The organism is Terrabacter sp. P2_E3 (assembly GCF_056403915.1).
On sequence record NZ_JBFUEN010000020.1, the window covers coordinates 1 to 56,602 of the forward strand.

The window sequence follows — 56,602 nt, forward strand, 5'->3', positions numbered from 1 at the left end:
CTGCTCAAGCGCTGGCTGATCGGCACCCTGCACTTCCGCGTCGAGGAGGCACACCTGCCCTACTACCTCGACGAGTACACCTTCCGGTTCAACCGCCGCAACGCGAAGTCACGAGGACTGCTCTTCTATCGGCTGCTCGAGCAAGCCGTCGACACCGACCCGCACCCGCTCAAGGGCCTGCTCAAGCCAGAAACCGGCATACCGGACTTCACCYAAGCAGATATGCAGAACACCAGTACGATCAAGGGTATGGAGCAGAGCCGGAGCACGCAGCAGATCGAGCAGGACTGGGACCACGTCGCGTCCCTGGCCGCCGACCTGCACGAYGCGCACGCCCGGCTCGTCGACTTCGTCGTCGCGGTCCTGGCCGACGGGTCCTGGCAGGCCGCGGGGCTGCGGTCGCCGGAGCACTGGCTGATGCTCCGCGCGGGACTCTCGCGGGGCCAGGCGGGTGCGATGGTGCTGCTCGCCCGACGGGCGCAGGAGCTGCCCGCCACCGTCGCCGCGTTGCGGGAGGGGCGGATCAGCCTGGACCAGGCGGCGGTCGTGGCCCGGCACACCCCGGCCGCGTTCGACACCACGGTCGCGGAGTTCGCCCAGCACGCGACGGTGACCCAGCTGCAGCGCACCGTCACCCGCTACGACTTCACCCTCCAACCCGACAGCGTCGACGACCGCGGCCGAGGCCTCCCCGGAGAGATGCTGCCCGGTGAGATGCCGGCCGGTGACGAGAGCGGTGACGAGAGCGGCGGGGAGGGCGGCGACCGGGGGTACCGGAAGCGGATGCCGGTCGAGCCGGCACACCTGAGCATGGGCCTCGACGCCGACGGGCGGTTCCGGCTGCGCTACGACGCCCCGGCCGAGGTCGGCGCCCTCGTCGAAGCCGCACTCGCCGAGGCCAAGGACCACCTCTTCCACACCGTCACCCCCGAGAGCGCCCGCGACGCTGACGGCGGTGTGAGCGACGAGCAGAAGCAGGCCTTCAACGGGGACGTGCTGCATCCCGACCAGTACTGCACCGACGGCGGCCGGCCCCGCGTCACGTGGGCCGACGCCCTGCTCGTGCTCGCCACCCGCTCCCTCGACGCCGCCACCACGGCACGCTCGGACGGACCTGGCGACTCCGGTGGTTCGCGCGGGGCGGCCCGGCGGGCTCGCTACCGGGTGCAGGTCCACCTCGACACCGACGGTGGCTGGCTCACCGGCCGCCCCCGCCTGCCCCAGACGATCGTCGACGGCCTGACCTGTGACGGACAGCTCACCCCGGTCTGGGAGACCGACGGGCACCCCGTCAACGTCGGCCGCGCCCACCGCGTCGTCCCCCACCGCACCCGCGTCCTGGTCCTCGACCGCGACCGCGGCTGCCGCTTCCCCGGCTGCGCCTCCACCCACCACCTCGAGATCCACCACCTCCGACACTGGCGCGACGGCGGCCCCACCGACACCAGCAACCTCCTGGCCCTGTGCACCTTCCACCACGACGGACACCACCGCGGCGAGTTCACCCTCACCGGCGACCCCACCCACCCCGACGGCCTCACCTTCCACACCGACACCGGCCTGCTCATCGGCCCACCCCAGAAACCACCCCGACAACCTCCCATCCTCGCCCTGGCGCCCGATGTGGCGCCCGACCCGGACGCTGAAACCACGCCGACCACAGCGCTGCCCCGGGCGCACCACATCGACGCAGACCCCCAGCCCGACTCGGCCGGCGCTACCCGGCCCCGACTGGCGGCCACCTGCACCTGCACCTCGTCGACTTCACCCCGACCTGAGGCCCTCCAGCGCGTGCCGCTCGACTACTCCGCCTCCGGTCGGAGCCGGGCCGCGTCGAGACGATGGCTCCCACCCGCGAGCAGGTGCGCCGTCTCGGCTCGGGACACCGCACCGAGCGTGTGCATGAGCACCGAGACGTCGGCGGCGACGGTCCGCAGCGACACAGCGAGATCGCGGGCGATGGCCGAGTCCTTGGCCCCGAGGACGAGCCTCCGGGCGACCTCGCACTGGCGGGCGGTGAAGGGCGGCTTCTGGCCCGCGGGCACACCGGGGTGCGACAGCTGCCAGGTCAGGTCCCAGATGCCTCGGACGAGCGTCAGCACATCGGCGCGGGTCGTGAGCCACGCCGTCGGATAGCCCTCTTCGCTGTGCGGCCCACCGACGACGGCGACCGCCTCGTCGACGAGGATGAACTGTGAGCGGGCCGGGCCGAAGCGGACGTGCGGGATCTCCGAGGTGAGCAGGGGGTAGAGGTTCAGGCTGCGTTCGGTCGTGATGCACCGCATGTCGACGCCTCGGCGTCGGGTGTGGTCGTCGAGCAGCGTCATCTCGTTCGCGGGGTCGTAGCTGAGGATCGGGTGCATCGTCCAGACGCTGCGCTGAGCGGTGGGCTCGAGGGCCGTGAGCCCCTTGTCGATCTGGTCGATGCCCACGCCGAGCCGGCGGAAACCAGGCGTCGGTCGACCGGCGAGCAGCCCGACGACGTGGTCGCTCACGAGCCGGGTGAGATCGGCAGCCGCCGCGTAGAGGTCGAGCCCGGCGCCTGCGGTCAGGTGCCGCTCCCTGTCGCCGCGCACCGGCACCTCCTGGTCTCTCTTGGTCTTCTCCGGGCCTCTCCCGGCTTCTCCGGTCCCGGCGAGGTGTCACGCCCGCCCACGGACCCGTCGGTCGGACGGGCCCTCCAACCGTAAGGGAGCCGAGCCGGGGCCCGTCCGTGGGCACCGCTTCTATTCACTGGTGCACCCGCCCCTTCCGGACGAGCATGGGCCGCGTGGCCGGCGCATCGAGACCTCCCCTGCAGGGCGGCCTGCCGCCCGCACGCGATCTCGCCGGCGCCGTCGTCGAGATCGCCTGCGACGAGTCGGGCTTCTCGGGCAGCAACCTGCTCGACCCCGCGACGCCGGTGTTCACGCACGCCAGCACCGACCTCAGCCGCACCGAGGCGACCGAGCTCGTCGAGGCGCTCAGGAGCGACTCACGCTGGTCCCTCGACGAGCTCAAGTCCGGACAGCTGCTCCGGGGCCGCCACGCGGACGAGGGCCTGGTGTGGCTGCTGTCGCGCCTCGAGGGCCGTGCCCACGTCGAGGTCGTCGACAAGGAGTACTTCCTCGCGACCCGCGTCGTCGACCTCTTCCTCTCGGAGCCGTCGTGGGCGGCCGGCACCCGCCTGACGGCGCACCAGCGACCCGCCGCCATCGCGCTCCACCGGTGCGGCCGGTCTCGCGCACCGGAGTGGCTGGCCTTCCTCGCGGCCTTCGTCGACCTCGTCCGCACCAAGCGCCGACACCACGTCGACCGCAGGGTGCTCGAGACCTTCTTCCAGGCCAGGGACGCGCTCGCGCCCGGGGTGGACCCCGAGGCCCGGGCCGTTCTCGCGGCGTTGACCCGGACCAGGGTGCGTGGCGTCGTGACGCGGCTCGTCCACGACGACCGCACGATCCCGCCGCCGCTCGAGCCCCTGCTGACAGCCCTCGCCGACACCGTCCTCACGTGGAGCGACGGTCGACGGCAGGTGCTCGTGGTCCACGACGAGCAGAGCGCCCTGACCGCCGACCGGCTCCGGCGCCTCCAGCAGGCCCTGTCGGACGGCACCGACGACGGCACCGACGACGGCGGCCACGGCGGCGGCCACGGCGGCGTGTCACCGCTCGCCGGGCTCGTCACGGTCGACTCCCGCGACGACGCGCGGGTCCAGGTGGCCGACCTGCTGGCCGGCGTCGCCCGGCGGTGGCCCGACCTGGGCGTCGACAGCCCCCTTCGCCCGTTCCTCTCCCCGACCTCGCTCCGGGTGCCCTAGCCGGCGAGGACGTGGGCCTCGCCATGGGTCTGGCGACGCAGCGCGGCCGCGCACTCGGCGACGACCGCGAGCGCCAGGGAGGCGGCCGTGTCGTCGGCAGGCTCGGGCACGATGCTGCTGACGATCCCCCGCGCGGCGAGATCGAGGACGCCCACCTGCTGGAGCTCGGCCATCTCGGCGGCGTGCGACACGTCGCCGTGGACGATGGCGCTCGCGCCCTCGGGCGGGAGTGGCGAGAGCCAGGCGTGCTCGGCGGCGATGACCTCGCGGGCCGGCAGCAGCGCGAGTGCCCCTCCCCCGCACCCCTGCCCGAGGACGACCGACACCGTCGGCACGGTCATCGTCGTCAGGGTCGCGATGCACCGGGCGATCTCGCCCGCGATCGCGCCCTCCTCGGCGTGCGCCGACAGCTCGGCGCCAGGGGTGTCGATGACGGTGACGAGCGGCATACCCAGCTCTTCGGCGAGGCGCATGGCGCGCCGGGCCTCACGCAGCGCGCCCGGCCCCATCGGCGACGTCGGCGACTGCCGCGCCCGGTCCTGTCCGACGAGGACGCAGGGCTGTCCGTCGAGGCGCGTCAGCGCGACGAGCATCGTGGAGTCCCGCTCGCCCTCGTCGGTGCCCCGCAGCCGCAGGGTGCCGGTCGCGCCGTAGCGCAGCAGCTCACGAACACCGGCGCGGTCCGGACGGCGAGTGACCTCGATGGACTCCCAGGCGGACAGGTGCCGGCTCGGCTCGCCGGCACGGTGGTCGAGACGCGGCAGGGTCGGGCCGTCGACGAGGACGCCCAGGGCCCGGTCGACGAGCATCGGCAGGTCCTCGGCGGCCACGACCGCGTCGAGCACCCCCTTGGCGGCGAGGTTCTCGGCGGTCTGCACGCCGGCCGGGAAAGGCACACCGTTGAGCGCCTCGTAGACCTTCGGCCCGAGGAAGCCGACGAGCGCTCCGGGCTCGGCGACGGTCACGTGCCCGAGGGACCCCCACGACGCGTACACCCCTCCGGTCGTCGGGTGCCGCAGGTGTACGAGGTAGGGCAGCCGGGCGGCGCAGTGCGCCATGAGCGCCCGCGAGATCTCGACCATCTCGATGAACGCCGGGGTCCCCTCCTGCATGCGGGTGCCACCGGAGGCCGTCGAGGCGAGCACGGGCAGACCCTCGGCGGTCGCGCGCCGCACGGCGGCGGTGATCCGCTGGGCCGCGGCCCGACCGATCGAGCCGGCGAGGAAGCGGAACTCGTTGACGACGACGGCCACGGGCCGGCCGCGGACGAGGCCGCGCCCGGTGAGCACGGACTCGTCGGTCCCGGCCCTGGCCGCCGCCGCCTCGAGCTGGCGGCGGTAGTCCTCGGGCTGGCCGCTGATGTCGATCGGCTCGTCCCACGACTCGAAGGAGCCGGAGTCGAGCACGAGGTCGAGCAGCTCGTGCGCGGTCCACGGTCGGCGCGCCATCACTCCTCCTTGAGCCAGGCGCGGATGGCCGCACCGTCCTCGTCGAGAGTCGGTGGTGCGTCATGGTCGCGGCGCGTCACCTCGGTGCCGTCACCGTCGAAGAACCGCAGTGGCGGACCCGGCAGGGTCAGCGGCCCGAGGGTCGGGTGCTCGACCTCGACGAGCAGGCCCTGGCTCGCGGTCTGGTCCCACGCATACACCTCGTCGAGGCTGCGCACCTTGCCGGCGGGCACGCCGACCTCGGCGAGCCGGGCGAGCAGGGGCTCGGCGTCCCAGTCGGCGAAGGCCGCCTCGACGACCTCGATGACCCGCTCGCGCTCGGCGACGCGCTCGGCGTTCGTCGCGAGTCCCTCGGCGGCCGGGTCGAGGCCGAACGCCGCGCAGAGCCGCTGCCAGAGGCCCTCGCTGCCGACGGCGATCTGGACGAAGCCGTCGCGGCAGTGGAAGAGGCCGTACGGGCTGATCGACGGGTGGTGGTTCCCGGCCGATCGGCCGACCTCTCCGGCCACGGTCCAGCGCGTGCCCTGGAACGCGTGCACGCCGACGACCGCTGCGAGCAGGGAGGTGCGCACGACGGAGCCCGTGCCGGTGCGGTGCCGCTCGTTGAGGGCCGCGACGACGCCGTAGGCCCCGTACATCCCGGAGAGCAGGTCGGCGATCGGCACGCCGACGCGCTGCGGGTCGTCGGGCCCGGAGCCGGTCAGCGACATGACGCCGGCCTCGCCCTGGGCGATCTGGTCGTAGCCGGCGCGGCCGCCCTCGGGCCCGTCGTGGCCGAAACCGGTGATCGACAGCACGACGAGCCGCGGGTTGCGCTCCATGAGCGAGTCGATGCCGAGGCCGAGCCGCTCGAGCACACCGGTGCGGAAGTTCTCGACGAGCACGTCGGCCCGGTCGACGAGCGCGAGCAGCACGTCGCGGTCCGCCTCGTCCTTGAGGTCGAGGGTGATCGACTCCTTGTTGCGGTTGGCCGACAGGAAGTACGTCGACTCGCGCGCGCCCTCCTCGCCGACGAAGGGCGGGCCCCAGCCGCGGGTGTCGTCCCCGCGGCCGGGGGCCTCGACCTTGATGACGCGCGCGCCCTGGTCGGCCAGCATCATCGTCGCGTGCGGTCCGGCGAGGGCACGCGAGAGGTCGACGACGACGATGTCGGAGAGGGGTCCATGAGCGGTCATTCGGTCACCATCCGGGGAGGATCAGGGCGGCCCACACGAGCAACGGGCCGGCGACGACCACGATGACGCTGTAGGTGAGGATCTGCTTGTAGTACACCGGTTCGCTGATGCTGTCGGGCCGGTTGGCCAGCATCAGGGCGCCGTTCGTCGAGAACGGGCTCACGTCGACGATCGTCGAGCTGATCGCGAGCGCGGCGACGAACGCCGCAGCGCCGATGCCGCCGTTGGCGATGAGCGGCACGGCGATCGGGATGATGACGGGCAGCAGGGCCGTCGACGACGCGAACGCCGAGACGACGCCACCGACGTAGCAGAGCACGAGCGCCCCGATGACGGCGGCGCCGAGGCCTGCAGCCCAGTTGCCGACGAACTCGGGCGCCTTCGCCTCGGTCAGCACGGCGGCATACGTGCTCACGCCCGCGACGAGGAGGACGGTCGGCCACGCGACCTGCTTGATGGCGTCCTTGTGCTGCGTCGGCGCGAACATCGCGAGGATGACGGCGGCCGTGATCGAGACGAAGCCGATGTTCTTGTCGAAGGCCAGCGCGATGAGGGCCACGAGCGTGAAGGCGACGAGCGTCAGCACCTGGTCGCGCTTGACGCCGAGCGCCTGGGTGCGGGTCGCGGTCATCGTGCCGGTACCGCGCGTGGCGACGCCGACGCCGCCGCGGTGGAGGTCCTCGGAGATCGAGTCGCCGCCCATCGGGCCGTCGACGTCGTCGAGGTCGTCGGCGCGCTGGTTCATGAGGCGCCGGCCACCGAGGACGAGGAAGAGGATGACGGCCATGAGGACGTTGACCGCCAGGCTCGCGAGGAAGACGGTCATCTCGCTCGACGGGAGGCCGTTGTCCTTCATGACGGAGTTCGTGATCGTGCCGTAGATGCTGATCGGCGAGAAGCCGCCGCCCTGGGCGCCGTGCACGACGAACATGCCCATGAGGAGCGGGTTGATCTTGTAGCGCCCGGCGAAGCCGAGGGCGATCGGGCCGATGATGGCGCAGGCCGCAGGGCTCGCAGCGCCGATGGCGGTGAGCAGCGCCGTCACGAAGAACATCACCCACGGGATGAGCGCCACGCGCCCGCCGACCGCCTTGACCGCGGATCTGACGATGAGGTCGACGGTGCCGTTGTTCTTGGCGATGGCGAAGAGGTACGTGACCCCGATCAGGGTGAGGATGAGGTCACCGCTGACGCCGCCGAGGATCTCCTTCTCGCTGAGGCCGAGCGAGTAGACCCCGACGAGCCAGGCCGCCACGTAGGCGAGGGCTCCCATGTTGATCGGCAGCAGCGTGCCGATCACGAAGAGTGCGACGAGCGCGATGATCGAGACCCATTCCGGTCCCATGCGTGTCCTCCGTCGGTCGCGGCCAGCGCGCCTGGTTCCACGCCCTTGTGACGAGGCTCATGGCTGGCTCAGTGGCCTAGCCAATAGGTCAATGGGCCGACTGTCAATAGAGTGACCCCATGTCGACATCGGGCATGTCCCGCCTCACGCGCACCCGGCTCTACGAGCAGGTGGCCGAGCAGATCACCGCGTGGATCGACTCGAACGGTCTCACGACGGGCGACCGGCTGCCTCCCGAGCGCGAGCTCGCCCAGCGCCTCGGCGTCAGCCGCGCCACACTCAGCCAGGCCCTTGTCGCGCTCGAGGTCATCGGTGTCGTCACGGTCCGGCACGGCGACGGCACGGTCCTGTCGGACGCCTCCGGACCGCGGCGGATCGTCGAGGCCATCCGCGCGCACGCCCACCGGCTGCCCGAGATCATCGACACGCGTGACGCCCTCGAGACGAAGATCGCCGCCCTCGCCGCAGCCAGACGCACCGCCGACGACCTCGCCCGCATCGACGAGGCCATCGAGGAGATGGCCCGCGACGTCGAGGCCGGCGGGCGCGGGGTCGAGGGCGACGAGCGCTTCCACGGCGCCGTCACCGCGGCCGCCCACTCGCTGCTGCTCGCCCGGCTCATGGACGAGATCCGCGACCTCGTGCGCGAGACCCGCGTCGAGTCGCTGAGCCAGCCCGGCCGCCCTGCCGACTCGCTCGTCGGGCACCGCGCCATCGCCGACGCCATCCGCTCCGGCGACCCGGAGGCGGCCGCCGCGGCGATGCACGCCCACGTCGTCATGGTCAGTGACGTGGCGGTGCTGCGAGACGGGTCGTGACGCCCCTCGAGATGCTCGCCGTCCTCGGCGCAGGTCTCGGCGCCGGCATCCTCACCACGACCGTCGGGGTGGCCTCGCTGCTCAGCTTCCCCGTCCTGCTCGCCGTCGGGCTGCCACCCGTCGTGGCCAACGCGTCCAACACCGTCGGCCTCGTGCCCGCGGGCGTCAGCGGGTCGTTCGGCTACCGGGCCGAGCTGCGCGAGCACCCGCGCATCACGTGGACCGTCGTCGTCACGTGCGCGCTGGGTGCCGTCGGCGGCGCGGTGCTGCTGCTGGCCCTGCCGTCCAGCGTCTTCGAGGCCGTCGCGCCGTGGCTCATCCTCTTCACCTGCCTGCTCGTCGGCGTGCAGCCGTGGGTCGCCCGCTGGCTCCGGTCGCGCGGCGGCAAGGACGTCGGGCCACGCACCCGGATGGGGCCGGTGACGACCTTCTTCGCCCTGCTGACCGGCGTCTACGGCGGCTACTTCGGGGCGGGCTCCGGCGTCATGATGGTCGCCGTCCTCGGGCTCGGGCTCGACATCGACCTGCGGGTCGTCAACGCCCTCAAGACCCTCGCGATCTTCGCCGGCAACGTCGTCGCCGGGCTCATCTTCATCGCCGTCGCCGACCTCGACTGGCAGGCCATCGGGCTGCTCGCGGCCGGCTCGGTCGTCGGCGGCTACGTCGGCGCCCGCGTCGGACGCCGCCTGCCGCCGACCCTCTTCCGGGTGCTCGTCGTCGTCGCAGGCGTCGTCGCCGCGGTCCTGCTCCTCCGCTGAACCGCCGTTCGAGGTGATGCCGGCACCGACATCGCTCGCGACATCACCTCCGTCCAGCGGAGGGTATGCCGGGTGGCCCGCCGCCGCGCGTGCGCGCGCTCAGGCGCTGGTGGCGTCGCGGTGGCGGCGGGCGAGCTCGACGTAGACCTCGGCGTTGGCGCGGATGCGCGCGAGCCCCGGCTCGTCGATCTCGCGGCGGATCTTCCCCGGCACGCCGGCGACGAGCGACCGGGGCGGGATGACGGCACCCTCGGGCACGACGGCGCCCGCGGCGATGAGGCTGCCCGCGCCGATGCGTGCTCCGTTGAGCACGATGGCACCCATCCCGACGAGGCAGTCGTCCTCGACGGTGCAGCCGTGGAGGATGGCACGGTGGCCGACCGACACGCCGGCGCCGATGCTCGTCGGGTGTCCGGCATCGGTGTGCACGACGACACCGTCCTGCAGGTTGCTGCCCTCGCCGAGCACGATCGGGTCGAAGTCCGCACGGAGCACGGCGGTGTACCAGACGCTCGAGCCCGCGCGGAGGTCGACGGCCCCGACGAGGTCGGCGCTCGGCGCCACCCAGGCGGTCTCGTGGACCACCGGGGTGACGCCGGCGAGGCTGACGATCACGTCAGTGCACCGAGACGCTGTCGGCGCGGTCGCTGCTGGCGACGCGGTCGGTGGCGTGCAGCTCGGCCGTCGACATCTTGCGACGGATCCACGGCACGAGCGCCAGGAGCACGCCGGCGACGACGAGGGTGATGACGCCGTTGACGAGGTAGTACACCGCGTCGCTGAGGCCGCCCATCGCCTGGATGAGCTGCGCGGCGATGGCCTGGCCCGCAGCGCTGCCGAGGAACCACAGCGCCATGGCCTGGCTCGCGAAGGCGCGCGGCGCGAGACGGGTCGTGGCCGAGAGTCCCACCGGCGAGAGGCACAGCTCGGCGACGGTCTGCATGACGAAGACGCCGCCGAGGATGTAGACGGGCGCCGTGTTGTCCTGGAACGTCGCGAAGGCCCACGACATGGCGAGGGCCGAGAGGCCGATGATCGTGACACCGAGGACGAACTTCATCGGCGTCGAGGGCGAGCGTCCGGCGCGCTTGGTCCAGATCCAGCCGAAGACCGGCGCGAGCAGGACGATGGCGAGTGGGTTGATCGACTGGAACCACTCGGGGTTGATGGTGATGCCCGCCGTCTCCTTGACGGTGTTCTCGGCGGCGAAGATCGCCATCTTGCCGGCGGCCTGCTCGAAGATCATCCAGAAGAGCATCGCGCCGATCCACAGCGGGAGGTAGGCGGCGAGGTGCGACTTCTCCTCGCGCTCGACCTTGGGGCTGCGGAACATCATCGTGAAGTACGCGATGGGCGTCAGCACGGCGACGATCGAGATCGCGTCGATGACCTGGTCGAGGACGGTGTCGCGCCACAGGCCGGCGAGCACGACGATGACCGCGAAGGCGACGACGGCGCCGACGGCGAGGGCCGACACGCGGCCGCGCTCCTCGGGCGAGAGCGGGTTGGGCACGTCGTCGACAGCGGGGCCGAGGGCCTTGCGACCGAGGACGAACCACACGATGGCGATGGCCATGCCGACGGCCGCGGCCGAGAAGCCGGCGTGGTAGCCGTAGTGCTCACGCAGCCACCCGACGACGAGCGGCGAGAAGAACGAGCCGATGTTGATCGACATGTAGAAGATCGAGAAGCCGCCGTCGCGACGTGCGTCCTCGGGCTTGTAGAGCGTGCCCACCATGGCGGAGACGTTGGGCTTGAGCAGACCGGTGCCGAGGGCCACGAGCGCGATGCCGAGCCAGGCGGTCGCCGCGGCCGGGACGGCGAGGCAGACGTGGCCGGCCATGATGACGACCGCGCCGTAGAGCGTCGAGCGGCGGGCGCCGAAGAGCCGGTCGGCGGTGAAGCCGCCGATGATCGACAGGAGGTAGACGGACGCGCCGTAGATCGCGACGACGGCGGTGCCGGTGGTCTCGTCGATGCCGAGGCCGCCGTTGGCCACGGTGTCGATGAGGAAGTAGAGCAGGATGGCGCGCATCCCGTAGTAGGAGAAGCGCTCCCACAGCTCGACGAAGAAGAGGGTCGACAGTCCCTTGGGGTGCCCGAGGAAGGCCCGGTCGTCGGCGCTGGCGCCCGAGTCGGGAGTCGGTGGTCGGTCCTGGGTCTGTGTGGTCATGCGAGTCTCCCAGCCCCTCGTGGGGGCAGTTCGATGGTTGGACAACCACACAAAACTAGAGGGGTCCCGCCGTCGGACTCAAACCGTGGAGGTGCGCGCGACGCCCGTCCGCAGCGCCAGCGCGTCCTTGACGAGGCCGGTCGCGAGGGCCGCACCGACGCCCTCGCCCGCACGGATCCGCAGGTCGAGGAGGGGCTCGAGACCCAGCTCGCGGAGCACGAGGGCGTGGGCCTTCTCACGTGACCGCTGGCCGGCGACGAGGTGCGCCGCGACCGCCGGCTCGAGGCGCACGGCGGCGAGCGCACACACCGACGTGGCGAGGCCGTCGAGCACCACGACCCCTCCGGACTCGGCCACCCCGAGCACGATCCCGGTGAGGACGGCGAGCTCTCCCCCGCCGAGGCGACGGACGGCCTCGTCGGGGCCGACGCGCCCGACCCGGGCGAGCGCCTGCGTCACGACGTCGCGCTTGCGGTCGAGCATCGCGGCGTCGGCGGACGACCCGCGGCCGACGACGTCGTCGGCCGGCACGTCGAGCAGGGCTGCGGCGAGGGCGGCCGCCACGGTCGTGTTGCCGACACCGACCTCGCCGAGCGCCACGGGTCCGGCGCCCGCCAGCGCGCGACCGCGGTCGCGACCGAGGGCGAGCAGGGCGGCATACGCCACCTCATCGAGTGCGTCGGAGGTGACGAGATCGCCTCTGCTGCAACCGATCCCGGCGTCGATGAACTCGACGTCGAGGCCCGCAGCGCGAGCCGCGACAGCCCCCATCGACGTGCCCTCACGGGTCGCGCGAGCGACGTCGGCAGTGACCGTCGGGTCGAAGGCGGAGATGCCGTATGCCGTCACGGCATGGTCGGCGGCCGCGACGACGAGGGTGCCCCGACCGTCCACGGCCGCGAGCGCGGTGACGCGGTCGAGGACGGTGTCGAGGACCCCGAGCGAGCCCGGCACCGTGAGGAGGTCGTCGGAGCGGTCGCGGGCGGCGACGACGTCGGCCGGCTCCGGCGCACGCAGGTGGGAGGGCGGGGCGTCGCGCTCGGTCCAGCGCTCGCGCATGACGACCTGCTCGAGCGGGAGGCGCCTGCTCCAGCCGGCCCGCTCGAGGCCGGGCTCGGGCGGCCGCTCGTCGGGCCAGCCGAGGCAGAGCCAACCGAGGGTCTCGACGCCGTCGGGCAGGCCGAGCAGGTCGGCGAGCTCGGCCGGCTCGAAGAGGGTGACCCAGCCGAGACCGAGGCCGTGGGCCCGGGCCGTCAGCCAGATGTTCTCGATGGCCGCCGCGCACGACCAGAGGTCGGCGTCCGGGAAGGTGGCCCGACCGAGCACCCCGGCGGCCGGGGTGCGGCGGTCGCACGCGACGACGACGCCGACGGGCGCCTCCCGGATGCCCTCGAGGCGCAGGTCGAGCAGGCCGCGCGCCGACTCCTCCGTCATCCCGGCGGCCTGGCGCAGGCGGCTCCGGTCGGCCATGAGGGCGGCGGTGTCACGGATCGCGGCCTCGGTGACGACGACGAAGCGCCACGGCTGGCTGTGCCCGACCGACGGACCGCGGTGACCGGCCGTGAGCACCGCGGTGAGCACGTCGTCGGGCACGGGGTCGGGTCGGAAGCGGCGGATGTCGCGGCGAGCGCCGACGACCCGCTCGAGCGAGGCGAGGTCGTCGCGCAGCGCCCACGCGTCGGGCGCCTGGGCCCGCTCGGCGGCCGACGACGGGTCACCGATCGTCGGGACGGGCCTGCGGTAGCTCACGGGGCCGACTCTAACGAGGAGCTCACTCGATCCAGGACCGGGTCACGCCGAGCACGCGGCTGCCGTCCGTGTCGGCGAGCGACATGCCGACGAAGGCGGTCGCGCCCTCCGAGGTCTGCCAGCGGAAGCGGTGCTCGGCCGACGTCGCGGCGTCGGCGATGGCGACCGCGGCGTCCCGGGAGGACTGCGCGTTGGCGAAGGCGCCCGCGGACCGCGCGAGGTACGCGTCGAGCTGGGCGGCATACGGGTCGGCTGGATCGCCCCCGGGACGGGCCACGTTGCCGACGAAGTCGCTCGCGACGGCCGCGGGCTCGATGACCGAGACGTGCACGCCGTGGGCGAGCATGACGACGGCGAGCGACTGCATGAAGCCCTCGACGGCGAACTTGGCGCCGCAGTAGGCGTCGGCGAACGGCTGCCCGACGGCGCCGCCGACGCTCGTCACGGTGAGCACGGTGCCGGACCCGGCCGAGCGCATGTGGGGCAGGACGAGCTTGGTCAGGGCGACGGGCCCGAGGTAGTTGACCTCGAGCTGGTCGCGGATCTCGTCGAGGCTCAGCTGCTCGGCGGTGGCGACGGCGCCCCGGCCGGCGTTGTTGACGAGGACGTCGAGGCGGCCGTGGTCGGCGAGCACCCCGTCGACGCAGTGCCGAGCGGCCTCGTGGTCGGTGACGTCGAGGGCTCGCACGTCGAGCTCGACGCCGGCCTCGGTCGCGGCATCGGTCAGCGCCGCGGACCGGCTCGTGTCGCGCATCGTCGCGACGACGGTGAGGCCGCGGCGGGCCAGCTCGACGGCGGTGTGCAGGCCCATGCCCGAGGAGGTTCCGGTGACGAGGGCGACCGGCTGCCCGTTGGCGTTCATGCGGGCGACGCTACGCCCGCGACGCCGGCCCGGGCTACGCGTCGATGTCGTCGAGCCCCGCGATGACGATCTCGAGGAGCCGGGCCAGCTCGTGCCGCTCCGAGTCGGACAGCCCGCGCAGGGTGTCGCTCTCGACGACGTTGGACTCGCGGACCGCGGCGCTGAACAGGGCCCACCCGTCCTTCGTCAGGGAGACGAGGGTGCGGGTGCGGTTGGACTCGTCGGGGCGGCGCTGGAGCAGGCCGCGGCCGGCCATCTTGTCGAGGCGGTGCGTCATCGACGAGGGGGCGACGTTGGAGAGGTCGGCGAGCTGGCTCGGGGTGAGGCACGTGTCGCCCGCGCGGGCCAGGGAGGCGAGCACCGACCACTCGCCCTGGGTCAGGTCGAGGTCGGCGAACTGCCGGACGTACCACTGGTCGAGCTTCTTCGTCACGGAGAACACCGCGGTGATGACCCGCTGCACGGACTCCTCACCGCCGGCGGCCACGTAGGTCGCGACGTCCGCGGCGTGCTCCTGCTGGGCGGTCTGTCGTCGCTTCGCTGCCATGGAAAGGCATTGTCGCACCCGGGTGGGCTGGTGCTACTCTTTCGACGTCGAACTTCGATGACGAAATATTCGATACCGAAGCTGCGTTGACTCCCGAAGTCCGCCTCCCCGTCCCCGAAAGGGTGTGAAACCCATGCGCACCAAGCTGCTCATCCTCGCGTCGTCCATCGGCATGCTCGGATGGGGCACCGTGCTGCCCTACCAGTACGCGTATGCGGCCAACACCCGCGGCTGGGGCGCCCTCGCCGCCGCCCTGGCCAGCACGCTCTTCTCGGTCGGCGCGCTCGTCGCCGCACCCTTCGCCGGGCGCCTCAGCGACCGCTACAACCCGGTCACCGTCGCCGTCGTGGCCAAGCTGCTCGCCGCCGTCGGCGTCGGCAGCCTCGTCTGGGCCGGGTCGGCGCCGGCCTTCCTCGTCGGCATGTTCGTCTTCGGCTTCGGCCTGACCGCAGCCGGCCCCGCCGCGTCGGTGCTCGTGCTGCGCTGGGCCGGGAGCGACGACCGTCGCAAGGTCTTCGCCTACAAGTTCACGGCCGAGGCCATCGGCATGGCCCTCGGCGCCTTCGTCGCCGGCCAGTTCGTCGACCTCTCGCGCGCCGACGGCATGACGTTCGCGTTCATCGCGGCGGGTGCGGGCTTCGCGATCTCGGCCGTCCTCATCCACGTCGCCGGCATCGGCGCCCCCAGCGACGTGGCCCCCGACCTCGCCGCCGGCGAGGCGGAGACGCAGCTCGGCACGATGGAGGCCCTGCGCCGCATCTTCGCCGTGCCGGCCCTGCGCTGGACCGCGGTCGTCGCGGTGGCCCTGGCCCTCGGCTTCTACGCGCAGTTCGAGTCCGGCCTGCCGGCATACGCCCTCACCGTCCTCGACGTCGACGAGTCCGCCATCGGTCTCGCGGCCGCCGTCAACTGCGTCGTCATCGTGGCCCTGCAGGTCGTCGTCGTGCGGGTCACCGCGCGCCGCAACGCGGCCAGCCTGCTCATGGTCGTCGGCGCCATCTGGACCCTGTCGTGGGTCGTCCTCTCGGTCGCACAGCTCACGCCGGAGGTGGCCTCGGCCCTCTTCGTCACGACGTTCGGCATCTTCGCCGTCGGCGAGACGATGTACGCACCCGTGCTCAACCCGCTCACCGCGAGCCTCGCTCCCCGCGGGCTCGTCGGCACGACGCTGGGCACGTTCACGGCGATCCAGACGACCTTCTCGGCCGTCGGGCCGCTCGTCGCCGGCGCCCTGCTCGGGATGGGGCTCGCCAACGGCTTCCTCGGTCTGCACCTCGTCATCAGCCTCGTCGCCGTCTACGGCGCGTGGCGCCTGCGCGCCGCGCTCCGGGACCGCCGCGTCGAGGAGCGTCGGGTGGCCGCCCACCGAGCAGTCGCCGAGCCGTCGCTCGAACCGGCCGCAGCGCCCGTCGCCGCCTGACCTCTCCGGCCTCGCTCCCTCAGGGGGCGAGGTCGGAGACCGGCGTCAGCAGGTAGCGCCCCGCCATACCCACGGTGCGCGACAGGGTGGCGAGGAAGTCGGTGCGCAACGGCTCGACGCCCTCGAGCGACCACAGCACGCGGGCGTTCGTCCACGCGGCGTCGCGGGCGCGCGCGATGCTCCAGCCGCTGACGAGGTTGGCGACCGGGCCGGCGTACTGCTCGTCGACGGTGAGCGCGATGCCGTCGAGGAACGATCGGCGCACGTCCTCCTGGACGGCGGCGAGCAGGTCGTTGACCCGGTGGTAGTCGTCCTCGACCCCGGGGCTGTCCGGCGACAGGCCCAGCTGGCGGCACGTCGTGACGACGGCCAGCGGCAGGTCGTGGTTGATGTGGGCGTTCATCCCGGCGAGCGCGAACTGGATCGGGACCCGGCCGGGCTCGAGCCGAGCGCTGAAGAGCGGCGCCCACGAGTGGTCGGGAGTGCCCGCGCCGACCGCCTCGAGGTAGAGCCCGGCGAAGACGAGGTCGAGCCGCGTCACGAAGGCCGGGTTGCCGAACCACCCCTCGACGAGCCGGTCACGGACGAGCTCGGTGACGCGGAGGTACATCCGGTTGAAGGCCGCGACACCGTTGCTCCCGGGCAGCGCGCGGTCGATCTCGTGCATCCGCTCGACGAGCGCGTCGACCGTCGCCGGCTGGCCGGGCGCCGGCGGCTCGGGCCGCGGCTGGCCCCCGATCCGCGAGCGGACCCACGCCACCGCGCCGGAGAACCACCCCATGGGCCGACGCTAGCGGCTCAGCGCGTCCCGGGTGGGCAAGACGCGGGACCAAGGCCTCTGACGCCCGCGCTCCGGGTGAGCCACGCTGGAAGGAGACGAGGAAAGGAGGTGAGGACGATGTCACAGCTCCTTGAGAAGGAACGTGTGGGGACCGAACGTCTCCCGAGGTTGTTCCGCAACCGCACGTTGGACTACACGCTCTTGACCCTGGGTCTTCTGGTTGCAGCCTTCGGCGCGTATGCATACTTCGTGCCGGCCGGCTGGATCCTGGCGGGCCTGAGCGAGGCCTGGTACCTCGGCAGCTGGATCGCCGGCGGCGTGCTGCTCACGGCAGGCTTCGGCCTGTTGGGTGCGAGTGTCCGCGACCGGTCCGGCTACTGGACCGCAGGCGCCGTGATGAGCTTCGTGCTCGGCACGCTGAGCCTGGCCGGAGCGATCATCGCTGCGGTAGTGCTCATCCTCTGACCACCCGGAAGGGGTGAGGCCAGATCGAAGCCCCCAAGAGGTTGGGGGCTTCGACGCGACCGGCGACGCATTCGGGTCAGCGGGCGTTGAACGCCTCGATCCGCTCGATCGCCTCGCTGACCGCGGTCGCTCCGGCGGCGAAGCTGAGGCGCACCGAGTGGCCGCCCGCCCGGTCGTCGAAGTCGCCGCCCGGCGTGATCGCGACGCCGACCTCCTCGAGCAGGGCGCTGGCGTATGCCGCCGAGCCGCCCCACCGGCCCCGTTGCGGCCCGAGGTCGGCCCAGTAGTAGAACGCGCCGTCCGGCGGCGCTGACTCACCCCAGCCGAGGCGGGACGCGTTGTCCAGCAAGAGCTTTCGCGTCCGCGCGAACTCGGCGACCGCGTCGTCGCACTCGCGGTAGGACTCCTCCGCGAAGGCCGAGACGGCGGCATACTGCGCCGGTGCGGGTGGGCACAGCGCGACGTTGCCGGCCAGCGCGTCGACGGGGCGCACGAGGTCGGCGGGGAGCAGCATCCAGCCCAGACGCCAGCCCGTCATCCCCCAGTACTTGCTGAAGGAGGAGATGACGAGGGACGTGTCGTCGGTCTCCCAGGCGCAGACACCGCGGGGGTCGGCGGCGCCGGGGTCCGGATAGGTGACGCCGTGGTAGATCTCGTCGCTGACGAGGCGCACGCCGTGGGCCGCGCACCAGTGGGTGATCGCCGCGAGCTCGGCGCGGTCGACCATCGTGCCGGTCGGGTTGGCGGGCGAAGCGACGATGAGCCCCGCGAGCTCCCCGTCGGCCTGCGCGGCGTCGAGCAGCTCGGGCGTCGGCTGGTAGCGGGTCTCGGGGCCGCAGTCGATCAGGGCGACCTCGCACCCGAGCGAGGTGAGGATGTTGCGGTAGGCAGGGTAGCCGGGCCGCGCGAGCGCGACACGGTCCCCCGCCTCGAAGGCTGCGAGGAAGGCGAGCACGAAGCCGCCCGACGAGCCCGTCGTGATCGCGACGCGGGCGGGGTCGACGTCGAGGCCGTACCACCGGCCGTAGTGCGCGGCGATCTCGGAGCGCAGCTCTCGGATGCCGAGCGCCGAGGTGTAGGTCAGGGCGCGGCCCGAGCCGTGGATGCGCGCGGCGGCCTCCGAGACGAGGCTCGGCGCACCTCCCGACGGCTCACCGGCGCAGAGGGACACGACGTCGCGCCCCTCGGCCCGGAGCACGGCCACCCGGTCGAGCACGTCCATGACCTCGAACGGGGGCACCTGCGAGCGCCGGGAGGGCCGGAGCGGTCGGGTCGGGCGGCTGGCGCGGCTCGGGTCGAGGGTCACCCGGCCAGTCTGCCCGAAGCCTCGACACCCGAAACACGCCGTTCACGTGACGTGACCAGCCTTCCTCGCATGACGATCGCCTACCACGCAGACGCCTCCACGCTCGTCGACAAGGAGGTGCTGACGTGGGAGCAGTTCGGCGTCGCGTTCCGCGAGCTCGCGACCCTCGTCGCCGACTCGAGCTTCCGCCCGGAGGTGCTCGTCGCCGTGGCGCGTGGCGGGCTCATCCCCGGCGGCGGGCTCTCGTACGCGCTCGGAGTCAAGCTCACCGATGCTCGACCTGCTCCAGGAGCACGGTGCCGAGGCACGCAGCGCGGTGCTCTACGGCACGCCCGGATCGGTCGTGACGCCCGACTTCGTCTGGCGCCAGACCGACCAGTGGATCGTCTTCCCGTCGTCGGCCGAGCCGCCGGTCTCCCGCTCCCAGGTCACTGCGACTCCAGGATCCGCCTGATCCTCGCGAGGTCCTTCGTCATGGCCCCACGCATCGCAGCGGCCATGGCCTTGGCGCCGAGCGCCGCGAAGCCGGTGGGCTGCCCCGTGTTGCGCAGCACCATCCGGGTGCGTCCGTCGCCGGCGTCCTCCCACTCGTAGGTCGTGCGCATGGGGAACGGCTTGCCGTCGGTCTGCATGACGAGCCGCTCGCCCGGAACGAGCTCGACGACCTCGTAGACGTACTCGATGCGTCGCCCGAGGAAACGGGCCACGAAAGCCAGCCTGCTGCCCACACCCGTCGGCGGCGACGTCTGCCAGTCGACCGAGTCGATGTTGGCGTACCACTCGGGAGCGTGGGACGGGTCCCCGGCGTACGCCGCGACCTCGGCCACCGGTCGGGCTATCACCGTCTCGACCCGCACGTCGACCGCCATCGTCCGCCTCCTCGTTCTCGCCCGCCGGACCCGACCATCTTCCCGCACGAGATCGAGGCGCTGCTCCCACGCCGATCCCAGCGAGCGGACGTAGTGTCGGAGGATGCATCTCGGACTGCACCTCGCCAACTTCACGTGGAGCGGCGGCTCCTCCACCTTCGTCGACGACCTCGTCCGCACGGCGCGGACCGCCGAGGACGTCGGCTTCACCAAGCTCTCGGTCATGGACCACGTCTGGCAGATCGGCATGGTCGGGCCCAAGGAGCACGAGATGCTCGAGGCCTACACGGCCCTCGGCTTCCTCGCGGCCGTCACCGAGAAGGTGCAGCTGCTCGCCTGGGTCACGGCCGCCGTCTACCGCGAGCCCGGGCTGCTCGCCAAGGAGGTCACGACCCTCGACGTGCTGTCGAAGGGCCGCGCCATGCTCGGCATCGGCGCGGCGTGGAACGAGGAGGAGTGCGTCGGTCTCGGCCTGCCCTTCCCCGCCACCGCCGAGCGCTTCGAGCGCCTCGAGGAGACGCTGCAGATCTGCCTCCAGATGTGGGGCGACAGCGTCGAGCCGTATGCCGGCAAGCACTACCGGCTCGGCAGCACCCTCAACTCCCCGCAGTCGGTGCAGCGCCCGCACCCGCCCATCCTCATCGGTGGCGGCGGCGAGAAGAAGACGCTGCGGATGGTCGCGCAGTACGCCCAGGCCTGCAACCTCTTCGACAGCCCCGACCTCGCCCACAAGCTGGAGGTCCTCCGCGGCCACTGCGAGGCTCTCGGTCGCGACTACGACGAGATCGAGAAGACCGTCATGGGACCGGTCGACCCCGGCCCCGACGGCGAGAACGTCGACGCCACGCTCGAGCACCTGCGTGACCTCGCCGGACTGGGTGTGACGCACGTGCAGCTGGGCATCGGTGACGGGTCGAAGACCGACGTGCTCGAGCTCATCGGCGAGCGCATCATCCCCGAGGCAGCGAAGCTCTGAGCCTCGTCGGGCTCCGACGCAGCAGTCCCGCCGTGGCTGGATGGTTGCGGCGAGGTCGGGTGATTGGCCGCATCCATCCACCCACGGCGGGTATGCCGCAGAGCTCGCTCAGTCGGACGCGACCGCGGGCGTACGCGTCGGGCTAGCTGAGGATGTCGCTGCGCCGGAAGCGGCGGTAGGCGAGCATCGTGAAGGCGACGGCCCACACGAGCGCCCACAGGGCGCCGTGCACCATGTCGGTGTAGTCCGGTGACACGGCGAGGGCGTCCTGCCAGGCCCGCGAGTAGTGGCCCGGGAAGGCGTTGCGGTAGGGGTCGAGCGCGTCGAGCTGGTCGAGGATGTTGAGCAGGATGCTGACGAGCACGGCGCCGCCGACCGCGGCGAGCGGCGCGTCGGAGCGGGTCCCGATCCAGAAGGCGATGGCTGCGATCGGCAGCAGTGTCACGAAGATGTAGGCCATCGCGAGCGCCAGGCGCGGCAGGAACTGGCCCCACGAGAGGTTCTCGCCGAGCGGGTTGGTCAGCGGGTCCCATCCGTAGGCGACGCCGCCGACGAGCAGGCCCCACGCCGGCAGCAGGACCGTCGCGACGAGGGTCGAGGCGATCCCGATCGCGAGCTTGCTCGTGAGCAGGCGGGCCCGCTGCACCGGCGCGATGAGCAGGTAGCGCAGCGACGACCACGACGCCTCGGACGGCACGGCGTCGCCGCAGAAGAGGGCGGCGAGCAGCACGAGGAGCAGCTCCGAGGCGAGGAAGACGAGCACGAGGCTGAAGTTCGCGGCCCCGCTCTGGGCGAGGTCGAAGATCCGGGTCGAGGCACCGCCACGGCTGTTGCTCGACCGCTGGCCGAAGGCGAACGACCCGACGAGGACGAGCGGCAGCGCGAGGAGCAGTCCGAAGGCCCAGATCGTGCGTCGCCGGCCCCACTGCCGGCGCAGCTCGGACCGCCACGACAGCGGGTCGCGCACCTGGTGGATCTGGCCGCTCCCTGCTGCCGGAGCCGGCTCGATGACGTCGAGCAGCGCGTCCCCGGGGCTCACGTCCGGGCCCTCTGCGTGGGTCTCGCTCATCGCGCCCTCACCTGCCTCAGTCGCTCGACGAGGGACGCGCCCTCGTCTCCGGGCTCGCCGGCCGCACCCGGTGCGGACGCCGACGAGATGACGCCGAGGAAGACCTCCTCGAGGTGGCGGCGGCTGCTGACGCCGACGACGGGCAGCCCCGCCGACACGGCAGCCGCGACGACCTCGGCCCGGCCGCGGTCGGCGACGACGACGATCCGGGTCGGGGTGTCGACGCGCACCTCGGTGACGCCACCTGCGGCCTCGAGTGCGTGCACGCCGGCGCTGACGACGTCGTGGGCGACGTGCTCGGGCAGGTCGAGGATCGTCGTGTCGTCGCTGTCGACGAGCTCGGCGACGGGGCCCTGCGTGATGACCCGGCCGGCGTGCATGACGACGACGTGGGTGCACGTCATCTCGACCTCGGCGAGCAGGTGGCTCGACACGACGACGGTGCGCCCGGTCTCGGCGTAGCGGCGCAGGATCGGGCGCATCGCCGCGATCTGGGGCGGGTCGAGGCCGTTGGTCGGCTCGTCGAGGATGAGCAGCTCGGGCAGCCCGAGCATGGCCTGGGCGATGCCCAGTCGCTGCTTCATGCCGTGGCTGTAGGACTTGACCGGCCGGTCGACGGCGCCGCCGAGGGCCGCGACGTCGAGCGCCTCGGCGATGTGGGCGTCCTCGGGGTCCCGGCCCGTGGCGGACCAGTAGGCCTCGAGGTTCTGGCGCCCGGTGAGGTGCGGCAGGAAGCCGGGTCCCTCGATGAGCGCGCCGACCCGGCCGAGCACCCGCGAGCCGGCGGAGACGGGCTCGCCGAGCACGTGGACGCTGCCGGCGTCGGAGGAGATGAGTCCCATGACCATCCGCATGGTCGTCGTCTTGCCGGCGCCGTTGGGGCCGAGCAGCCCGACGACCTGACCCTTCTCGGCCCGCCACGACACGTCGTCCACGGCGCGGTGGCCGTCGGCGTACGTCTTGACGAGTCCCTCGATGACGAGCGGGACGTCGGCGAGGTCAGGCCGCGCGGGCAGGTGCATCCGGCGGCGCCGGCGCACGAGCCAACCGGCGAGCGCCGCGAGGAGCAGCACCGCGAGGGCGCCGGAGGCGAGGAGGGTCTCGGTGTCGACGCCGCCGGCCACGGCCCCGTCGACCGCAGCACCGGTCGCGACCGGGAGGGTGAGCGCCGAGGCCCCCGAGATGCGGATGCCGCTCGGGGTGCGCGAGTTGGAGTACGTCGACTCGGTGCTCGTCAGCAGGACGCGCCACCGGGTGCCGGCCGGCAGGTCATAGGTCGCTGCCGGGAGCGAGATCGTCACGGGGGTGGGCCGGCCCGGCGTCACGGTGAGGCGCACCGGCGCGACGAGCGGGTTGGTCAGCGTCACCGAGCCACCGGTGACGCGCCACACCGACGCGAAGAGCGTGACGTCCGGCGCGTCGGACGTGACGGTGAGTCGCATCGTCGGCGACCCGACCACCGTCTCGGCCTCGGCGACGGGCTGGGTGTCGAGGGCCGTCGACTGACCGGGCAGCGCCGCGATCTGGTACGTCGAGAGGCTGACGCCCAAAGCGGCGAGGCCGGGCACGGCGATGAGCGAGGCCGGCTGTCCGCCGGGCGGGTGCAGCAGCGCCCCGGAGGTCGTCGTCAGGGGCAGCTCGCGCGTCCGGAGTGCCGCGCCGGACAGCCCCGGGTATGCCGTGAGGGTGTGGAGCGTCGTCGGCTGACCCGCCCGACCGGCGGGGGTGCCGTAGGTGAAGGCCGCTGTGGGCAGGGCCGATCCGCGCGCGCCCTTGTCGCGCACGTAGTGGTCGAGCCACGTGTAGGAGGCCTCGACCTCCTCCGCCTCGTGGGTGCTCGGGGCGTCGTGGCCGCCGTCGCTCCACCGGACGGCATACGGCGTGCCGGAGGCGGCGAGCGCCGACGCGTTGGCGTCGGCCTGGTCGAGCCCGAAGAGCGAGTCGCCGACCCCCTGGACGAGGAAGGTCGGCGCGGTGACGGCGTTCATCGTCGGCTTCGGGCTGTGCGCGCGCAGCAGCGTCGTCAGCTGTGGTGAGGCGGTGCCGGTCTCGGAGGCCTGGACGAAGAGGCGGCAGATCGTCGGGTCGAAGCGGCCGCAGTCGGCGGCTCCGGTGCCCGCCCCCTGGCCGCCACGGAGCGCCGAGAGGAAGAAGTTCGTCGCCCAGACCTGCTTGAAGGGTCCGACGACGTCGATCGGCGAGCGCCCGGCAGCGGTGGTCGCCGGCTTCGTCACGGCGGCCTGCGGGAAGAAGGCGTCGGCGAGGTCGTTCCACGTGATGGCCGAGACGACGCCGTCGACCCGCCGGTCGGAGCCGGCCAGCATGAGGGCGAGGGCGCCGCCGTAGGAGGCACCCATGACCCCGGCGCGCGGGTCTCCCGGACCGTCGAGCTCGACGTCGGAGCGCTTGGCCGCGAGGTCGAGCAGCGTTCTCGCGTCAGCGATCTCGTAGGCCGGGTCGTTGAGGTGGATGCGACCGCCGGACGCGCCCTGCCCACGGGCGCTCCACGCGATGACGACGTAGCCGCGGTCGTGCAGGTCGTTCGCCTGGCTCGTCACCGAGTCCTTGGTGCCGCCGAAGCCGTGGGCGAGCAGGACGACCGGGTGCTTGCCGCTCGACTGCGGCCACACGGAGACGTCGAGGCGCACGGCCGTGCCGTCGGGCTCGGCACCGACGGGCACCGTCGTGACCTCGGGCGAGACCGGGTCGGCGGCGAGAGCGGCCGGGGCGGGCGCCATCGCCAGGCTCGACCCGAGGACGAGCGCGGCGAGGAGGGAGGCCCGGACCGACATGCCCACATCACATCACGGGCTCGTCGTTGAACGGTCACCGACCGTCGAGGGTTGGACCCGGGTCAGTCGCGGGAGAGCCGCTGCTCGAGGACGTAGGCCACGACGATGCACGCGACGAGGACCATCCCGGGCGGGAGGAACCGCGCGGCCCCCTCGAGCTGGAGCCACGCGTACGGCGCGACGGTGAACTCGAAGAGCGACAGGTCGAGCAGGTAGCGCACGATCGGGAGCACCCCGAAGACGATGCCGATGACGCCGACGAGGTTGATGACGAAGCGCGAGCGTGCTCCGGTGTCCTGCGGGTCGGTCACCCTCGGTCCTCTCCGTCGATGAGGTGCTGCTGCCCGAACAGCTGGGCCGTGGCGCGCGCGGTCGGCGACCCGGCGTCGAGGTCGGCGCCCGCGGCGACGAGGACTCGGACGACCTCGTCCTCGCCCTTGAACATCGCCCCGGCCAGCGGGGACTGGTCGCGGTCGTTGCGGCGGTCGACGTCGGCGCCGCGGTCCACGAGGCTCATGACCGTGTCGAGGTGACCGTGGTAGGCCGCGAGCATGACGAGCGTGTTGCCGGCGGGGTCCTGCTGGTCGAGCGGAAAGCCGTGGTCGAGGAACTCGACGAGGTCGGCCGTGCGCCCGTCGCGCGCCATGTCCATCGCGACCGCCACGATCTGCTCCTGCTGCTCCGGCGTGAGCGGCGACTCCGTCATGCCACCAACCTACGGGTCGCCCAGTGGCGGGCGAGGCACCACCCGGCGACGGCGCCGAGGACGTGCCAGGCCGCATGCCCCTGCAGCGGGCTCGTCGGGTCGCAGAGGACGCCCCACTGGTCGAGCAGCCAGAGGGCGTAGGCGGTCACGAGCAGTCCCAACCCGACGTGCAGCCAGCGCGCGCCACCGGCACGGCCCCGGGCGGCCACCAGCTCGAGGACGATGCCGGGCAGCAGGACGGCGGCGAAGAGCACCCGCCGGGACTCGGGCCAGACCCGGAGCAGGACGCCGAGGGCCACGAGGAGGGAGACCCCGCCGAGGACGGCCACGCGCGGCGTGACCCGGCGCAGGCGCACGAGGGCACCGGCGAGCAGGACGCAGCCGACGGCATACATCGGGAGGACGTCGACGAACTGGCCCCACAGCGTCAGGGTCGCGTGGAAGGCGAGGCTGCCGATCCCGACGGCGACGAGCGAGACCGCGAGGAGCGGGACGAGGACGCGCTCGGGACGCGCGGCAGGACCCAGGAGCACGGCTGCGGCGACCCCGGCCACGACGAAGGCCAGGGACGACCACGCGTCAGCCGGCTGGGCGATCCCGTCGGGGCGGGCGAGCTCGCAGAAGCAGCGGGTCGCGAGGCACGTCGCGCCGTCAGCGGGCATGCCGCGACGGTAGCCCCAGGCGACCCGTGTTAGATACGTCCATGGCCACCACCTCCCTCGGAGACACCACCGTCCACACCGTCGGCGACCTGCCGGCCGTGGGCACCCCCGCTCCCGCGTACACGCTGACCGGCACCAACCTGCGCGACGACGTGACGCTGCCCGACGGCAGCCGCGTGGTCCTCAACATCTTCCCGAGCGTCGACACCGGCGTCTGCGCGGCGAGCGTGCGCCGCTTCAACGAGATCGCCGCCGGGCTCGACAACGCGGCGGTCGTCTGCGTGTCGGCCGACCTACCGTTCGCGCTGAACCGCTTCTGCGGCGCCGAGGGCATCGAGAACGTCGTCGTGGCGTCGTCGTTCCGCTCCGGCTTCGGCTACGACTACGGCGTACGGATGGAGAACGGCGGCTTCGCCGGCCTCCTCGCCCGTGCGGTCGTCGTCATCGACGCGGACGGCACCGTCGCGCACACGGAGCTCGTCCCCGCCATCGGCCAGGAGCCCGACTACGACGCCGCCATCGCCGCCCTGGGCTGACGCGCGGGTGAAGCCGCGGACGCTGCGCACCAGCAGCGGCCAGCAGCCGGCGACGAACATCCAGACGGCGATGCCGACCATGAGGTCGGGCGTCTCGACGGAGGCGCTGAGCGGGCCGGCGATGACGTTGCCGAGTGGCAGCGCGACGAACGAGATGAGCACGTCCCACGAGACGACGCGGGCCAGCCGGTCGTGGGGCACGCCCTGCTGGACGGCGGTCTGCCACCCGACGTCGAAGTAGAGCAGTCCGGCCTGGCCGACGAGGGCGAGCGCCATGATCGCGACAAGCCCGCCGGGCCAGGCGAACGCGAGCGGGAAGAGCGGGAAGAGGCCGAGGGCGGCGAAGGCCCAGAGGAGCATCCGGCGCGGCTGGAGCCGCATGGCGACGAGCCCTCCGACGAGCCCGCCCACGCCGAGCGCTGCCGTGACGAGGCCGAGGGCGTGGGCGCCGCCGAGGTCGCGCACGGCCGTCACCTCGACGAGGACGATGAAGACCCCACTGGCGACGTGGAACATCGCCGCCGCGAGGAGGCTCGACCACAGCCAGTCCCGACTCCGGATCTCCGCGAGGCCCTCGCGGATCTCGGTCAGCATGCCGGTGCGCTCCGCGACGTGGTCGGCGCGAGCCCGGAGCCGCGCGACGCAGACCGCCGACCAGGCGAAGGTCAGCGCGTTGACCGTGAAGCCGGCGACCGGGCCGAACCGGGCGACGACGAGGCCGGCGAGGACCGGGCCGCCCACCTGGGCGCTCGACTGGAGGAAGCTGATCGCGCCGTTGGCGGTCTGCAGAGCCGCAGCCGGGACGATGAGGGGCCTCAGCGAGACGAAGGCCGGGTGGAAGAACGCGCCCGCACCCGCTGTGACCGCGGCCAGACCGGCGAGCACGGCCACCGGCGGGTCGCCGAGCGCGAAGGCGACGGCCATGGCGGCGACGGAGCCAGCTCGGGTGAGGTCGGCGCCGACCATGATCCGGTGCGGCGTGACGCGGTCGGCCCAGACGCCGCCGACGAGGGTGCACAGGAGGCGGGCCACCACGGCGCTCGCGAGGACGACACCGAGCTCGCCTGCACCCCCGCCACCCAGGACGACGGCCACGGACAGGGCGATGGGGTTGAAGGCGTCGCCGACCCACGAGAGTCCCTGACCGGCCAGCAGGAGTCGGACGTCGCGGAGGTGGAGCAGGTCGCTCATGGTCATGACCTGACATTAGTTAGACGTCTGACTATCTGTCAATGAATAGTCAGGGATCTGCGCTCCCCGTGCTGCACCTCTGCGAGACTGACGCCATGGCGAGAGCACGGCAGGACTCGGTCGACCGGCACGTCGCACGCTGGAGCGGACTCCTCGAGGACATGGACCCCGAGGTCGAGGGTGCCGTCACGCGCATGCAGGCGATCACCAAGCGGCTCAAGGCCGCCGACCACGCGAGCTACGCCGGCACGGAAGACACGATCGAGGACTACCACACGCTCCACGCGCTGATGATCCAGCCGTTCCCCGAGGAGGCGACACCCGCACAGCTCGCCGACGCGTGCGGCGTGACCCGGGCCGCGATGACGTCACGCGTCGACCGGCTCGTCCAGCGGGGCCACGCGACCCGCGAGGTCGACCCCATCGACCGGCGCCGCATCCTCATCCGTCCGACGCCATCGGGACGGGCCATGTGGGAGAAGGGGATCGAGGCCGGCATGGCTCGTGAGCAGGAGGCCTTCTCGGGCCTGACCGCCAAGGAGCTCGTCGCCCTCAACGGCCTGCTGCGCAAGGTCGTCCTGCACCTCGAGGGCGAGGCCTGAGCCGTCAGGGAGTGTCGTCGTCGACCCAGTCGAGGGTGCGCTCGACGGCCTTCTTCCACGTGCGGAAGAGGCGCTCCCTCTCGGACTCGTCCATCGCAGGGGTCCACCGGCGGTCCTCGCCCCAGTTCTCACGGATCTCGTCGGTGCTCTGCCAGTAGCCGACAGCCAGCCCGGCGGCATACGCGGCGCCGAGAGCGGTGGTCTCGGCCACGACGGGTCGCACGACGTCGACCCCGAGCAGGTCGGCCTGGAACTGCATCAGCGTCTCGTTGACGACCATGCCGCCGTCGACCCGCAGCTCGGTGAGCGGCACTCCCGAGTCGGCGTTCATCGCCTCGAGCACCTCGCGCGTCTGAAAGGCCGTGGCCTCCAACGCGGCTCGGGCGATGTGGGCCTTGTTGACGAAGCGGGTCAGACCGACGAGCGCACCGCGGGCGTCGGGACGCCAGTGCGGCGCGAAGAGGCCCGAGAACGCGGGGACGAAGTAGGCGCCGCCGTTGTCGTCGACGCTCGCCGCGAGCGTCTCGACCTCCTTGGCGTCCTTGATGAGGCCGAGGTTGTCGCGCAGCCACTGCACGAGCGACCCGGTGACGGCGATGGAGCCCTCGAGGGCATAGACGGGCCTGCCGTCACCGAGCTGGTAGCAGACCGTCGTCAGCAGCCCGTTCTTCGACGCGACGATCTCCTCACCCGTGTTGAGGAGCATGAAGTTGCCCGTGCCGTAGGTGTTCTTGGCCGTGCCGACGTCGAGGCAGGCCTGGCCGAACGTCGCCGCCTGCTGGTCGCCGAGGATGCCGGCGACCGGCACGTCGATGAGGATGCCTGGCTTGCACGAGCCGTAGACCTCGGACGACGAGCGGATCTCGGGGAGCATCGCGAGCGGGACACCGATCGCCTCGGCGGCCGACGCGTCCCAGTCGAGGGTGCGCAGGTCCATCAGGAGGGTGCGCGAGGCGTTCGTGACGTCGGTGACGTGCACGCCACCGTCGTCGGCGCCTCCCGTGAGGTTCCAGAGCAGCCACGTGTCGATGGTGCCGAAGAGCAGCTCCCCCGCCTCGGCCCGTTCGCGGGCGCCGTCGACGTGGTCGAGGATCCAGCGCGCCTTGGGCCCCGCGAAGTACGTCGCGAGCGGCAGACCGGTGACGTCCTTGAAGCGCTCGCTGCCGCCGTCGCGGGCCAGCTCGTCGCAGATCGCCTGGGTGCGGGTGTCCTGCCAGACGATGGCGTTGTGGATCGGCCGGCCGGTCGCACGCTCCCAGACGACGGTCGTCTCGCGCTGGTTCGTGATGCCGACCGCGGCGACGTGGGTGGCGTTGAGGTTGGCCTTGCCGAGCACCCCACCGACGACGACGCGGGTGTTCTGCCAGATCTCCATCGGGTCGTGCTCGACCCACCCGGCGCGCGGGAAGATCTGCCGGTGCTCCATCTGGTCGACGGCCACGACGCGGCCCCTCCGGTCGAAGACCATGGCCCGGGTGCTCGTCGTCCCCTGGTCGATCGACACGACATGGCTGCGCTGCTCCGTCGGCATGACCAGACCGTACCGTCGCGCGCCTACATCTCGTCGCGTCCGAGCTGGCGGTGGCGCTCCCGGGCCTCGGCCACGGCGCTGATCGCGTCGCACCGTCCGCACACGATGACCGACCCGTCGTCGCGGCTCTCACGGCGCCACCGGTGACCGGCGAACAGGCAGATGATCCACATGAGTCTCACCGACCCAGTGTCGTCCCCCCTCGGCGTCTACTGCACCACGATGAGAACCGCAGCGTCATGAGCCGCCGCGCGGACGTAGAAGGCGCGCAGCTGCTGGACGTTCGGCAGGAGGTACTCGTCGAGGATGTCGCTCTCCTCCCAGATCTGGGGATAGATGTCGAGGCGCTGCATCTCCTCGGGGTCGAAGCGCGCGCGGAGCTCCGCGTCGGTGACGACGCCCAGCGCCTCGGCCACCTCACGGACGAGGTCGGGCTCGAGCAGGCGCGGCGGCCCGTAGCCGTCGTCCTCACCGACCTCACGGCCGCCGAGGACGGCTCCGCCGAGGGGGTTGTCCGTGCCCCACGCCGCACCCGTCAACAGGAAGTGGACGCCGTGCCACGCCTTGTCGAGATCGAGCCAGCCGTCGCTGCCGTCCTCGTCCTCGTCCTCGTCGAGGATCAGGTCGTTCGCGATCGAGGGGTCCGCGAGGAGACTCGCGAGCTGCTCGGAGTCCAGTTCCCGTGCCACCACCGTCATGCCCATGGCGCTGAGGGTACGGGCTGACCGCCCGGTGAACAGCCCGGAGTCGACACTGGGCCGGTCGTTAGAGTGTCGTTCTCGGCACCGACGTGAAGGGGAACCGATGACGAGCCCAGTGCGGCTGGACACGGACTACCGGGCGCGGGCGTGGAAGCGCCTCGCCACGAAGCAGTTCGACGTGCTCGTCGTCGGTGGCGGCGTGACCGGCGGCGGCGTGGCCCTCGACGCGGCCACCCGCGGTCTCTCGACGGCACTCGTCGAGCAGCGCGACTTCGCCTCCGGCACCTCGTCGCGGTCGTCCAAGCTCTTCCACGGCGGCCTGCGCTACCTCGAGCAGATGAACTTCGACCTCGTCCGCGAGGCGCTCAAGGAGCGCGAGCTCATGCTGAGCCGCATCGCACCGCACCTCGTCAAGCCGGTCTCCTTCCTCTACCCGCTGACCAGCCGCGGCTGGGAGCGCCCCTACGTCACCGCGGGCCTGACCCTCTACGACTCGATGGGCGGCGCGCGCTCGGTCCCGCGCCACAAGCAGCTGACCCGCACCGGAGCGCTCAAGCTGGCCCCGGCCCTCAAGCGCGACGCCCTCACCGGTGGGCTGCTCTACTACGACGCCCAGGCCGACGACGCCCGCCACACGCTGACGACGGTCCGCACCGCGGCCGCCTACGGCGCCACCGTCGTCGCCTCGGCCCGCGTCGTCGAGCTGCTGCGTGCGGGCGAGCGGGTCGTCGGCGCCCTCGTCGAGGACGTCGAGACGGGCGAGCGCACCGAGGTCCGGGCCTCCGTGGTCATCAACTGCACCGGCGTGTGGACCGACGACATCCAGACCATGGCGGGTGGCCGCGGCCGCTTCCACGTCCGCGCGAGCAAGGGGGTGCACATCGTCGTCGCCCGCGACCGGATCAACTCCGAGACGGGCCTCATCCTGCGCACCGAGAAGTCGGTCCTCTTCGTCATCCCGTGGGGCACGCACTGGATCATCGGCACGACCGACACCGACTGGGAGCTCGACCTCGCCCACCCGGCAGCGACGCGCGCCGACATCGACTACATCCTCGAGCACATCAACACCGTGCTCAAGGTGCCGTTGACCCACGAGGACATCCAGGGCGTCTACGCCGGCCTGCGCCCCCTCCTCTCCGGCGAGAGCGAGGACACGAGCCAGCTCTCCCGCGAGCACGCCGTGGCCCGCCCGCAGCCCGGGCTCATCTCCATCGCCGGCGGCAAGTACACCACCTACCGCGTCATGGCCGCCGACGCCGTGGACGCCGCCCGTGAGGACATCGGCGGCGACGTCTCCGACAGCGTCACCGAGTTCATCCCCCTCTCGGGCGCCGAGGGCTACGTCGCGCTCGTCAACCAGATCGACCGGCTCGCGCGCCACCAGGACCTCCCGGTCTGGCGCATCACGCACCTGCTCGAGCGCTACGGCTCGCTCGTCCACGAGCTCTTCGCCCTCGCCGAGGACGACCGCTCGCTCTACGAGCCGCTCCCCGGGGCGGAGGAGTACCTCCGGGTCGAGGCGCTGTATGCCGCCACGCACGAGGGCGCGCTGCACCTCGACGACGTGCTGGCCCGGCGCACGCGCATCTCCATCGAGACCTCGAGCCGCGGCGCCGACAGCGCCCGCGCCGTGGCCGAGATCGTCGCGCCGGTGCTCGGATGGGATCCCGAGCGGGTCGAGGCCGAGGTGTCCGGCTACATCGCCCGGGTCGAGGCCGAGCTCGAGTCGCAGAAGGAGCTCGCCGACTCCGAGGCCAACGCCGAGCGCCTCAGCGCCCCGGACGTGCGCCGCATCCCGGTGAGCCGCGCGCCGGAGCAGTCCTGAGGGACCAAACGCTCGACAACCGCTCCGCAGGACGGCCTCGTTCCTAGACTGACGGGATGAGGACTCGACGCGGCCGGACCGCGGTAGGGGCTACCGTTGCGGCGGCCGTCGCGGCCGTCGTCCTGCTCGTCGCGGGCTGCGGCACGCCCAACCCGACCGCCCAGGCCCGGCTCGAGGGGCACGCGACCGGGCACACGGCGGGCGCCACCGACCACCCGGCGACGGCTGCCACGGGTCACGCGGCGAAGCCCGTCGCTCCCGCCAAGCCGGCCGCGCTGCGGGCCGGTGAGTCGATGCGGACGGTGACGTCGCCGGTCTCCTACACGCCGAAGGCGCCGACGACCGGCACCGACGACTACCGGTGCTTCGTCCTCGACCCCCAGGTCACCCGCGACGCGTTCGTCACCGGCTTCGACATCGCCCCCGGCCAGCCGCAGGAGGTGCACCACGTCATCCTCTTCCGCGTGCCACCGTCGGCGGCCGCTGCGGCCCGCGCCCGCGACGCCGAGTCCGGCGGCAACGGCTGGACCTGCTTCGGCGGCACCGGGCTCGGGTCGCGCGGCGCGAGCCTCGACGACGCCCCGTGGGTCGGAGCCTGGGCACCGGGTGGTCGCGAGAACGTCCTACCGGCCGACGTCGGCATCCCCCTGCAGCGCGGCTCCCTGCTCGTCATGCAGGTGCATTACAACCTCCGGCACGGCGTGACGCCCGACCGCACCTCGGTGAAGCTGCGTCTCTCGTCCTCGTCGAGGCTCAAGCCACTCGAGACGATGCTCTACCCCGCGCCCGTCGAGCTGCCTTGTCGCGCAGGCACGTCGGGACCGCTGTGCGATCGCAACGCGGCAGTCGCCGACGTGACCGAACGCTTCGGCGCCATGTCGTCGCGCATCGTCAACGGGCTGCTGCTCGTCTGCAACGGCACGCTCATCCCGACCCCCGGCGCCACCCAGTCCTGCACGCGCAGCGTCGAGCAGGCCGCGACCATCCGCGCTGTGGCCGGCCACATGCACCTGCTCGGCTCGTCGCTGCGCATCGACCTCAACCCCGGCACACCCAAGGCGAAGACCCTCCTAGACATCAAGATCTGGGACTTCGACAACCAGGGCTCGGTCCCGATCCCGGCGACGGCGATCCGCCCCGGCGACTCGATCCGGGTCAGCTGCACCCACGACCAGGCCTGGCGCGACAAGCTGCCCGACCTCCAGGGGCTGCCCGAGCGCTACGTCGTCTGGGGCGAGGGCACGACCGACGAGATGTGCCTCGGTCTGCTCAGCGTCACGCGTCCCTGACCGCGTCCGGCCATGCACAATGAGGCCGTGAAGACTGACGTCCTCGTCGTCGGCGGTGCCGGCGTCGACACCATCGTGCGCGTCGAGGCCCTGCCCGTTCCCTTCGCCGACTCCCACGTCGTCCCGCCCATCGACACCGTCGTCGGGCACACGGGCAGCGGCGTCGCGCTCGGCTGCCACCGCCTCGGCCTCGCCACGCGCTTCGTCGACGTCATCGGCGACGACCACGAGGGCCGGATGCTCCTCGACCGGTTCGCGGCCGAGGGGCTCGCCTTCGACCATGTCGTCGACGCGAGCGGCACCCGTCGCGCCGTCAACCTCGTCGACGCCACGGGCCGTCGGATGTCCTTCTACGACCCGCGCCACCCCTACGACCTCGCCCCCGACCCGACGCTCTGGCGCAGTCCGCTCGAGCAGTCACGTCACGTGCACGCCTCGATCATGCCGTGGGCCGTCGGCGCCCTCGAGGACGCCACGGCCGCCCGGGCCACGACGTCGACCGACCTGCACGACTGGGACGGGCGCAACCCCCACCACCGCCCGTTCGCGTATGCCGCCGACCTCGTCTTCGTGTCGGGCTCGCGTCTGGACGGGGTCGAGGACGATGTCGTCGCCGACGTGCTCGACCGCGGCCGTGCGCGGCTCGTCGTCGTCATGGACGGCGCCCGGGGCAGCCGGGTGACGGTGCGCGAGGGCGGCTCGTTCGCGGTGGCCGCCGTCGACATCGACGGTCGCCCGGCGGTGGACTCGAACGGCGCCGGCGACGCCTACGTCTCGGCCTTCCTCCACGCGTGGCTCGCCGGCGGTGACGCCCGCGCGGCCGCCCGGGCCGGGACCGTCGCGGGGTCGTGGGCGTGCGGCACCGCGGGCACGCACTCGAGCCTCATCGGCCCGGACGAGCTCACCCGTCAGCTGGCGCGCCACTACGGCGGCGCCGGTCGGGACTGAGGCCCGACCGGACCGCCTCGACGCTCACCCCGTCGGCGCGTCGTCCGTCATGCCGCTGCCGATGTTGACCATCCAGCCGATGCCGAACCGGTCGGTCACCATGCCGAACTCGTCGCCCCACGCCTGCTTCTCGAGGGGCATCATGACGGTGCCGCCGTCGGCCAGCTTGTCCCAGTAGCCGTGCAGCTCGTCGCTGTCGTCGCCGCTCAGGCTCACCGAGATGTTGGTGCCCGGCTGGTAGGGCATCTGCTCGGGGGTGTCGGACGCCATGATCGTGTAGCCGCTCGGCGTCTCCAGCTGGGCGTGCATGACGTTGTCGGCGTTGGGTCCGCTGTCGCCGAACTCGCCGAACGTCGACACCGTCAGCTCGCCGCCGAAGACGGACCTGTAGAACTCCATCGCCGCTCGGGCGTCGTCCTTGAAACCGATGTACGGGTTGAGGCGTGATGCCATCGCCGTGCTCCTCTCGATTGCTGCGGTCCCAAACACACTAGGACCGTGCGCCGACACGTAGGTTGCGTTTCGGTGGGCACCGACGCCCACCACGAAGGAGCGGGTCCGCCCGCACACACCGTCAGGGGATGGTCTTCATGACCCAGCAGCAGCACGTCCGCACCCGATCGCCGAGGTTGCGGCGACGCGCCCTCGCCGTCGGCGCCACTCTCGCCGTGGCGGCAGCCACCGCGGCGACCGTCGCGACGACGACCGCCGCGCCGGCCGAAGCCGCGACGTACGGCACGATCTCGGCCCACCGCGGAGGCGGCTGGGGTCCCGACAACTCGCTCAAGGCGTTCAAGGGCGCGCTCGCGGCCAACATCGACGACATCGAGGGCGACGTCTACTTCACCACCGACGACGTCGCGGTCTTCCGGCACGACAACTCGCTGTCGGCGTGCGGCCTGAACCGGACGATCACCGGCTCGTCGTGGGCGCAGATCGACCAGGTGCGCTGCAGCGGCGAGCCCCTCGCCCGGCTCACCGACGTCGCCGCGGCGTTCCGCGCCTCCCCCAACACGAACGCGGTCCTGCGCGTCGAGCTCAAGCACCCGGCATCGCAGACGGCCGCCGCCGCGCAGGCCCACGCACGGCTGCTCGTCTCGCGTCTCGTCGACCGCGGGATCGCCGGCCGGAGCATCATCCAGGACTTCGACTGGCGCACGACGGCCGCGACGATCCACGCCGCCCGGTCGACGATGCGGGTCTCGTGCCTCGAGTCGTCCGTCACCGACGCCGAGGTCGCGACCGCAGACTCCAAGGGCTGCTACGACCTGTCCTACAACTACGCGAACTGGCGCGACGGGCTCAACGCGACGATCCACGGCAAGGGCATGCAGGTCGCGGTCTGGACCGTCAACAGCGCCTCGACCTTCACGCGCTTCCGCGACGACCTGCACGCCAACGTCATCATCACCGACTACCCCGGGGCCGCCAAGGGCTGGTGACGCTCAGTACGAGCGTCGCGACCGGGCCGCTCCCCGGTTCGAGCCGAGGGGTGCCTGGGGCCGGCCGTCGTCGGTCGGTCCCAGGCCGCCCTGGCAGCCGGGGCAGTAGAACATCGTGCGTTCGCGGGTGGGCTCGCCGATCATCGCGACTCGCACGGTTGCACCGCAGCGCCGGCAGGGCCGGCCGCTGCGCGCGTGGACGTAGTGCGCCTCGTCGAGGCGCTGGCTGCCCGTGCTCGACTGCACCGCATGGCGCCGGCCGTTGTCGATGAGGCGGTGCGCGCGGGCGACGACCCGCTCGACCGTCTCGCGCCCGAGCTCGTCGGCGCGGCTCCACGGCGGCACGCGCTCGAGGAAGAGCGTCTCGGCGCACCACATGGTGCCGACGCCCGCGAGGTTGCGCTGGTCGAGGAGGGCCTGACCGACGGGCACCCGCGCGCCCGCGACGTTGTCGACGGCACGGGCGAGGTCCCAGTCCGGGCCGAGCACGTCGGGCCCGAGGTGGCCGACGAGGTCGCCCTCGTGCGCGGTCGGCACGAGGTCGAGCATGCCGAGCCGCAGCCCGAGCGCGGTCCAGTCGGGCGCCGCGACGAGGGCCCGCAACTGCGGGTTGCGTCGCCAACGGGCGGGCAGACCGGCCGTCGCCTCGACGCGCCACTGACCCTCCATCCGCAGGTGCGAGTGCAGGGTCAGGCCACCCTCGACGCGGTGCAGCACGTGCTTGCCGCGGCTGACGACCTCGAGGGTCGTGCGACCCGTGAGGTCAGCCGTGGCGATCTCCCCCGGCCAGCGCAAATCGGACTCGACGATCTCGCGGCCGGCGAGGGCCTGGTCGAGGCGGGTGGCGGTGCGCCACACGGTGTCTCCCTCGGGCACGCCACCTCCTGATCACCGGTCGTTCACCTGCGCGGTCGCGCGCCCGTCCAGCCTATTCACATCGCGCGACTACCTTCGCCGGGTGCGTGACCTCTCCGTCGTGGTGTCCGCCCACGGCTCCTGCGACCGGATGGCCGCGTGCCTCGGTGCGCTGGCAGCCCAGACCCTCCCGGCCGACCGGTTCGAGGTCGTCGTCGTGATCCACGGGTCCGGGTCGCGCGCCCGGGACGCCGTCGAGCGCGTGACCCGGGGACCGCTCGCGGGTCACGAGGTCGAGCTCGTCGACGCCGTGGCCGACTCACCCGGTGCCGCCCGCAACGTCGGTGTCGGGCTCGCGCGAGCACCGTGGACGACCTTCGTCGACGGGACCGACGCCGTCGCGCCGACGCACCTCGAGACGTTGTATGCCGTCCGCCACCCCGAGCGCATCGTCGTCAGCACGACGTCGGCGGCCGACGACTCCCCGCGACACGTCGCGCCGCACCTCGCCCCCGGGGCGTTGCGTGGGCAGGGCGGGAGGCTCTACCCGACCCGGTGGCTCGTCGACACCCCGTTCGTCGAGGGGCTGTGCGGCAGCGAGGACACGGTGCTCCACGGACAGCTGCTCAGCCGGTTCGACCGTCAGTTCGCCGAGCTCGACCTGACGCCCGGTCCTCCTGACGCGCAGCCGGACCGGCCCGACGACGCCGTCGACCTCGACCACGACGCCGCCGTCCGGGCCCACCTGTCCGTCCTCACCGCCCTGACCACCGGCACGCAGGCCGACCCGGCCGACCGCACCGCGGTCACCAACGCCCTCGCGGCCGCCGAGGTCGCCGACCTGCGGCAGATCAGCGACCTCCACCCCGGCGGGCACGCCCACGTCGAGGCCGCTCTCCGGGAGGCCGGCATCCGCGGCATCACCTCGCTCGGGCCGGCCCACGTCGACGGGACCGCCGACGGCTTCGGCCTCTTCCACACGCCTCCGTCCGGCGCCCGGTCCCTCGTCGTCGTCGCGGGCAGCGCCGGGTCCGTCAACGAGCACGCGCGGATGCTCGGCTTCCTCGCCCGCAGCGGGCACGGCATCCGCGTCCTGCACTATCGCGGGCGGCTCGAGCACAGCCTGCGCAAGCTCCCCGAGACGCATCGGGTCGAGGTGCTTCCCGCCTCCCTCGGCTGGATCGAGACCCGGGTCACCGCCGGTGCGCCCCGCCGCCGCCGGATCGCGCTGCGGGCCTCGCAGGAGGGCCTGCGCCTCGGTCGGCGCGCGCTCCCCGAGCTCGTGCCCGCCCGGCTGGCCGCACCCGCCTTCGGCCGGGTCGACACCCGCGCGGCCACGCTGCTCGACGAGCCGGGGACGCGGGTCGTCCTCGACCGCGCCGGCTCGACCCTGCTGCGCGCGTGGGGCGACGACAGCCCCACCGTCGGCGCGCCCGAGCTCGCCGACCTCGTGCTGCGCACCGCCGCCAGCCAGCTGCGCGGGTCGCTCGCCGACGCGCACGCCGCCCGCGCGGCCTCGCGGCTGCTGCGCGGCCAGGCCGCACGGACCCGCGGCGAGCTCGACCCGGACCTGTGGACGATGGTGGCCTACCGGCTGCTCCGCGCCGGCCGGCTCGAGGCTGCCACCGCCCTCCTCGACGACCGGGAGGCCCTCTTCGGCGCGCTCCCCCACCCCGCCCTCCAGGCACTTCACGCCGTCCTCACCGGCGTCGACCCGTCGACCGTCGACGTCGTCGACGCCGCCCGTGTGACGCTGCGTCACACCGACGACGCCCTGGCCGACGGCGACCTCGACCGCGCCGCCTTCCTCACGACGGTTGCTCTCGACCTGCTCTTCACGCGGCGCCTGCACACGGCCGAGACGCGCTCGGCCATCGTGTCCGAGCCCGACGCCTTCCTCGCTCCCCTGAGGGAGACCGAGGTCGGACGCCTGCTCGGCCGGCGCACGGCCAGCCCGACGCCGCGGCTGTCGCGGCAGCAGCCGAGGGAGACCGACCGCCCTCGCGTCACCGTGCTGCCCGGCGCCTACCCGAAGTTCGCGGCTGCCGTCGTCGCCGGCCTCGACGACCACGCCGACGTCGAGGTGCTCGACCTCTCGACCCGGCAGAGGCGCTTCGCCAACACCGGGGTCGACCCGGTGACGGTGCGCGAGCGGCTGCTCGCCGCGACCGGCCACCCCCCGACGCTCGACCTCGCCACCGCGGAGGCGCTCTCGTCCGACGTCGTCTTCGTCGACTGGGCCGACAAGGGCCTCACCTGGCTGACGCAGGTCGTGCCGGAGGGGACGCGCGTCGTCGTGCGCCTGCACGGCGTCGACACCTTGAGCGCCTGGCTGCACACCGCCGAGTGGGACAAGGTCGACGACGTGATCTTCCCGAGCGACCACCTGCGGCGGGCGGCCGCGGCGGCGCTGGGAGGACGTCTGGACGGCATACGCCAGCACGTCGTCGCCAACCCCGTCGACGTCGAGCGCTACGTCCTGCCCAAGACCGAGTCCGCTCGCACGACGCTCGGGATGGTCGGCTGGGCGCAGCAGGTCAAGGACCCGCTGTGGACCCTCGACGTCCTCTCCGCGCTGCGTCGGCACGACCCCCGCTGGCGGCTTCGGCTCATCGGCGCCGACTTCGCCGTCGACGACCCCAACCCCGTCGAGCGGGAGGCCGCTCGCGCCTTCCACGCCCGGATGGGCGACCCCCTCGTCGCCGACGGCGTCGACTTCGTCGGCTACACGACCCGGTTGCCCGAGCACCTCCGTGAGGTCGGCTGGGCCGTGAGCTCGAGCCGACGCGAGGGCTTCCACATCGGCCTCGTCGAGATGGCCGCGAGCGGCGCCGTCCCCGTCGTGCGCGACTGGCCGGTGTATGCCGGCATCGGCGGTGCCACGAGCCTCTTCCCGGCCGACTGGGTGTCGACCACCCCGGCCGAGGCCGCCGAGCGGATCCTCAGGGTCAGCGGCTCCGGGACGTGGGACGACGCGAGCGGGCGCACCGTCGACACGGTGCGCGAGCGCTTCAGCGGGACGGACTCGGCAGAGCGGCTGCGCCGGATCGTGCTGGGAGAGCGCTGATCCGGCGGAGCACCTGCACCGCCGCGCTGACGTGCTCGATCGGCGAGCGGTGGTCGAGGGGCTGCTCGTCGAGGGCGCTGCCCTCCTCGACGACTCCCCACACCTGGGTGCCGCTGCCTCGGTAGTCGCTCCACTTCGACGGCAGGAAGGGGTTCGGCGCCCCCGGTGGGCTCACCGCGTCGTTGACGAGCAGGCAGTCCATCCGACGCGACAGCGCGAGGAACTCGAGGTAGCCGACGAAGGGCCCGACGCGGACGCAGTCGGCGAGCCCGCGTGCGACGACGACGTCGTGCAGCTCCTCGGGCTTCGAGGTGAAGACGTGGAGCATGAGGCGGTCGCGGGACTCGCGAGGGAGCAGAGCCAGGGCGTCGAGCACCCCGGAGACGCCACGGTTGGCGTAGAAGTTGCCGAAGTAGCCGACGTGCCGCCGGCCCGGGTCCAGCTGGCGCGTCGACGGTTTCGCGTCGTAGAGCGCGGCCGGCGGCGTGGGGTGCGGTGACACGACGGCGACCTGCTCGACGCGGGCAGCGAGCTCGCGGTCGTGGCAGCTCTCGAGCATGACGTCGCGCTGGCGCGTGTTGGTGAACATCACCGAGTCCGCGAGGGCGAACGCCGCGACCTCGCACCACTCGAAGGCGTTGAGGCCGTCAGGTGGCCGGAACCCGGCCCCCTGCACGGCCGAGCGCAGTCGGGCGAGGGTGCGGTCGTCGTGCGCCGGGGCGGCACGCACCTGTCCGAGGACGTCGTGCGACAGCGGGTCGGAGAACTCGGCGTCCCAGTGCAGCCCGGGCCGCGCCGACTTGAGCGCGACCGCAAGGAAGTGGGATGCCGCGAACTGCGCTCTGCTGTAGACGGACTCGTACTCACCCTGCAGCGACTCCCAGCGGACGAAGGTCTCGAGACCGAGCTGCTGGTAGTCGACGATGGAGCCCCACGAGCTGAAGGCCGTGCGTGAGGGCACGGCGGCGAACCGCCGGACGAGGCCGCCGCAGAGCTGGACGAGGTCAGGGTCCTGGTGGCGGATCGAGTCCATCGCGTTGCAGATGACGTCGACGGGCTCGCCGCGGTCGTGGACGCGCTTGGCCGCGACGACCGCAGCGGTGTCGCTGTAGGGCGGGAAGCAGTACGACGCGACGAGGCGACGGGCGGGTGCGTTCATGGTGGGTCCTCAGACGGTGACGTGGACGGTGGGGTCGCCGTGGAAGGCGAGCACCCCACGGCGGGAGAGCAGCTCGACGTCCGAGATCGGCCACGTGTGACCGTCCGGCGTCGACGCGCGCACCGACACGAAGTTGAAGCGGTCCGTCGAGTAGACGCGGCCGCCCTCGGCGCGCACCTTGTCGAGGAACGTCGTGTCGACCCGCCGCGGCAGGTCCTCGAACCGCAGCCGCGCCGCGAGGTCGCGCTCGAGGAGCAGGGTGCCGCCCTGGACGAGGTCGACGTAGCGATGCTCGGCGTCCGGGAAGCGCAGCAGGGTCGCCCCCGTCGCGGTCAGGTGCGCGTAGTGCGCCCACTTCCCGACGACGGCCGCGTCGGTGTAGTCGAAGGCGCGGACGAGGTCGCGGAGGTAGTGCGCGGCGTAGACGTTGTCGTCATCCATCTTGGCGACGAAGCGCCCGGACGCCGCGTCGACGCCGGCGTTCATGCACGCGCCGAGGGTGTCGGTGGACGGACGCGCGACGACGACGACGCGGGTCGGGTCGAGCCCGGCGGCCTCGGCCCGACGACGCAGCTCGTCGTCACCCACCTCGAAGCCGTGCGTCACGAGGACGAGCTCGGTCTCCGCGTGGGCCTGCGCCGCGACGAAGCCCAGAACGTGATCGACCTGGCCGGGACGCATCGTCGGGACGACCGCAGAGATGCCGAGGTCGCGGGACGGCGTCTCGAGACCGACGGCGGCCAGCACGGTGTCGATGCGGTGACCGTAGGTGTGGGCGTCGAGCACCCGGCGGTGGGCGCGCAGCCCGAGCCGGTCGCGGTAGTCCTCGTGCTGGAGGAGGGCGCGCAGCTCGCGCGTCGTCTCCTCGGCGCTGCGGGTGACGCGGACCGTGTCGCCGAAGAAGGGCTCGACCGAGGCGGCCGGACCGGACAGCACCGGCGTCTGCGCGGCGGACAGCTCGAAGAGCCGCCGGGCGCACATCGTCGGCGACTCGGTGACGGAGTTGACGTTGAGGAAGACCTTGTAGGCCGTGTAGGCGCCGAGCATGCGACGGTACGGCAGGCTCCCGACGAGCGCTCCGGCATACGCCCTCGGGAACTGGTAGCGCTGGTCGCGGCCGGCAAGGCGGGAGAAGACCTCGAGCCCGAGCGGCAGGGCGGGCTCGAGGACGTAGGCCATCTGTGCCCGGCGCTCGTCGTGCTTGTCGGCGAAGTAGCTCCCGGCGAAGGCGACCTCGCGGGTGCGGCCGGCGCCGTGCCGCACCGGCGTGTGGATGCGGGGCTGGGCACCGAAGGGCAGCAGGCCGATCCGGGTGTGGCCGAGGTCGCGCTCATAGTCCGGGATGCGGCCCGCGTCGACGGTGAAGACGTGGTCGAAGAGGCGGGCCGTCTCGACGAAGAGGTCGTAGTTGGGCGGGTCCTCCTTGTTCCAGAAGACCGTCGGGACGCCCGACGAGCGGCAGTGCTCGACGAGCGCGCGCAGCTCCGGTGACGGGCCGGCCTCGGTCGTCATGGCGAGGCGCCACGTGCCCCCGTTGCCCGCCCACGCCGACTCGACGAAGAGGAGGTCGGCCGGCCGGGCCGCGAGCTGGTCGCGCCAGTCCTGCGGCGTCACGCAGACCTGCGTCCACTCGTAGCCCAGCGCGAGCTGCGAGAAGTCGTCGAGGACCACCGCGGCGACGACCTCCGGACGCGCCACGGGACCGCTCGGGATCTCCGGGCGCGGCACGTCGACACGCAGCCGGGCCGATCTCACCCGGGGCAGGCGGCGTTCGACCTCCTTGCGCACCTTGCGCGGAAGAGCCTGTCGCGCTTGGGGATCCCGCGCCGCCCGCACTGCGGCACTGCGGGCCCGGTCGAGGTCGGACAGCACTCGCTGCCGCGTGTTCACCACAAACTTCTCTCTCTGTTCGACTGACGTTCCGCCTGGGCCGGTCCGCCGTTGGGGGTGGGACTGCAACGTTCGGTGCGTGACCTCCAGACTCGGCGCCAGTGTGGCATCCGCGCTCGGCGCCCCCGGTCCACGCGATGCAACGGGGAGTCGAACAGTTGGTGACGTCCCGACCACGACGGCACTGCTCGTCGCCAACCTCCCCGTCGCCGCGTGCGTGGCCCGCTCCCACCTCGCCCGCAACCCGTGGCAGGCGGTGTGGGTCGGCGCCCGGGTGCTCCCCGCCGGCGCGCAGCGCGAGCTGAGCCGGCGCAGCCGCGGACCACTGTCGGTCATCGCCGCCGCGGCCTCCGGACAGCGCGAGCTCGCTCGCCGCCGTCTCACGGACGAGCTGCGTGGCGCGGGTCCCCGGCGGGCACAGCACCTCCTCGCAGCCGCGGCCGCGACAGGCCAGCTGGACGGGATCGATGGCGCCACAAGCGGATTCACACAGGCCACGACGGGCTCCTCCGCCGCCTACCTCGCCCACGCCGCCGGCGACGTCACCGGTGCGCAGCGCGCCCTCGACGGCCTGCGCAACCCTGCCGCCCGAGTGCACCGTCGCTGGCTGGCCGGCGAGCGCTCCGTCCTGACGGGCGCGGCACTCGACGGACTTCCCACGACGACCGACGGCCCGCACCGCGCGTCGTCCACGGCGACCCGCACCTCCGTCGTCCACGTCGTCACGAACTCGCTGCCCGAGGTGCAGGCCGGCTACACGGTGCGCACGCAGGGCCTCGTCGCCGCCCAGCGCGCCGCTGGGATCGACGCGCACGTGTGCACCCCGCCGGGCTTCCCCGTCGCCCAGGGACACCTCGGCGCGGCGCCGTCCACGACGCTCGCGGGCGTGCCCTACCACCGTGACCTCGCGGCCGGGCGCCGTCTCGATCTCCCGGACCGCCACCTGGAGGCGTATGCCGTCACGGTCGCCGCGCTCGCCCGCGCCGTCGGTGCCGACGTCGTCCACGCGCACTCGAAGCACGTCAACGCCCAGGCCGCCCTGCTCGCCGGCCGACGCCTCGGGGTGCCCGTCGTCTACGAGGCCCGCGGGTTCCTCGAGGACACGTGGCGCACGCGCGGCGGGGACGCCGACAGCGACTTCTACCGCTGGACGCGCCGGACCGAGACGCGCTGCCTCTCGCTCGCCGACGCCGTCGTCACGCTGTCGCAGAGCATGCGCGAGGACGTCGTCGCGCGCGGCGTCGACCCGAAGCGGGTCCACGTCGTCGGCAACTGCGTCCCCGACGCCCTGCTCACCGACGTCGTCGACGGCGGACCCGTGCGCGCGGCCCTCGACATCCGCCCCACCGACGTCGTCATCGGCACGGTGTCGACGCTCAACGCGTACGAGGGCATCGACGTGCTCCTCGACGCGGGTGGCCTGCTCGACGACGCCCGGCTCGTCGTGCTCGTCGTCGGGGACGGTCCGGCCCGCGAGCGTCTGACCCGTCGCGCTGCCGAGCTGCGCCGGTCGGGCACGCGGACGCGCTTCGTCCTCACCGGGCGGGTGCCGCACAGCCGCACCCACGAGCACCACGCGGCCATCGACGTCTTCTGCGTCCCCCGCCGGGCCACCCCGGTCACGACCCTCGTGCCGCCCCTCAAGCCCGTCGAGGCGATGGCGCTCGGACGTCCCGTCGTCGTCACCGACCTCCCGCCGCTGCGCGAGCTCGTCGGCCCCGACCGCGGACTCGTCGTCGAGGGCGCGGACCCGCAGCTGCTCGCGCAGGCGCTGGGTGAGCTCGTCGCCGACCCCGACCGGCGGCACCGGCTCGGGGCGAGCGGACGCGACCACGTCGCGAGCGAGCGGACGTGGTCGGTGGCCGCGGCGGCATACGGACAGGTCTACGAGCAGGTGCAGGCGGTGGCGGCATGACGATCGGGAGCGGCAGCGTGGTGGAGAGCGTCGAGGCGCCGGAGGCACGGACCGAGCGGGCCCGACTCACCCCCGAGGAGGCGGCCGCCCTGGCGCGCCGTGCCGGCCTGGAGGAGCTCGGCGTCCGGCCGGGCCTGCTCGGCTACGCCCGCGAGGTCTGGAGCTACCGCCACCTCGTCTGGCACCTGTCGTCGGCGCAGGCCTGGGCGACGAACCAGAACAACTACCTCGGCCAGCTGTGGGCGGTCCTCAACCCGTTGCTCCTCGTCGGGTCGTACTACCTGATCTTCGGGCTGCTGCTCAAGACCCGCGGCGGCACGTCGAACTACATCGCGTTCCTCACCATCGGCATCTTCGTCTTCGGCTACTCCGCGAGCGCGATCATCGCCGGCTCGCGGGCCGTCGTCGGGCAGATCGGGCTCGTGCGCGCATTGCGCTTCCCCCGGGCCGTGCTGCCCATCTCGGTGACGCTGACGCAGTTCCTCGTCAACGTCCCGGCGTTCGCCGTGCTCATGGTCATGATCCCCCTGACGGGAGAGCCGTTCTCGCCGCATTGGCTGCTGTTCCCCGTCGCGCTCGTGTTCCAGAGCCTCATCAACCTCGGCCTCGCGTTCTACCTCGCCCGCGTCGTCAACACGGCCCGCGACTCGGCCAACCTCGTGCCCGTCGGTGTGCGGCTCGCCCGCTACGTCTCGGGCGTCTTCTTCTCGATCCCGCACTACGCCGGCTACGGGCTCGTCAGCGCCCTGCTCCTCTACCAGCCGCTCGCCGTCAGCATGACGACGGCGCGCGAGGCCCTGATGGACCAGTACCCGCTGACGTGGGGCAGCTGGGTCGCTGCCGCGGCCTGGGGCGTCGCGCTCAGCGTGACGGGAATCGTCTTCTTCTGGCGCGGGGAGGGTCGCTATGGGAGCAACTGACGTGGCTGACACGACGACGCCGAGCGTCGTCTGCTCGGGGCTCGACATCGTCTACACGGTCTTCGGCGCCAAGCAGAAGGGCACCGACACGGGCGGCCAAGTGCCGCTCGTCGAGCGACTGCTGACGAAGCGCAACCCGGTCAGCTCGGTCCGCAAGGTGCACGCCGTCAAGGACGTCTCGTTCGTCGTCAACCACGGCGAGGCCGTCGGCATCATCGGTCGCAACGGCTCGGGCAAGAGCACGCTGCTGCGCGCCGTCGCCGGGCTCATGCCCCCGACGAACGGGCGCGTCTGGGCCTCTGGACGCCCGTCGCTCCTCGGCGTCAACGCCGTGCTGCTCACGGGCCTGACCGGCGCCAAGAACGTCATGATCGGCGGTCTCGCGCTCGGCCTGACGCCACGCCAGGTCCGTGAGCGCTACGACGACATCGTCGACTTCAGCGGCATCGGGGACTTCGTCAACCTGCCGATGAGCGCCTACTCGTCGGGCATGGGGGCACGGCTGCGCTTCGCGATCTCGACGGCGGCCGCCCCCGACATCCTCATGATCGACGAGGCCCTCGCGACCGGTGACGCCGAGTTCCAGGCACGCAGCCGCGACCGCATCGCCGAGATCCGCCGCGACGCGAGCACCGTCTTCCTCGTCAGCCACAGCAACGCCGCGATCCGCGAGTCGTGCGACCGCGTGCTGTGGATGGAGCAGGGACGGCTCGTCATGGACGGCCCCACGGACGAGGTCGTCCGGGCCTACGAGCAGTCCCACCGGAAGGCTCCCGCGTGAGCCCTCACCCCGCACCGCGACGCGACGGGACCCTGCGCGCGCTCGTCGTCACCGTCGTGCACCACCCCGAGGACGCCCGCATCCGGCACCGCGAGATCGGCGCCCTCCTCGACGCCGGCGTGCAGGTCACGTATGCCGCCCCCTTCGTCGCGCACGGCCTCGACCTCCCCGACGTGGCCGGACTGCGCCCGGTCGACCTCCCGCACGCCACCGGGCGCTCGCGCGGCGAGGCCTTCCGGGCCGCCCGGCGGCTGCTGGCCCACGAGGCTCGCGAACACGACGTCGTGATCGTCCACGACCCCGAGATCGTCGCTGCCGCAGCGGGTCTGCGCCTGGACAACCTCGTCTGGGACGTCCACGAGGACACCGCTGCCGCCATCGAGGCGAAGCCCTGGGTGCCGGCACGTGCCCGCGCTCCTCTCGCCAGTGCGGCCCGCGCCATCGAGCGGCACGCGGAGCGTCGGCACGAGCTGATCCTCGCCGAGTACGCCTACGCCGACCGCTTCGAGCGGGAGCACGTCGTCGTGCCCAACACGGTGCGCGTCCCGGCCACGGCGACGGCGCCCGGCGCGTCGCGTGCCGTCTACCTCGGCTCGCTGACGATGGCCCGCGGCGCGGCGACCCTCCTCCAGACCGGGCGGCTGCTCACGGTCGCCACCCGCGGCGAGGTCAAGGTCGAGATCATCGGGGGCGCCCGTGACACCCGCACCGCCGACACCCTCGACTGGGGCGTCAAGTGCGGCCACGTCGTGCACCACGGCTTCGTGCCGAGCGCGCGGGCCCTCCCGATGCTCGACGGTGCCCTCGCCGGCCTGTCGCTGCTCGAGGACCGCCCGAACTACCGCCACTCGATGCCGACCAAGGTCATCGAGTACATGGCCCACGGCCTGCCCGTCATCACGACGCCGCTGCCGCTCGCGGCCGACCTCGTCGAGCGATCGGGCTGCGGCGTCGTCGTGCCCTTCGACGACGCCGAGGCCACGGCCGCCGCCCTCATCGAGCTGGCGCGCGACCCCGAGCGACGCGCGGCGCTGGGACGGGCCGGACACGCGTACGCCCGAGAGCACCACGACTGGAACGTCATCGGCCGCGACTTCGTGCGCCACGTCACCGACCTCGCCCAACGCCACCGCGGCGCGGGCGAGCCCCGTGACGTCGCCGAGCGACCCAGCACCTACGCCCACCCCGCCACCCACCAGCAGCACTGACAGCACAGGGAGATCCACCATGTTCGAGGACGGAATCGCCGTCATCGGCCTCGGCTACATCGGCCTGCCCACCTGCGCCGCCCTCACCCGCCACGGACTGCGGGTCACGGGCGTCGACGTCAACGAACGCACCGTCTCGGAGATCAACGCCGGACGCGTGCCCATCGTCGAGCCGAACCTCGACGTCGCGATCGCCTCGGCCGTCGCCGACGGCCTGCTCACGGCGACGACGACGATGCCGCACGCGTCCGTCTACCTCATCGCGGTGCCGACCCCGTTCATGGGCGACCACGAGCCCGACCTGCGGCACGTGCGCTCGGCGACCGAGGCGATCGCACCGATGCTCCGTGGCGGGGAGGTCGTCATCCTCGAGTCGACGTCACCTCCCGGGACGACAGAGCTGATCTCCGAGTGGATCTCGGACCTGCGCCCCGACCTCAAGCTGCCGCACCTGGGCGGCATCTCGGACGTTCACGTCGCACACTGCCCGGAGCGGGTGCTGCCCGGCCGGATCATGGTCGAGATCTTCTCCAACGACCGCATCGTCGGCGGTCTCTCCCCCGAGTGCGCGCTGCGCGCCGCGGAGGTCTACCGGCTCTTCGTCACGGGCGAGATCATCCTCACCGATGCGAAGTCGGCGGAGATGTCCAAGCTGACCGAGAACGCGTTCCGCGACGTCAACATCGCCTTCGCCAACGAGCTCGCCGAGGTCTGCGAGCACATCGGCCTCGACGTCTGGGAGGTCATCTCGATGGCCAACCACCACCCGCGCGTCAACATCCTCCAGCCCGGCCCCGGGGTCGGCGGCCACTGCATCGCCGTAGACCCGTGGTTCATCGTCTCGGCGGCCCCCGAGCAGGCGCGGATCATCCGGGCCGCCCGGGAGACCAACGACGCCCGCCCGGGCACCGTCATCCGGAAGGTGTCCGACGCCCTCGTGGCCGCGGGCCGCGGGGACGGGCAGGGCGCGACGGTGGCCTGCCTCGGTCTCGCGTTCAAGGCCGACATCGACGACCTGCGCGAGTCGCCGGCCCTGCTCATCACCGAGACGCTCGCCGCCGAGCTCCCCGGCACCCGGGTCCTCGCCGTCGAGCCGCACGTCGGCGCGTTGCCCCCGGCCCTGGCCGCCCTGCCGAACGTCGAGCTCGCCGCGACCGGACAGGCCATCGAGGAGGCGGACGTCGTCGTCCTCCTCGTCGACCACGCCGCCTTCCGGTCCATCAGCCTCGGCGACCTCCGCGGTCGCGAGCTCGTCGACACCCGCGGCCTCTGGCGCTGAAGGAGATCCGGACATGAGCACTGCACTGCCCACGGCCCGACACCGCGTCATGACCGTCTACGGGACACGACCCGAGGCGATCAAGATGGCCCCGCTCGTGGCGGCCCTCGAGGCCGACGAGCGCATCGAGCCGGTCGTGGCCGTGACCGGTCAGCACCGCGAGATGCTCGACCAGGTCAACGCGCTCTTCGGGATCCGTCCGGCCCACGACCTCGACCTCATGGCCCCGGGGGCGACGCTCGCCGAGATCACGGCCCGCACGGTCCTCGCCACCTCGGCCCTGCTGCGGGAGACCCGCCCCGACGTCGTCGTCGTCCAGGGCGACACGACGACGGTGCTCGCGACGGGGCTGGCCGCCTTCTACGAGCACATCCCCGTCGTGCACCTCGAGGCGGGCCTGCGCACGGGTGACGTGCGCTCGCCCTTCCCCGAGGAGGCCAACCGGCGCCTCACCGCGCCGCTCGCCGACCTGCACCTCGCCCCGACGGCGACGTCCAGGGCGAATCTCGTGCGCGAGTCGATCGACCCGAGCCGCGTGCCCGTCACCGGCAACACCGTCATCGACGCGCTCCAGTGGACGACCGCCCAGCCCGTCGAGTTCGACGACCCGCGCGTGGCCGAGGCCGTCGACCACGCGACGGGTGGGCGCGACCTGCTCCTCGTCACCTCCCACCGGCGTGAGTCGTGGGGTCCCCGGATGGTCGAGACGATGACGGCGATCCGCGACCTCGCGCTCGACCGGCCCGACCTGCAGGTCCTCCTGCCGATGCACCGCAACCCGATCGTCCGCGACGTCATCGAGCCGCTGCTCGGGTCGCTCGACAACGTGCTGCTCACCGAGCCGCTCGACTACCACCAGTTCGCGCACGCCCTCGCCGGCGCCACCGTCGTCCTCACCGACTCGGGCGGCGTGCAGGAGGAGGCCCCGAGCCTCGGCAAGCCGGTGCTCGTCCTGCGCGACACGACCGAGCGCCCCGAGGCCGTCGAGGCCGGGACGGTCCGCCTCGTCGGCACCGACGGCGGCACGATCCGCGCCGCCGTCGAGGAGCTGCTCGACGACGCCGATGCCTACGCCGCGATGGCGAACGCCGTGAACCCGTACGGCGACGGTCGGGCCGCCGAGCGGTCGGTCGCCGCCATCGCCGAGCTGCTCGGCCTGGGCCACCGGGCCCCGGACTTCGACCCGAACGAGTCCACGCGGGAGGCTGCGTCCGCCAGCGACTCCCGACTGGTCCGTGTCTGACCGGCGACGCCACGACGTCGTCGTCGTGGGGCTCGGCTACGTCGGCCTCCCGCTCGCGCAGGCCGCGGTCGGCGCGGGCCTGTCCGTCGTCGGTCTCGACGCCAGCGCCGTCGTCGTGGCCTCCCTCGCGAACGGCCGGTCGCACGTCGACGACCTGACCGACGAGGACGTGACGAAGATGCTGGGCTCCGGCTTCGAGCCGACGACCGACCCGACCTGCCTCGCCGAGGCCGCCGCGGTCGTCGTCTGCGTGCCGACGCCGCTGGGCGACGAGGGCGGCCCCGACCTCGCCGCCGTCCGGGTGGCCATGACCGAGCTGTCCCGGCACCTGACCCGCGACACCCTCGTCGTCCTCGAGTCGACGACCTACCCGGGCACCACCGACGAGGTGGTGCGCCCGATCCTCGAGACGACCGGGCTGCGCGCCGGGGTGGACTTCGCCCTCGCCTTCTCGCCGGAGCGCGTCGACCCGGGCAACACGGCATACGGCATCGGCAACACCCCGAAGGTCGTCGGCGGGCACACGCCCGCGTGCACGGAGGCGGCCTGCGCCTTCTACTCGCGCTTCGTCGACACCGTCGTGCCGACACGGGGCACCCGCGAGGCCGAGACGGCCAAGCTGCTCGAGAACACCTACCGCCACATCAACATCGCGCTCGTCAACGAGATGGCGCGCTTCTGCCACGACCTCGACATCGACCTGTGGGAGGTCATCGCGGCAGCGCGGACGAAACCCTTCGGTTTCCAGGCGTTCTACCCGGGCCCGGGCGTCGGCGGCCACTGCATCCCGATCGACCCGAACTACCTCTCGCACAACGTGCGCACGCGGCTCGGCTACCCCTTCCGCTTCGTCGAGCTCGCCCAGGAGATCAACGCCTCGATGCCGGCCTACGTGGCGCGCCGGGTGCAGGACGCGCTCAACGAGGACGGCAAGGCGCTGCGCGGGGCGCGGGTGCTGCTGCTCGGCGTCACGTACAAGGCCGACATCGCCGACCAGCGCGAGTCGCCCGCCGTCCCCGTCGCCCGCCGCCTCCTCGAGCAGGGCGCACGCCTGTCGTTCCACGACCCCCTCATCGACCACTGGGACGAGCTGGAGCCCGAGCTCGGGGGCGCCGCCATCTCGGTGCCGCACCTCGAGGCCGCCGTCGTCGACGCCGACCTCGTCGTGCTGCTGCAGCGCCACCGGGACTACGACGTGGACGCGCTCGCGCGAGCGTCGCGCCGCTTCCTCGACACCCGCGGCGTCGTCACACCCAGCGAGCACGCTGAGCGTCTCTGACGCCTCCTCGCCCACCTCGACGCTGCCGCCGACCTGCATCACCTCGAGCAACTACGACCACGTCGTGGCCGGGCGGGCCTACCGGTCAGGTGGTTACGCGTACGCCCTCGGCTCGTACCAGAAGCTCGGGCTCTACAACACCTTCTACACGGCCACGCTCAAGCAGTCCTCCCCCGGCTAGTGGGAGAGGTGCTGAGCAGGCTCAGTTGAGCGTGCGGGTGCCCTCGGGCAGCGCGCCACCGGCATAGACGTCCTCGGCGAGACGGGCCAGAGCGGTCAGGGCGACGTTCTGGCTCCACGGGCCATAGGACACCCGGGCGACGCCCAGGCGCTGCAGGGCCGCGAGGTCGAGGGAGCCCGGGACGGCGATGACGGTGAGCTTCTGCGGCCCCAGCTCCTCGACGAGCCGGCTCACGGCCCCTTCGTCGAGCTTGCCGGGGACGAAGAATGTCGAGGCACCGGCATCGAGATAGGCGCGGCCCCGCTCGACGGCGTCGGCGAGCACGTCGGCCGGGTCGCGGTCGCCGGCCTTGACGTAGGCGTCGGTGCGGGCGTTGAAGACGAAGGGGATGCCGGCCCGCTCACCGGCGGCGACGGCAGCCTCGACGGCCCGGACGGCGTCGGGCAGCGACTTCATCTGGTCCTCGAGGTTGGCGCCGACGATGCCGACGTCGATGGCGCGGGCCACCGTCTCGGCGGCGTCGCCGTAGCCGGCCTCGAGGTCGGCCGTGACCGGCAGGTCGACGGCGGCGGCGATGCGGCCGACGGCCTCGATCATGAGGTCCCTCGGGATCTGCTCGCCGTCGGATAGCCGTACGACGCCGCGATCGAGTGGCTCGCCGTGGCGAGCGCCTTCGTGCCGGGGGTGTCAGCGACGACGCGGGCGGTGATGACGTCCCAGACGTTGACGACGAGCAGCAGCTCGGGGTCGCGGTGCAGGCGCTGGAGCTCCTGGGCCTTGGCAGCGGTGTCCATCTCGGGTCCTCTCGGTCGTGGTGCTCGACGAGTTGGACGTACCCGGACGCGACGGGGCACCGACGGCCTCGTTCGCGGCTAGCATCGCGACGTGATCGGGTCGTACGCGTCCGCCGGAGCCTGGGGTGCCCGCTACGGTCCCGTGCTCATCCGGCGGATGCTCGACCGCGAGCGTGCCGGCACCTACGTGCTGCTCGTGCTCGCCGAGCTCGCCCTCGTCGCCGCCTTCGCGGGCGTGCTCGTGGCACTGCTCATCGTGACCCGGGACGAGGTGCTCTGGCTGCGCGCGCTCGGCGTCGGCACCTTCGCGATGGCCACCTGCGGCGCGGTCCTGTGGGTCGTCGAGGCGGCCACGCGCTGGTCGTGGAGCGTGCGGCGCCCGGAACGGCTCGTCCTCGCGGCAGCGCCGTCCGGGGCCGCTTCGACCGCCGTCCTGCGCTCACACGGGTCGTTTGCGACGCCGCTCACCAACGCGGTCCTCGTGACGGCGTGGTGCGCCTTCATGGTCGTGCTCACCGCGCCCGTGCCCTGGGCAGCCGTGGTCTTCGGCCTCGTCACGCTCGCCTCCGGTGCCCGGCTGGCGCCCTTCGTCCTGGGTCGCGCCTCGGTGGGCGGGGTCTACCTGACGCCGACCGCGGTCGAGCTGCGCTGGGGCGTGCGGTCGGCGAGCGTGCCCTGGGATACGGTGCTCGGCCCCCCGGACGACCTCGCGCACGGCCTGGCCGGGGCGACCGACGCCTCGGGTGACCGGGCCTTCCCGGTCGACGTGCCCCTCGACGTCACCGACCAGCCGATCGCGGGTCGGGTCGCCGTGCCGGTCGCCTACCTCTGGCTCCGGGCGGACGAGCTCTCCGAGCTCATCGGGTGGTATGCCGCCCAGCCGGCTCTGCGAGCACGCCTCGGCACGCAGGAGTCGCTCGCGTGGCGGCCGACGGCGCCGAGCGCCGTGACGATGGCCGACGGCGACACCTTCTCCTGACCCGAGGTCAGCCGCTCGGCTGGCGGTGCTGCCTGGGTCCGATCCGGTAGGGCCGCATCATCTCGTTGTCCTCGTGCTCGACGATGTGGCAGTGCCAGACGAACTGGCCCGGGTTGCTGAACCTGGCCCGGATGCGCGTCACCTCGCCCGGGTAGGCGATGACGGTGTCCTTGACGCCGCTCTCCCAGGCCTCGGGTGGGCGGGGATCGCCTGCCGGCCGGGACGGTGGTTCGGTCTCACCGGCCTCGTTGGTCACCAGGGCCTGTCGGTCGATCACCTCGAACGTCGTCTCGTGGACGTGCATGGGGTGGGCGTCAGCCGTGAAGTTGTGGAACTCCCAGATCTCGGTGTCTCCGACGCGAGGACTCTCGGTGACCGGGTCCGCCCACATGAGGTGCTCCGGATTTCCCTCGCGGTCCACGGTGCCCAGCATCGCCTCGGCGGGTCCGTCCCAGGCGCTCGACATCATCTCGAGCAGGCCGAGTCGTCGGGTGCGCGTCTCGGCCGGCAGCGGCACGAGGGCCGGCAGGCGCAGGAACCGGGGCGGTGTCGTCGGGTCGGGCCCGGKGGCGGGCACGACCCGGAACTGCAGGACCTGGCCGGTCGTGTCGGGGTCTGCCGCGTCGAAGTCGTCGTCCGGCTTGCCACCGCCGAAGGGCTCGTCGGGGCCGACGTTGGCCAGGACGTGCTTCCCGAGAGGCACGTGTGTGAAGTCGACGACGATGTCGGCGCGCTCGGCGAGGCCCATCAGGAGCCGGTTGTCGTGGTGGGCAGTGAGGTTCACCGGCGCAGCCAGGAAGCCGCCCTCGTTGCCGATGGCCCAGACCTCCACGCCGGGGATGTGGGCGAAGTCGAGGATGAGGAAGCGGGACTGGCAACCGTTGAGGAAGCGGAACCGGTAGCGGCGCTGCTCGACGACCTGGAAGGGCCAGGTGTTGCCGTTGACCATGATCGTGTTGCCGAAGAACTCGGGATTCCAGATCGGTGAGAGGTCCGTGTCCGGGACGAAGCCCGGGTCCGCCGCCGTGGCGCCGTCGAAGAACTCGCGGCTGTCGGGGTAGAAGAGGGAGCCATCCTCGTTGAACGCCCGGTCCTGGATCGCGACCGGGATCTCGTAGTAGGCCTTCTTCGGAGGAGAGGCGTCTCCCCTCTTCGGCGCGGGTCCCGGCAGCACGGCAGTCGCCCCGGAGCGGACGTCGAGGACGGCCTCGTCACCCTGCGGTCCACCCCTGATGAGGAAGAACCCGGCAGGCCCGGCGTACACGTTGAGGCGGGTCATGCCGAGTGCGTGGTCGTGGTACCAGAGCGTCGACGCACGTTGGTCGTTCGGGTACTGGAAGACGGCGTAGCCCGGGCCCCACTGGGGGCCGAGTGTCCGGGCCGCCTTGTCCTTGAAGAAGGCGTACCAGGTGCCCTCGGTCGCGTATCCGGTCGGTAGGTTGGCAGCGGCCGGCAGGAACCAGGCCTCCGGGTAGCCGTCGCTCTCGTCGCCGACTCCAACCGCTCCGTGGAGGTGGGTCACCATGGGCACGGGGCCGGTGTAGCGCCCGGGCGTCTGCCGGAAGGTCGGCCGGGTGTCACGCCCGACAACCCCACCGGGCGGGTTGGCCCAGTGCAACGTCGGGTCGACCGGCAGCAGGTGCGGCAGGTACTTCCCGGCGGTGTCCACGAGACCGTTGATCCACTTGACCCGCACCGGGCGGTCCCAGCGCGACTCGATCGTCAGCGACGGGGCGTGATGCAGCAACAGTCCCTTCTTGCTGTCAGAGGTCACGGCGCCGTAGCCCCACACCGTCGTCGCGGGCAGGCCGGCGGGAAGGATCTGCTGGGAGAACTGCTTCACCGAGATCTCGTAGTAGTCGGCAGGTTTGCCGCCCTTGCGCTTGATGGACCCCGCGCGCGGCATCACCGGCGGTACGAGCAGCGGTGTCACGAACTTCGGCACCGTCGAGGGATCGAGCGTGCCACCGAGGACAGCGGCGACGGCCTGTCTCGTGCCGTCCGGTGCGTAGGCGTAGAGCACGAACCCCGCGCCCGCGACGCCCGCTGCCCTGATGAAGCTGCGCCGGCTCAGCTGCCGGGGCCGTGTGTCGCCTGGGTCCTGCATCGTTCTCACCGTCCAGCTCGGCGACAGCTCCCGCGGGTGGGGTGTCCCCGCCTGCGCTCGGTGGCCGCCTGGGGCGCCTTGCCCCCTCCCTGCCAGAGTCGCACCGCGACAACCCCAGGACCAGGGAATCAGGAACAATGCTGTGAGATCCATGTGACACCCCTCAGGGCGGATTCCCTGTCGTACCAGCACGATCGTGACATTTCACGATCAGCGACAGACGCTGCGGCGCGTCAACGGCGCAGGCGCAGTCCCCGCGGTGTCATGTGGAAGCCGGCCTGCGACAGGGCCTGCACGAGCGGGTGGTCGGAGCCGAGCACCGAGGCGCCGTCGGCCTTCTCGACGGTGAGGCGGCCGAGGGCTCCCTCGCGGACGGCGAGCGCGAGGGCGTCGGCCGCAGCCTGGAGTCGCTCGGGGTCGTCGGACCAGCAGAGCATCGTCTTGCCGCCGCGCTCGACGTAGAGGACGAGCTCGCCGTCGACGAGGACGACGAGCGCCCCGGCCTTGCGGCCGGGCTGGTGGCCCTTGCGGCGAGGCGCCTGCGGGGACTCCGCTGGCTCATCAGCGGCGTCGGTGAGCCCGCGCTCGGGCCAGCCGATGGCGGCACCGTAGGGGTTGGCGGGGTCGCTCGCGGCGAGGACGAGGGCCGGCGGCCCGGTGCGCTCACGCCCGGCCGTAGAGTCCTGGGCCCCCGCACCGGGCAGCCGTGACATCGACCTGAGCCGGTCGACGGCCCCCGTCGAGGCGAACTGCGAAGCGCCGAGGCCCTCGACGAAGTAGCCGCGCCGGACCTTGCCGGCCTCCTCGGCCGCGGCGAGCACGCGGTAGACCGCCGCGAAGCCACCGGGGACGTCCTCGGTGACGACCGACCCGCGGGTCAGCACGCCGTAGCGGTCGAGGAGCAGCTCGGCGTTGGTGACGGCCCGGGCCGTCGGGTCGGACTCGGCGGGCGGCAGCGACGTCCAGCGACCGACGCCGGTCGAGGGCCCGGACCCGACCGCGCGACCTGCGGCCAGCGCCTTGCCCGTCGCAGCCTCCTCGGCGGCCTCGACCTGCGACGGGCTCGTGCCGGCGAGGGGACCGCGCAGGGAGCCGAAGCGGCCCAGCGAACCGCGCCGGCCGGCATACCTCGTCGACCGGGGTCCGGACGTCGTGCGCTT

At 72.6% G+C, this 56,602-nt stretch carries 48 protein-coding genes and 4 pseudogenes (1 of these 52 cut by a window edge); 24 read left to right on the plus strand and 28 right to left on the minus strand.

What is annotated here, in order from left to right; all coding sequences use genetic code 11:
- Positions 1-162, plus strand: a pseudogene (locus AC1DW8_RS20380) (IS1595 family transposase); the annotation flags it as partial.
- A gap of 87 nt (positions 163-249) precedes the next feature.
- Positions 250-1,296 (plus strand): annotated as a pseudogene (locus AC1DW8_RS20385) (DUF222 domain-containing protein); the annotation flags it as partial.
- Positions 1,297-1,802: 506 nt separating this feature from the next.
- On the opposite strand, the gene AC1DW8_RS20390 reads toward AC1DW8_RS20385, so the two are convergent.
- Positions 1,803-2,363: a helix-turn-helix transcriptional regulator gene (locus AC1DW8_RS20390; protein WP_478095722.1), complete on the minus strand. Its 561-nt coding sequence runs from the start codon at positions 2,361-2,363 to the stop codon at positions 1,803-1,805.
- A gap of 398 nt (positions 2,364-2,761) precedes the next feature.
- On the opposite strand from AC1DW8_RS20390, the gene AC1DW8_RS20395 reads away from it, so the two are divergent.
- Positions 2,762-3,796 carry a DUF3800 domain-containing protein gene (locus tag AC1DW8_RS20395; RefSeq protein WP_478095678.1) on the plus strand — a complete coding sequence of 345 codons (1,035 nt, stop codon included), beginning with the start codon at positions 2,762-2,764 and terminating at the stop codon, positions 3,794-3,796.
- Here the strand turns inward: AC1DW8_RS20395 and AC1DW8_RS20400 are convergent.
- Genes AC1DW8_RS20400 through AC1DW8_RS20410 form a run of 3 tightly spaced genes read right to left on the minus strand, consistent with a single transcriptional unit; the run spans position 3,793 to position 7,764 of the window.
- Complete coding sequence (locus AC1DW8_RS20400; protein WP_478095679.1) at positions 3,793-5,244, minus strand: carboxyl transferase domain-containing protein; 1,452 nt, start codon at positions 5,242-5,244, stop codon at positions 3,793-3,795. The two genes, AC1DW8_RS20395 and AC1DW8_RS20400, sit on opposite strands and share 4 nt — an antisense overlap.
- The gene (locus AC1DW8_RS20405; protein WP_056827438.1) at positions 5,244-6,419 is read right to left on the minus strand and encodes a CaiB/BaiF CoA transferase family protein; all 1,176 of its coding nucleotides are present in this window, start codon (positions 6,417-6,419) and stop codon (positions 5,244-5,246) included. The genes AC1DW8_RS20400 and AC1DW8_RS20405 overlap by 1 nt, the downstream gene beginning before the upstream one ends.
- A gap of 4 nt (positions 6,420-6,423) precedes the next feature.
- Entirely contained in the window at positions 6,424-7,764 is a 1,341-nt protein-coding gene (locus tag AC1DW8_RS20410; RefSeq protein WP_056775570.1) for an SLC13 family permease, read from the minus strand.
- A gap of 119 nt (positions 7,765-7,883) precedes the next feature.
- Here AC1DW8_RS20410 and AC1DW8_RS20415 point away from each other — a divergent pair, with 119 nt between their 5' ends.
- Positions 7,884-8,582: a FadR/GntR family transcriptional regulator gene (locus AC1DW8_RS20415; RefSeq protein ID WP_478095680.1), complete on the plus strand. Its 699-nt coding sequence runs from the start codon at positions 7,884-7,886 to the stop codon at positions 8,580-8,582.
- Positions 8,579-9,340 (plus strand): sulfite exporter TauE/SafE family protein, encoded by a 762-nt coding sequence (locus tag AC1DW8_RS20420; RefSeq protein ID WP_056827442.1) that lies wholly within the window; start codon positions 8,579-8,581, stop codon positions 9,338-9,340. The genes AC1DW8_RS20415 and AC1DW8_RS20420 overlap by 4 nt, the downstream gene beginning before the upstream one ends.
- Before the next feature lie 99 nt (positions 9,341-9,439).
- Here the strand turns inward: AC1DW8_RS20420 and AC1DW8_RS20425 are convergent, their stop codons facing one another.
- The 5 genes from AC1DW8_RS20425 to AC1DW8_RS20445 form a co-directional block, all read right to left on the minus strand.
- On the minus strand, positions 9,440-9,955 hold the full coding sequence (locus tag AC1DW8_RS20425; protein WP_056775580.1) for a gamma carbonic anhydrase family protein: 516 nt from the start codon (positions 9,953-9,955) through the stop codon (positions 9,440-9,442).
- A gap of 1 nt (position 9,956) precedes the next feature.
- Positions 9,957-11,513, minus strand: coding sequence for a peptide MFS transporter (locus AC1DW8_RS20430; protein WP_056775584.1), 1,557 nt, complete (start codon positions 11,511-11,513; stop codon positions 9,957-9,959).
- A gap of 78 nt (positions 11,514-11,591) precedes the next feature.
- Positions 11,592-13,262 (minus strand): 5,6-dimethylbenzimidazole synthase, encoded by a 1,671-nt coding sequence (gene bluB / locus AC1DW8_RS20435; RefSeq protein ID WP_478095681.1) that lies wholly within the window; start codon positions 13,260-13,262, stop codon positions 11,592-11,594.
- Positions 13,263-13,284: 22 nt separating this feature from the next.
- Positions 13,285-14,124: an SDR family NAD(P)-dependent oxidoreductase gene (locus AC1DW8_RS20440; protein ID WP_478095682.1), complete on the minus strand. Its 840-nt coding sequence runs from the start codon at positions 14,122-14,124 to the stop codon at positions 13,285-13,287.
- Positions 14,125-14,158: 34 nt separating this feature from the next.
- On the minus strand, positions 14,159-14,671 hold the full coding sequence (locus AC1DW8_RS20445) for a MarR family winged helix-turn-helix transcriptional regulator (RefSeq protein WP_020142038.1): 513 nt from the start codon (positions 14,669-14,671) through the stop codon (positions 14,159-14,161).
- Positions 14,672-14,804: 133 nt separating this feature from the next.
- Here AC1DW8_RS20445 and AC1DW8_RS20450 point away from each other — a divergent pair, with 133 nt between their 5' ends.
- Positions 14,805-16,091 (plus strand): MFS transporter, encoded by a 1,287-nt coding sequence (locus AC1DW8_RS20450; protein WP_478095683.1) that lies wholly within the window; start codon positions 14,805-14,807, stop codon positions 16,089-16,091.
- Between the two features lie 19 nt (positions 16,092-16,110).
- Here AC1DW8_RS20450 and AC1DW8_RS20455 read toward each other — a convergent pair whose 3' ends face one another.
- A complete protein-coding gene (locus AC1DW8_RS20455) occupies positions 16,111-16,872 on the minus strand; it encodes a DUF5995 family protein (protein WP_478095684.1) in 762 nt (253 codons plus the stop codon).
- Positions 16,873-16,989: 117 nt separating this feature from the next.
- On the opposite strand from AC1DW8_RS20455, the gene AC1DW8_RS20460 reads away from it, so the two are divergent.
- On the plus strand, positions 16,990-17,337 hold the full coding sequence (locus tag AC1DW8_RS20460; protein ID WP_478095685.1) for a hypothetical protein: 348 nt from the start codon (positions 16,990-16,992) through the stop codon (positions 17,335-17,337).
- Positions 17,338-17,413: 76 nt separating this feature from the next.
- On the opposite strand, the gene AC1DW8_RS20465 is transcribed toward AC1DW8_RS20460, so the two are convergent.
- Positions 17,414-18,559 (minus strand): aminotransferase class I/II-fold pyridoxal phosphate-dependent enzyme, encoded by a 1,146-nt coding sequence (locus AC1DW8_RS20465; RefSeq protein ID WP_478095723.1) that lies wholly within the window; start codon positions 18,557-18,559, stop codon positions 17,414-17,416.
- Between the two features lie 355 nt (positions 18,560-18,914).
- Between AC1DW8_RS20465 and AC1DW8_RS20470 the strand changes: the two genes are divergently transcribed.
- Positions 18,915-19,097 (plus strand): hypothetical protein, encoded by a 183-nt coding sequence (locus tag AC1DW8_RS20470; RefSeq protein WP_478095686.1) that lies wholly within the window; start codon positions 18,915-18,917, stop codon positions 19,095-19,097.
- On the opposite strand, the gene AC1DW8_RS20475 is transcribed toward AC1DW8_RS20470, so the two are convergent.
- Positions 19,072-19,512: an SRPBCC family protein gene (locus tag AC1DW8_RS20475; RefSeq protein WP_478095687.1), complete on the minus strand. Its 441-nt coding sequence runs from the start codon at positions 19,510-19,512 to the stop codon at positions 19,072-19,074. The genes AC1DW8_RS20470 and AC1DW8_RS20475 overlap by 26 nt on opposite strands.
- 103 nt (positions 19,513-19,615) lie before the next feature.
- On the opposite strand from AC1DW8_RS20475, the gene AC1DW8_RS20480 reads away from it, so the two are divergent.
- Complete coding sequence (locus AC1DW8_RS20480) at positions 19,616-20,488, plus strand: LLM class F420-dependent oxidoreductase (protein WP_478095688.1); 873 nt, start codon at positions 19,616-19,618, stop codon at positions 20,486-20,488.
- 142 nt (positions 20,489-20,630) lie between these two features.
- Here the strand turns inward: AC1DW8_RS20480 and AC1DW8_RS20485 are convergent, their stop codons facing one another.
- The 5 genes from AC1DW8_RS20485 to AC1DW8_RS20505 all read right to left on the minus strand — a co-directional run bounded on the left by AC1DW8_RS20485 (position 20,631) and on the right by AC1DW8_RS20505 (position 25,717).
- Entirely contained in the window at positions 20,631-21,557 is a 927-nt protein-coding gene (locus AC1DW8_RS20485; RefSeq protein ID WP_478095689.1) for an ABC transporter permease subunit, read from the minus strand.
- Entirely contained in the window at positions 21,554-24,349 is a 2,796-nt protein-coding gene (locus AC1DW8_RS20490; protein ID WP_478095690.1) for an alpha/beta fold hydrolase, read from the minus strand. The genes AC1DW8_RS20485 and AC1DW8_RS20490 overlap by 4 nt, the downstream gene beginning before the upstream one ends.
- Before the next feature lie 62 nt (positions 24,350-24,411).
- The gene (locus AC1DW8_RS20495) at positions 24,412-24,660 is read right to left on the minus strand and encodes a hypothetical protein (RefSeq protein ID WP_056775623.1); all 249 of its coding nucleotides are present in this window, start codon (positions 24,658-24,660) and stop codon (positions 24,412-24,414) included.
- Positions 24,657-25,055: an ankyrin repeat domain-containing protein gene (locus tag AC1DW8_RS20500; protein WP_478095691.1), complete on the minus strand. Its 399-nt coding sequence runs from the start codon at positions 25,053-25,055 to the stop codon at positions 24,657-24,659. Before AC1DW8_RS20500 ends, AC1DW8_RS20495 begins: the two co-directional genes overlap by 4 nt.
- On the minus strand, positions 25,052-25,717 hold the full coding sequence (locus AC1DW8_RS20505) for a ceramidase domain-containing protein (RefSeq protein ID WP_478095692.1): 666 nt from the start codon (positions 25,715-25,717) through the stop codon (positions 25,052-25,054). Before AC1DW8_RS20505 ends, AC1DW8_RS20500 begins: the two co-directional genes overlap by 4 nt.
- A gap of 41 nt (positions 25,718-25,758) precedes the next feature.
- Here AC1DW8_RS20505 and tpx point away from each other — a divergent pair, with 41 nt between their 5' ends.
- Entirely contained in the window at positions 25,759-26,253 is a 495-nt protein-coding gene (tpx, locus tag AC1DW8_RS20510; protein WP_082619691.1) for a thiol peroxidase, read from the plus strand.
- Positions 26,254-26,307: 54 nt separating this feature from the next.
- On the opposite strand, the pseudogene AC1DW8_RS20515 reads toward tpx, so the two are convergent.
- Positions 26,308-27,450 (minus strand): annotated as a pseudogene (locus AC1DW8_RS20515) (MFS transporter); the annotation flags it as partial.
- Between the two features lie 89 nt (positions 27,451-27,539).
- Between AC1DW8_RS20515 and AC1DW8_RS20520 the strand changes: the two are divergent.
- The gene (locus AC1DW8_RS20520) at positions 27,540-28,046 is read left to right on the plus strand and encodes a MarR family winged helix-turn-helix transcriptional regulator (protein ID WP_056777569.1); all 507 of its coding nucleotides are present in this window, start codon (positions 27,540-27,542) and stop codon (positions 28,044-28,046) included.
- A gap of 4 nt (positions 28,047-28,050) precedes the next feature.
- Here AC1DW8_RS20520 and glpK read toward each other — a convergent pair whose 3' ends face one another.
- From glpK to AC1DW8_RS20535, 3 genes are read right to left on the minus strand one after another with little or no spacing between them, the layout of a single operon-like run.
- Positions 28,051-29,577 (minus strand): glycerol kinase GlpK, encoded by a 1,527-nt coding sequence (gene glpK / locus AC1DW8_RS20525; protein ID WP_478095693.1) that lies wholly within the window; start codon positions 29,575-29,577, stop codon positions 28,051-28,053.
- 23 nt (positions 29,578-29,600) lie between these two features.
- Positions 29,601-29,759 (minus strand): hypothetical protein, encoded by a 159-nt coding sequence (locus AC1DW8_RS20530; RefSeq protein WP_156415545.1) that lies wholly within the window; start codon positions 29,757-29,759, stop codon positions 29,601-29,603.
- Positions 29,760-29,786: 27 nt separating this feature from the next.
- Complete coding sequence (locus tag AC1DW8_RS20535; protein WP_478095694.1) at positions 29,787-30,281, minus strand: YfbM family protein; 495 nt, start codon at positions 30,279-30,281, stop codon at positions 29,787-29,789.
- A gap of 100 nt (positions 30,282-30,381) precedes the next feature.
- Between AC1DW8_RS20535 and AC1DW8_RS20540 the strand changes: the two genes are divergently transcribed.
- From AC1DW8_RS20540 to AC1DW8_RS20550, 3 genes are read left to right on the plus strand one after another with little or no spacing between them, the layout of a single operon-like run.
- Positions 30,382-32,106: a glycerol-3-phosphate dehydrogenase/oxidase gene (locus AC1DW8_RS20540; protein WP_056827471.1), complete on the plus strand. Its 1,725-nt coding sequence runs from the start codon at positions 30,382-30,384 to the stop codon at positions 32,104-32,106.
- 56 nt (positions 32,107-32,162) lie between these two features.
- Positions 32,163-33,395 carry a hypothetical protein gene (locus AC1DW8_RS20545; protein WP_478095695.1) on the plus strand — a complete coding sequence of 411 codons (1,233 nt, stop codon included), beginning with the start codon at positions 32,163-32,165 and terminating at the stop codon, positions 33,393-33,395.
- 27 nt (positions 33,396-33,422) lie between these two features.
- The gene (locus AC1DW8_RS20550) at positions 33,423-34,343 is read left to right on the plus strand and encodes a carbohydrate kinase family protein (RefSeq protein ID WP_478095696.1); all 921 of its coding nucleotides are present in this window, start codon (positions 33,423-33,425) and stop codon (positions 34,341-34,343) included.
- A gap of 24 nt (positions 34,344-34,367) precedes the next feature.
- Here AC1DW8_RS20550 and AC1DW8_RS20555 read toward each other — a convergent pair whose 3' ends face one another.
- Positions 34,368-34,796 carry a VOC family protein gene (locus tag AC1DW8_RS20555; RefSeq protein ID WP_478095697.1) on the minus strand — a complete coding sequence of 143 codons (429 nt, stop codon included), beginning with the start codon at positions 34,794-34,796 and terminating at the stop codon, positions 34,368-34,370.
- 137 nt (positions 34,797-34,933) lie between these two features.
- Here AC1DW8_RS20555 and AC1DW8_RS20560 point away from each other — a divergent pair, with 137 nt between their 5' ends.
- A complete protein-coding gene (locus tag AC1DW8_RS20560) occupies positions 34,934-35,785 on the plus strand; it encodes a glycerophosphodiester phosphodiesterase (RefSeq protein ID WP_162260630.1) in 852 nt (283 codons plus the stop codon).
- A gap of 3 nt (positions 35,786-35,788) precedes the next feature.
- On the opposite strand, the gene AC1DW8_RS20565 is transcribed toward AC1DW8_RS20560, so the two are convergent.
- Positions 35,789-36,661 (minus strand): DNA-formamidopyrimidine glycosylase family protein, encoded by an 873-nt coding sequence (locus tag AC1DW8_RS20565; RefSeq protein ID WP_056775654.1) that lies wholly within the window; start codon positions 36,659-36,661, stop codon positions 35,789-35,791.
- Between the two features lie 82 nt (positions 36,662-36,743).
- Between AC1DW8_RS20565 and AC1DW8_RS20570 the strand changes: the two genes are divergently transcribed.
- Positions 36,744-39,707 (plus strand): glycosyltransferase, encoded by a 2,964-nt coding sequence (locus AC1DW8_RS20570; protein WP_478095698.1) that lies wholly within the window; start codon positions 36,744-36,746, stop codon positions 39,705-39,707.
- Here the strand turns inward: AC1DW8_RS20570 and AC1DW8_RS20575 are convergent.
- A complete protein-coding gene (locus tag AC1DW8_RS20575; protein ID WP_478095699.1) occupies positions 39,652-40,866 on the minus strand; it encodes a hypothetical protein in 1,215 nt (404 codons plus the stop codon). The two genes, AC1DW8_RS20570 and AC1DW8_RS20575, sit on opposite strands and share 56 nt — an antisense overlap.
- Positions 40,867-40,875: 9 nt before the next feature.
- Positions 40,876-42,756, minus strand: coding sequence for a glycosyltransferase family protein (locus AC1DW8_RS20580; RefSeq protein ID WP_478095700.1), 1,881 nt, complete (start codon positions 42,754-42,756; stop codon positions 40,876-40,878).
- 79 nt (positions 42,757-42,835) lie between these two features.
- Between AC1DW8_RS20580 and AC1DW8_RS20585 the strand changes: the two genes are divergently transcribed.
- Genes AC1DW8_RS20585 through AC1DW8_RS20615 form a run of 7 tightly spaced genes read left to right on the plus strand, consistent with a single transcriptional unit; the run spans position 42,836 to position 51,381 of the window.
- Positions 42,836-44,671, plus strand: coding sequence for a glycosyltransferase family 4 protein (locus tag AC1DW8_RS20585; protein WP_478095701.1), 1,836 nt, complete (start codon positions 42,836-42,838; stop codon positions 44,669-44,671).
- A complete protein-coding gene (locus AC1DW8_RS20590) occupies positions 44,668-45,591 on the plus strand; it encodes an ABC transporter permease (protein WP_056827488.1) in 924 nt (307 codons plus the stop codon). The genes AC1DW8_RS20585 and AC1DW8_RS20590 overlap by 4 nt, the downstream gene beginning before the upstream one ends.
- 1 nt (position 45,592) lies before the next feature.
- Positions 45,593-46,372: an ABC transporter ATP-binding protein gene (locus tag AC1DW8_RS20595; protein ID WP_478095702.1), complete on the plus strand. Its 780-nt coding sequence runs from the start codon at positions 45,593-45,595 to the stop codon at positions 46,370-46,372.
- Positions 46,369-47,580 carry a glycosyltransferase gene (locus tag AC1DW8_RS20600; protein ID WP_478095703.1) on the plus strand — a complete coding sequence of 404 codons (1,212 nt, stop codon included), beginning with the start codon at positions 46,369-46,371 and terminating at the stop codon, positions 47,578-47,580. The genes AC1DW8_RS20595 and AC1DW8_RS20600 overlap by 4 nt, the downstream gene beginning before the upstream one ends.
- A 19-nt stretch (positions 47,581-47,599) precedes the next feature.
- Positions 47,600-48,859: a UDP-N-acetyl-D-mannosamine dehydrogenase gene (gene wecC, locus AC1DW8_RS20605; RefSeq protein ID WP_478095704.1), complete on the plus strand. Its 1,260-nt coding sequence runs from the start codon at positions 47,600-47,602 to the stop codon at positions 48,857-48,859.
- 13 nt (positions 48,860-48,872) lie between these two features.
- Positions 48,873-50,102, plus strand: coding sequence for a non-hydrolyzing UDP-N-acetylglucosamine 2-epimerase (wecB, locus tag AC1DW8_RS20610; protein ID WP_478095705.1), 1,230 nt, complete (start codon positions 48,873-48,875; stop codon positions 50,100-50,102).
- A complete protein-coding gene (locus AC1DW8_RS20615; RefSeq protein ID WP_478095706.1) occupies positions 50,095-51,381 on the plus strand; it encodes a nucleotide sugar dehydrogenase in 1,287 nt (428 codons plus the stop codon). The genes wecB and AC1DW8_RS20615 overlap by 8 nt, the downstream gene beginning before the upstream one ends.
- A 202-nt stretch (positions 51,382-51,583) precedes the next feature.
- Here AC1DW8_RS20615 and AC1DW8_RS20620 read toward each other — a convergent pair.
- Positions 51,584-52,356 (minus strand): annotated as a pseudogene (locus AC1DW8_RS20620) (isocitrate lyase/PEP mutase family protein).
- Between the two features lie 91 nt (positions 52,357-52,447).
- Between AC1DW8_RS20620 and AC1DW8_RS20625 the strand changes: the two are divergent.
- Positions 52,448-53,335 carry a hypothetical protein gene (locus AC1DW8_RS20625; protein WP_478095707.1) on the plus strand — a complete coding sequence of 296 codons (888 nt, stop codon included), beginning with the start codon at positions 52,448-52,450 and terminating at the stop codon, positions 53,333-53,335.
- A gap of 7 nt (positions 53,336-53,342) precedes the next feature.
- Here AC1DW8_RS20625 and AC1DW8_RS20630 read toward each other — a convergent pair whose 3' ends face one another.
- Both AC1DW8_RS20630 and AC1DW8_RS20635 read right to left on the minus strand, forming a co-directional pair.
- Positions 53,343-55,442 carry a multicopper oxidase family protein gene (locus AC1DW8_RS20630; protein ID WP_478095708.1) on the minus strand — a complete coding sequence of 700 codons (2,100 nt, stop codon included), beginning with the start codon at positions 55,440-55,442 and terminating at the stop codon, positions 53,343-53,345.
- A 233-nt stretch (positions 55,443-55,675) separates the two neighbouring features.
- Positions 55,676-56,602, minus strand: partial view of an ATP-dependent helicase gene (locus AC1DW8_RS20635; RefSeq protein ID WP_478095709.1) — the final stretch only. Its footprint extends 3,885 nt past the window's final position; the window shows 927 of its 4,812 coding nt (coding positions 3,886-4,812); its start codon lies beyond the right edge, outside the window — the gene reads right to left on this strand; it ends in the stop codon at positions 55,676-55,678.

Bases quoted from the DNA above. Each gene is read 5' to 3' on its own strand.
- AC1DW8_RS20390 (WP_478095722.1), bottom strand. From the start codon at position 2,363: ATGCACCCGATCCTCAGCTACGACCCCGCGAACGAGATGACGCTGCTC.
- AC1DW8_RS20395 (WP_478095678.1), top strand. From the start codon at position 2,762: ATGGGCCGCGTGGCCGGCGCATCGAGACCTCCCCTGCAGGGCGGCCTG.
- AC1DW8_RS20400 (WP_478095679.1), bottom strand. From the start codon at position 5,244: ATGGCGCGCCGACCGTGGACCGCGCACGAGCTGCTCGACCTCGTGCTC.
- AC1DW8_RS20405 (WP_056827438.1), bottom strand. From the start codon at position 6,419: ATGACCGCTCATGGACCCCTCTCCGACATCGTCGTCGTCGACCTCTCG.
- AC1DW8_RS20410 (WP_056775570.1), bottom strand. From the start codon at position 7,764: ATGGGACCGGAATGGGTCTCGATCATCGCGCTCGTCGCACTCTTCGTG.
- AC1DW8_RS20415 (WP_478095680.1), top strand. From the start codon at position 7,884: ATGTCGACATCGGGCATGTCCCGCCTCACGCGCACCCGGCTCTACGAG.
- AC1DW8_RS20430 (WP_056775584.1), bottom strand. From the start codon at position 11,513: ATGACCACACAGACCCAGGACCGACCACCGACTCCCGACTCGGGCGCC.
- AC1DW8_RS20440 (WP_478095682.1), bottom strand. From the start codon at position 14,124: ATGAACGCCAACGGGCAGCCGGTCGCCCTCGTCACCGGAACCTCCTCG.
- AC1DW8_RS20445 (WP_020142038.1), bottom strand. From the start codon at position 14,671: ATGGCAGCGAAGCGACGACAGACCGCCCAGCAGGAGCACGCCGCGGAC.
- AC1DW8_RS20450 (WP_478095683.1), top strand. From the start codon at position 14,805: ATGCGCACCAAGCTGCTCATCCTCGCGTCGTCCATCGGCATGCTCGGA.
- AC1DW8_RS20455 (WP_478095684.1), bottom strand. From the start codon at position 16,872: ATGGGGTGGTTCTCCGGCGCGGTGGCGTGGGTCCGCTCGCGGATCGGG.
- AC1DW8_RS20460 (WP_478095685.1), top strand. From the start codon at position 16,990: ATGTCACAGCTCCTTGAGAAGGAACGTGTGGGGACCGAACGTCTCCCG.
- AC1DW8_RS20465 (WP_478095723.1), bottom strand. From the start codon at position 18,559: ATGGACGTGCTCGACCGGGTGGCCGTGCTCCGGGCCGAGGGGCGCGAC.
- AC1DW8_RS20470 (WP_478095686.1), top strand. From the start codon at position 18,915: ATGCTCGACCTGCTCCAGGAGCACGGTGCCGAGGCACGCAGCGCGGTG.
- AC1DW8_RS20475 (WP_478095687.1), bottom strand. From the start codon at position 19,512: ATGGCGGTCGACGTGCGGGTCGAGACGGTGATAGCCCGACCGGTGGCC.
- AC1DW8_RS20480 (WP_478095688.1), top strand. From the start codon at position 19,616: ATGCATCTCGGACTGCACCTCGCCAACTTCACGTGGAGCGGCGGCTCC.
- AC1DW8_RS20485 (WP_478095689.1), bottom strand. From the start codon at position 21,557: ATGAGCGAGACCCACGCAGAGGGCCCGGACGTGAGCCCCGGGGACGCG.
- AC1DW8_RS20490 (WP_478095690.1), bottom strand. From the start codon at position 24,349: ATGTCGGTCCGGGCCTCCCTCCTCGCCGCGCTCGTCCTCGGGTCGAGC.
- AC1DW8_RS20500 (WP_478095691.1), bottom strand. From the start codon at position 25,055: ATGACGGAGTCGCCGCTCACGCCGGAGCAGCAGGAGCAGATCGTGGCG.
- AC1DW8_RS20505 (WP_478095692.1), bottom strand. From the start codon at position 25,717: ATGCCCGCTGACGGCGCGACGTGCCTCGCGACCCGCTGCTTCTGCGAG.
- tpx (WP_082619691.1), top strand. From the start codon at position 25,759: ATGGCCACCACCTCCCTCGGAGACACCACCGTCCACACCGTCGGCGAC.
- AC1DW8_RS20520 (WP_056777569.1), top strand. From the start codon at position 27,540: ATGGCGAGAGCACGGCAGGACTCGGTCGACCGGCACGTCGCACGCTGG.
- glpK (WP_478095693.1), bottom strand. From the start codon at position 29,577: ATGCCGACGGAGCAGCGCAGCCATGTCGTGTCGATCGACCAGGGGACG.
- AC1DW8_RS20535 (WP_478095694.1), bottom strand. From the start codon at position 30,281: ATGGGCATGACGGTGGTGGCACGGGAACTGGACTCCGAGCAGCTCGCG.
- AC1DW8_RS20540 (WP_056827471.1), top strand. From the start codon at position 30,382: ATGACGAGCCCAGTGCGGCTGGACACGGACTACCGGGCGCGGGCGTGG.
- AC1DW8_RS20545 (WP_478095695.1), top strand. From the start codon at position 32,163: ATGAGGACTCGACGCGGCCGGACCGCGGTAGGGGCTACCGTTGCGGCG.
- AC1DW8_RS20555 (WP_478095697.1), bottom strand. From the start codon at position 34,796: ATGGCATCACGCCTCAACCCGTACATCGGTTTCAAGGACGACGCCCGA.
- AC1DW8_RS20560 (WP_162260630.1), top strand. From the start codon at position 34,934: ATGACCCAGCAGCAGCACGTCCGCACCCGATCGCCGAGGTTGCGGCGA.
- AC1DW8_RS20575 (WP_478095699.1), bottom strand. From the start codon at position 40,866: ATGAACGCACCCGCCCGTCGCCTCGTCGCGTCGTACTGCTTCCCGCCC.
- AC1DW8_RS20590 (WP_056827488.1), top strand. From the start codon at position 44,668: ATGACGATCGGGAGCGGCAGCGTGGTGGAGAGCGTCGAGGCGCCGGAG.
- wecC (WP_478095704.1), top strand. From the start codon at position 47,600: ATGTTCGAGGACGGAATCGCCGTCATCGGCCTCGGCTACATCGGCCTG.
- wecB (WP_478095705.1), top strand. From the start codon at position 48,873: ATGAGCACTGCACTGCCCACGGCCCGACACCGCGTCATGACCGTCTAC.